Origin of the sequence: Lelliottia sp. RWM.1 (assembly GCF_016859735.1) — a bacterium.
Lineage (GTDB): Bacteria > Pseudomonadota > Gammaproteobacteria > Enterobacterales > Enterobacteriaceae > Enterobacter.
This window is the reverse complement of record NZ_WLVC01000038.1, coordinates 1-46,998: the sequence shown is the minus strand read 5'-3', so window position 1 is coordinate 46,998 and position 46,998 is coordinate 1. Positions and strand designations below refer to the sequence as shown.

General features: G+C 51.9%; 38 protein-coding genes, 2 pseudogenes and 2 CRISPR repeat arrays. Of the genes and pseudogenes, 28 read left to right on the top strand and 12 right to left on the bottom strand.

Annotated elements, in window-relative coordinates:
- Positions 1–74 precede the first annotated feature (74 nt).
- On the bottom strand, positions 75–674 hold the full coding sequence (locus GF617_RS20925) for a hypothetical protein (RefSeq protein ID WP_181622845.1): 600 nt from the start codon (positions 672–674) through the stop codon (positions 75–77).
- Positions 674–2,251 (bottom strand): peptidoglycan-binding protein, encoded by a 1,578-nt coding sequence (locus GF617_RS20920; RefSeq protein ID WP_181622846.1) that lies wholly within the window; start codon positions 2,249–2,251, stop codon positions 674–676. Before GF617_RS20920 ends, GF617_RS20925 begins: the two co-directional genes overlap by 1 nt.
- A 301-nt stretch (positions 2,252–2,552) precedes the next feature.
- Here GF617_RS20920 and gspC point away from each other — a divergent pair, with 301 nt between their 5' ends.
- From gspC to GF617_RS20845, 15 genes and pseudogenes are all read left to right on the top strand, one after another.
- Positions 2,553–3,284 carry a type II secretion system protein GspC gene (gene gspC / locus GF617_RS20915; RefSeq protein ID WP_181623713.1) on the top strand — a complete coding sequence of 244 codons (732 nt, stop codon included), beginning with the start codon at positions 2,553–2,555 and terminating at the stop codon, positions 3,282–3,284.
- A 12-nt stretch (positions 3,285–3,296) separates the two neighbouring features.
- Positions 3,297–5,201 carry a type II secretion system secretin GspD gene (gene gspD / locus GF617_RS20910; RefSeq protein WP_181622847.1) on the top strand — a complete coding sequence of 635 codons (1,905 nt, stop codon included), beginning with the start codon at positions 3,297–3,299 and terminating at the stop codon, positions 5,199–5,201.
- Between the two features lie 13 nt (positions 5,202–5,214).
- The gene (gspE, locus tag GF617_RS20905) at positions 5,215–6,693 is read left to right on the top strand and encodes a type II secretion system ATPase GspE (RefSeq protein ID WP_203452370.1); all 1,479 of its coding nucleotides are present in this window, start codon (positions 5,215–5,217) and stop codon (positions 6,691–6,693) included.
- Positions 6,693–7,901, top strand: a pseudogene (gene gspF, locus GF617_RS20900) (type II secretion system inner membrane protein GspF). The gene gspE and the pseudogene gspF overlap by 1 nt, the downstream one beginning before the upstream one ends.
- A 3-nt stretch (positions 7,902–7,904) precedes the next feature.
- A complete protein-coding gene (gene gspG / locus GF617_RS20895) occupies positions 7,905–8,348 on the top strand; it encodes a type II secretion system major pseudopilin GspG (protein ID WP_181622850.1) in 444 nt (147 codons plus the stop codon).
- On the top strand, positions 8,348–8,833 hold the full coding sequence (gspH, locus tag GF617_RS20890; protein ID WP_203452369.1) for a type II secretion system minor pseudopilin GspH: 486 nt from the start codon (positions 8,348–8,350) through the stop codon (positions 8,831–8,833). The genes gspG and gspH overlap by 1 nt, the downstream gene beginning before the upstream one ends.
- Positions 8,826–9,206 (top strand): type II secretion system minor pseudopilin GspI, encoded by a 381-nt coding sequence (gene gspI, locus GF617_RS20885; RefSeq protein ID WP_181623714.1) that lies wholly within the window; start codon positions 8,826–8,828, stop codon positions 9,204–9,206. Before gspH ends, gspI begins: the two co-directional genes overlap by 8 nt.
- Positions 9,203–9,844 (top strand): type II secretion system minor pseudopilin GspJ, encoded by a 642-nt coding sequence (gene gspJ, locus GF617_RS20880; RefSeq protein ID WP_181622852.1) that lies wholly within the window; start codon positions 9,203–9,205, stop codon positions 9,842–9,844. Before gspI ends, gspJ begins: the two co-directional genes overlap by 4 nt.
- Positions 9,841–10,851, top strand: a complete 1,011-nt coding sequence (gspK, locus tag GF617_RS20875) for a type II secretion system minor pseudopilin GspK (protein ID WP_203452368.1) — start codon at positions 9,841–9,843, stop codon at positions 10,849–10,851. The genes gspJ and gspK overlap by 4 nt, the downstream gene beginning before the upstream one ends.
- Positions 10,852–10,866: 15 nt before the next feature.
- Positions 10,867–12,012 (top strand): type II secretion system protein GspL, encoded by a 1,146-nt coding sequence (gene gspL, locus GF617_RS20870; RefSeq protein WP_203452367.1) that lies wholly within the window; start codon positions 10,867–10,869, stop codon positions 12,010–12,012.
- The gene (gene gspM, locus GF617_RS20865) at positions 12,009–12,494 is read left to right on the top strand and encodes a type II secretion system protein GspM (protein ID WP_203452366.1); all 486 of its coding nucleotides are present in this window, start codon (positions 12,009–12,011) and stop codon (positions 12,492–12,494) included. The genes gspL and gspM overlap by 4 nt, the downstream gene beginning before the upstream one ends.
- Positions 12,491–13,279 carry an A24 family peptidase gene (locus GF617_RS20860; protein ID WP_203452365.1) on the top strand — a complete coding sequence of 263 codons (789 nt, stop codon included), beginning with the start codon at positions 12,491–12,493 and terminating at the stop codon, positions 13,277–13,279. The genes gspM and GF617_RS20860 overlap by 4 nt, the downstream gene beginning before the upstream one ends.
- A 252-nt stretch (positions 13,280–13,531) precedes the next feature.
- Complete coding sequence (locus GF617_RS20855) at positions 13,532–16,294, top strand: glycosyl hydrolase family 18 protein (protein ID WP_203452364.1); 2,763 nt, start codon at positions 13,532–13,534, stop codon at positions 16,292–16,294.
- 137 nt (positions 16,295–16,431) lie between these two features.
- Positions 16,432–16,878, top strand: a complete 447-nt coding sequence (gene iagB / locus GF617_RS20850; RefSeq protein ID WP_181622858.1) for a type III secretion system invasion protein IagB — start codon at positions 16,432–16,434, stop codon at positions 16,876–16,878.
- Between the two features lie 135 nt (positions 16,879–17,013).
- Positions 17,014–18,834, top strand: a complete 1,821-nt coding sequence (locus GF617_RS20845; protein WP_181622859.1) for a glycoside hydrolase family 19 protein — start codon at positions 17,014–17,016, stop codon at positions 18,832–18,834.
- Positions 18,835–18,922: 88 nt separating this feature from the next.
- Here GF617_RS20845 and GF617_RS20840 read toward each other — a convergent pair whose 3' ends face one another.
- The 4 genes from GF617_RS20840 to poxB form a co-directional block, all read right to left on the bottom strand.
- Positions 18,923–19,936: an NAD(P)-dependent oxidoreductase gene (locus GF617_RS20840; protein WP_203452363.1), complete on the bottom strand. Its 1,014-nt coding sequence runs from the start codon at positions 19,934–19,936 to the stop codon at positions 18,923–18,925.
- A 93-nt stretch (positions 19,937–20,029) separates the two neighbouring features.
- On the bottom strand, positions 20,030–21,466 hold the full coding sequence (locus tag GF617_RS20835; RefSeq protein ID WP_181622861.1) for an SDR family oxidoreductase: 1,437 nt from the start codon (positions 21,464–21,466) through the stop codon (positions 20,030–20,032).
- 14 nt (positions 21,467–21,480) lie between these two features.
- The gene (gene ltaE, locus GF617_RS20830; protein ID WP_203452362.1) at positions 21,481–22,482 is read right to left on the bottom strand and encodes a low-specificity L-threonine aldolase; all 1,002 of its coding nucleotides are present in this window, start codon (positions 22,480–22,482) and stop codon (positions 21,481–21,483) included.
- Positions 22,483–22,519: 37 nt separating this feature from the next.
- The gene (gene poxB / locus GF617_RS20825; protein ID WP_203452361.1) at positions 22,520–24,238 is read right to left on the bottom strand and encodes a ubiquinone-dependent pyruvate dehydrogenase; all 1,719 of its coding nucleotides are present in this window, start codon (positions 24,236–24,238) and stop codon (positions 22,520–22,522) included.
- A gap of 152 nt (positions 24,239–24,390) precedes the next feature.
- On the opposite strand from poxB, the gene GF617_RS20820 reads away from it, so the two are divergent.
- Complete coding sequence (locus GF617_RS20820; protein ID WP_181622864.1) at positions 24,391–24,825, top strand: DoxX family protein; 435 nt, start codon at positions 24,391–24,393, stop codon at positions 24,823–24,825.
- A gap of 180 nt (positions 24,826–25,005) precedes the next feature.
- Positions 25,006–25,986: a CRISPR direct-repeat array (repeat unit 28 nt; unit sequence GTTCACTGCCGTACAGGCAGCTTAGAAA).
- A 107-nt stretch (positions 25,987–26,093) separates the two neighbouring features.
- On the opposite strand, the gene hcr is transcribed toward GF617_RS20820, so the two are convergent.
- The 4 genes from hcr to aqpZ form a co-directional block, all read right to left on the bottom strand.
- The gene (hcr, locus tag GF617_RS20815; RefSeq protein ID WP_203452360.1) at positions 26,094–27,062 is read right to left on the bottom strand and encodes an NADH oxidoreductase; all 969 of its coding nucleotides are present in this window, start codon (positions 27,060–27,062) and stop codon (positions 26,094–26,096) included.
- Between the two features lie 10 nt (positions 27,063–27,072).
- The gene (gene hcp / locus GF617_RS20810; RefSeq protein WP_181622866.1) at positions 27,073–28,725 is read right to left on the bottom strand and encodes a hydroxylamine reductase; all 1,653 of its coding nucleotides are present in this window, start codon (positions 28,723–28,725) and stop codon (positions 27,073–27,075) included.
- Between the two features lie 144 nt (positions 28,726–28,869).
- Positions 28,870–29,769, bottom strand: a complete 900-nt coding sequence (locus tag GF617_RS20805) for a lysine exporter LysO family protein (protein WP_181622867.1) — start codon at positions 29,767–29,769, stop codon at positions 28,870–28,872.
- Between the two features lie 181 nt (positions 29,770–29,950).
- The gene (gene aqpZ, locus GF617_RS20800; RefSeq protein ID WP_181622868.1) at positions 29,951–30,646 is read right to left on the bottom strand and encodes an aquaporin Z; all 696 of its coding nucleotides are present in this window, start codon (positions 30,644–30,646) and stop codon (positions 29,951–29,953) included.
- Between the two features lie 372 nt (positions 30,647–31,018).
- Between aqpZ and GF617_RS20795 the strand changes: the two genes are divergently transcribed.
- Positions 31,019–32,677 (top strand): ATP-dependent endonuclease, encoded by a 1,659-nt coding sequence (locus GF617_RS20795; RefSeq protein WP_181622869.1) that lies wholly within the window; start codon positions 31,019–31,021, stop codon positions 32,675–32,677.
- Here GF617_RS20795 and GF617_RS20790 read toward each other — a convergent pair.
- Positions 32,674–33,630 carry a VirK/YbjX family protein gene (locus tag GF617_RS20790; RefSeq protein WP_181622870.1) on the bottom strand — a complete coding sequence of 319 codons (957 nt, stop codon included), beginning with the start codon at positions 33,628–33,630 and terminating at the stop codon, positions 32,674–32,676. The two genes, GF617_RS20795 and GF617_RS20790, sit on opposite strands and share 4 nt — an antisense overlap.
- A gap of 161 nt (positions 33,631–33,791) precedes the next feature.
- Between GF617_RS20790 and macA the strand changes: the two genes are divergently transcribed.
- Positions 33,792–34,907 (top strand): macrolide transporter subunit MacA, encoded by a 1,116-nt coding sequence (macA, locus tag GF617_RS20785; protein WP_181622871.1) that lies wholly within the window; start codon positions 33,792–33,794, stop codon positions 34,905–34,907.
- Complete coding sequence (macB, locus tag GF617_RS20780) at positions 34,904–36,844, top strand: macrolide ABC transporter ATP-binding protein/permease MacB (protein ID WP_203452359.1); 1,941 nt, start codon at positions 34,904–34,906, stop codon at positions 36,842–36,844. Before macA ends, macB begins: the two co-directional genes overlap by 4 nt.
- A gap of 70 nt (positions 36,845–36,914) precedes the next feature.
- On the opposite strand, the gene cspD is transcribed toward macB, so the two are convergent.
- On the bottom strand, positions 36,915–37,136 hold the full coding sequence (gene cspD / locus GF617_RS20775) for a cold shock-like protein CspD (protein ID WP_181622873.1): 222 nt from the start codon (positions 37,134–37,136) through the stop codon (positions 36,915–36,917).
- 268 nt (positions 37,137–37,404) lie between these two features.
- Between cspD and clpS the strand changes: the two genes are divergently transcribed.
- From clpS to cas6f, 9 genes and pseudogenes are all read left to right on the top strand, one after another.
- The gene (gene clpS, locus GF617_RS20770) at positions 37,405–37,725 is read left to right on the top strand and encodes an ATP-dependent Clp protease adapter ClpS (RefSeq protein WP_181622874.1); all 321 of its coding nucleotides are present in this window, start codon (positions 37,405–37,407) and stop codon (positions 37,723–37,725) included.
- Between the two features lie 27 nt (positions 37,726–37,752).
- Positions 37,753–40,032, top strand: a complete 2,280-nt coding sequence (gene clpA / locus GF617_RS20765) for an ATP-dependent Clp protease ATP-binding subunit ClpA (RefSeq protein WP_203452358.1) — start codon at positions 37,753–37,755, stop codon at positions 40,030–40,032.
- A gap of 427 nt (positions 40,033–40,459) precedes the next feature.
- A complete protein-coding gene (locus GF617_RS20760) occupies positions 40,460–40,897 on the top strand; it encodes a hypothetical protein (RefSeq protein ID WP_181622876.1) in 438 nt (145 codons plus the stop codon).
- Between the two features lie 177 nt (positions 40,898–41,074).
- A CRISPR array of direct repeats spans positions 41,075–41,763; the repeat unit is 28 nt; unit sequence GTTCACTGCCGTACAGGCAGCTTAGAAA.
- Between the two features lie 6 nt (positions 41,764–41,769).
- A pseudogene (locus GF617_RS27565) lies at positions 41,770–41,928 on the top strand (hypothetical protein); the annotation flags it as partial.
- 12 nt (positions 41,929–41,940) lie between these two features.
- Complete coding sequence (locus tag GF617_RS20755; protein ID WP_203452357.1) at positions 41,941–42,645, top strand: hypothetical protein; 705 nt, start codon at positions 41,941–41,943, stop codon at positions 42,643–42,645.
- Positions 42,646–43,017: 372 nt separating this feature from the next.
- Entirely contained in the window at positions 43,018–44,328 is a 1,311-nt protein-coding gene (gene csy1 / locus GF617_RS20750; protein ID WP_375290842.1) for a type I-F CRISPR-associated protein Csy1, read from the top strand.
- Positions 44,325–45,269 (top strand): type I-F CRISPR-associated protein Csy2, encoded by a 945-nt coding sequence (csy2, locus tag GF617_RS20745; protein WP_203452355.1) that lies wholly within the window; start codon positions 44,325–44,327, stop codon positions 45,267–45,269. The genes csy1 and csy2 overlap by 4 nt, the downstream gene beginning before the upstream one ends.
- Positions 45,270–45,272: 3 nt before the next feature.
- Complete coding sequence (gene csy3 / locus GF617_RS20740; protein WP_181622881.1) at positions 45,273–46,271, top strand: type I-F CRISPR-associated protein Csy3; 999 nt, start codon at positions 45,273–45,275, stop codon at positions 46,269–46,271.
- A gap of 9 nt (positions 46,272–46,280) precedes the next feature.
- The gene (gene cas6f / locus GF617_RS20735; RefSeq protein ID WP_181622882.1) at positions 46,281–46,835 is read left to right on the top strand and encodes a type I-F CRISPR-associated endoribonuclease Cas6/Csy4; all 555 of its coding nucleotides are present in this window, start codon (positions 46,281–46,283) and stop codon (positions 46,833–46,835) included.
- Positions 46,836–46,998: the final 163 nt, after the last annotated feature.

The window sequence follows — 46,998 nt, the reverse complement described above, 5'->3', positions numbered from 1 at the left end:
AATCGGCCCAGATCCGCGAAATTTTAATCAGCGAGTCAGCTTGGGAAGAAATGACCTGCTTATTCGCACCTTCCTTAAGGAGAGCGATTGACAGCCTGATGGTCCGTTTTCATCTGAATATTATCCTGCGTTTCATCAACAGGTGGCGCGGGGATTTTCCCTTGCGAATAATCCTGCTGCTGCTCCTTTACGGCCTGATTCAACAGTGCTTTTAATGATATATCGCTATTATTCTCACTGACGGAGGCGCGAGCGTGAGACTGCGTGCCGGGTAATGTATCCCGTGATGTATCTTCATTATTATTCCCCTCAGGTGCTTGTTGCCAGTCTGCATCATCGCTGTTAATTGGCATATCCTGCATGGTCGGAATATCGTGTTGCACCACGTCAGGTTTAGGCTGCGGATGCGGGAATGGTTTACTCACATAGATGTAATGCATATCGGAAAGCTGCGTTTCTGATTTGACGGCGTGTGCTTTCACGGGGGCGGGTACAGGGTGACGTAAATTCCAGTAAACATGAGCGTAAAGTCCGGCGATCAACAAGGTACAAAATCCCAGCATCCACAGCAGGGCGGTGATGACGATTTTTTTCAGGCTGGGGAGCCGATATGAAAACCAGACGGCTTCCCCTGTGGTGTGGCTGCGTTGAGCAGCGAGACAGATTGTCGACATTATGAGTTCTTCCCCCGTGTCGCCGGATGTGCTGTTGAGTCAGGCGCCTGGATCAGTACACCTGGCGTGGTATTGGCTTCACGCATTAATCGCATCAATGTCTCTTCACCAGGAATACCATCCGCGTGTAGCTTCATTTTTAGCTGGAACTCGCGAGTGCGTTTTTCCATTTCGGCTGTCCAGTGTTGTGCATGGGTTTCCGGTTCAGCGAGTACCAGACTGAGTTGTTTGTCGAACCACGCCAGATCCTGACGGCTGCTGGCGGCATTAATCGCCTCTTTACCTTGCGGCGTCAGACGGTGTAACAGGGTGTATTTACCCGTCGCATGCTGGTTAAACCAGCCGCGACTCACCTGCCACGTGCGGCCATTGATCAGTAAATCCATCGAATTATCGCCGACCCGGGCGACAACCGCGTAGTTGAGATGATGACCTGTCTGCATCTCACTCACCCACGGATACCCTTCAGATGCCAGTGTGTCCAGTGAAGCCGTCCCCTGTTTGCAGGCCAGATTCACCTTTTCGGCATTTTGGCATAGTGCCTCTTCGGCTGAGGCATCGTAACCCCACATCAGGTACAACTGATGCATTGCATCGGGCTGGTTAACCATTTCATTGTCGATAACGGGAATGACGGGGGCGGCTGTTGTCGATATTTGCGGTTTCCAGCTTGCCGGAACAGGTAACTGAACCGGCAGTTTTGCGCTAATTGTTGGGGTTAAATACCAGCCACAGGCTGCGAACAGGACGGAGGCAAACAGGGCAAGACTCGCCATGCGCTTGCGCCGGGGCTTGGCTGGTAATATCTCTCCAGCCGCCAGGCGAAGATGGCGCGGCCCCACCGTTGCGGCACGCTCTGTCCATGCGGCCAGCATCGCAAGGTGCGCCAGCGCATTTAATTTGCTGACATTGCCTTGTGTTAGCGCATGCATTTTTCGTATGCGTGTGGAAGAGAAGGGGGGCGCTGTGCATCCTTGTTCTTCACACTGCATCTGCATGTAACTCAGCGTTTCCCGACAGGTTAGCGGGCGCACGACATGATGGGTATGAACAAACTCCTGCAGGCCAGCGTGTTGCAGCAGAACGCTCTTCTGATCGGCACAACCCATCAGCACGATGGATAAATGAACATCCAGTTCCTGCGCACGAGTCAGCAACATACCTAATATGGCGAAGCAGCTATCTTTCATCGCTTCTGTATGCGAAATCACCAGTACCTTACTCTTTACCTTCCGCGAGGAAGAGGCGTCCTGCCACTGGCGCAGTACAGTATCAACGGCATGTATCCGGCATTTAGACGCTTGAGTCTCTGGGCTAAGTTTATACAGCAGGTTACTGGCGCTCAGTTTGGGGAAGGCGTTAATTGTGACCATGCCACGGATGCTGATGTTCAGGGCATCACTGAACTGGCTGGACAGTTGCGCATCATTGCAAAAGAGTCCGGTAATTCCCGCCTGTTGCGTCTTTTCTTTCAGCAGGTTGATGATGTCCTGATGATAAGGCACAAAAAATTCCCCCGATAAACGGGTGGCTTTCCTGAACGGCGGGTTTTTGAAATTAAAATGACTCTGATACATAACGGCTTACTGTCTCTTTACGTAACGGGCAACGGTGCGCAAAAAGTAAGATAAGACGATATTCTGGTCAATTTGCAAACAGGATAAAAATAACCTCTTCGCGTTCTCTAATATCGGGTTTTTTTATGGTCAATATCTTTTTTAATGAAAGTTAGTGGCGAAGCAGATAGTCGATTTTGAGCCAACTATTTATTCTTTTCATCAGATGTTAGCGCAGTTTTGTACTGCTTATTATGTTTTGCTAAAGGCCAGGTGAATAATGAGGTTCTCATTTCTCTCACGGTTGATAACACCCTGTGTGATGTTTTTATTGCTGATTTTTTGTGGTCAGCAAGGGTATGTCATCTTTAAAGACTATAAAAAAGTGTCAAATAAGTTGGCAAATACGAATGTAAAACAGAAAAAAACAGTTCAGGACGAAAAACCGTTTACCCTTTTTTCTGCCGCTGTATATCAGGAACATTCACCCGCATTAGTAAGTACGCCGTTAGTGGCAGAAATCGAAGGTATCATCCGTAGCGATGATGCCTGGCTCTCGTTCGCCGTGATTAAGACGCCGGGAGGAGAGAAAAGTTACCGTGAAGGGGAGAACCTTACCGGATTTAACGACGCCTATATTGAAGAGATCAATAAAGACAATGTGGTGGTTAATTACAAAGGTACTGCGCAGGTACTGGCATTAAAAAAACCAGATTATTTTAAAGGTGATGTTGAAAGCGAGCCCATAATGCAACCGACAAACGATGTCGGGGCTGATGGTGTACACCTGGATGATTATCTGGTGTTAAAACCGGTTATCGAAAAAGGCCAACTGGAAGGCTACAACATTAATCCAAGGAATACCTCTTCGTTTTATAACCATTCAGGCTTAAAAAAAGGTGATGTGGCGGTGACGGTGAACTCTGTCGATATGACTGAAGCGGTACAAGCGAAAAGTATTCTCGAAAACTGGTCGAAAATGAAAGACGCAGAGGTTGTCGTCAGACGCCATGCGCACCTTGAAAATATTCGGGTTAATGTTCTAAACAATTAAAAGTGTACAGACATGAAGAAATTTCCATGGGCGTGCGTGGCGCTTACCGCATTGTCGTTATATTCCAGTTCGTTGCTTGCAGCAAACTTTAGCGCCAGTTTCAAAAATACCGACATCCGCGAATTTATCGATACGGTTGGACGTAATTTAAATAAAACCATTCTTGTCGATCCTTCGGTGCAGGGATCAGTGTCCGTCAGAACCTATAACGTGTTGACGGAAGACGAATATTACCAGTTTTTCTTAAGCGTGCTGGATCTGTACGGGCTGTCGGTTATCCCGATGGACAACGGCATGGTTAAGGTTGTGCGTTCAAGCGTGGCCAGAACCGCAGGGGTTCCAGTTGCTGACAGTAAGAATCCCGGCAAGGGTGATGAGATTATTACCCGTGTAGTCCGGATGGAGAACGTGCCGGTGCGCGAACTTGCTCCTCTGTTGCGTCAGCTTAATGACGCCAGTGGTGTAGGTAACGTCGTGCATTTCGAACCGTCGAACGTGTTGTTGCTTACCGGTAAAGCCTCGGTGGTAAACCGTCTGGTGGATCTGGTACAGCGTGTTGACAAAGAGGGCGTTCAGCGCCGTGAGATTGTGCCATTGCGTTATGCCTCCGCGAAATCGCTTTCTGACATGCTCAATAACCTCAATAACGAAGAGCAGAAAGGGCAAAATGCGCCGCAACTGGCGACCAAAGTGGTCGCTGACGATGATACCAACAGCCTCGTCATCAGTGGTTCGGAAGCGACCAGAGAGCGAACGCGCGCGCTTATTGGTCAGCTCGATCGTGAGCAAAACAATGAGGGCAATACCCGCGTGTTCTACCTGAAGTACGCCAATGCCAGCAAAGTGGTTCCGGTATTAACCGGGATAGGTGAACAGCTGAAAGACAAGGCCGGGGCGGCGAAAAGCAAAGCGCCAATGGCATCAACCGACCTGAACATCACTGCTGATGAATCGACCAACTCGCTGGTCATTACTGCACAGCCGAACGTGATGAATTCGCTGGAAAAGGTGATCGACAAGCTTGATATTCGCCGTCCACAGGTGCTGGTTGAGGCGATTATCGCTGAAGTACAGGACGGAAACGGCCTGGATCTCGGCGTGCAGTGGACCAGTAAACACGGTGGTGTTCAGTTTGGTTCCACGGGATTACCCATTAGCCAGGTCAAAGATGGCGTAATAAAAGGGGCAAGTTTTACCGGACTGGCAACAGGCTTCTTTAATGGCGACTTTGGGGCGTTGATGAGCGCGCTCTCTACCGATGGCAAAAACGACATTCTCTCGACGCCAAGCGTGGTCACGCTCGATAACAAAGAAGCCTCGTTTAATGTCGGTCAGGATGTGCCAGTTCTTTCCGGCTCGCAGACCACCAGTGGCGATAACGTTTTTAACTCCGTTGAGCGTAAAACGGTGGGGACCAAGCTGAAAATTGTGCCGCAGATTAACGACGGCGACATGATCCATCTGAAGATTGAACAGGAAGTTTCCAGCGTGGACAACAGTGCGACCGAAGATGCCAGCCTTGGCCCTACCTTTAATACGCGCACCATTAATAACGAAGTCATGGTACACAGCGGCCAGACGGTGGTGCTCGGCGGACTGATGGAGAACGTGACGAAACAGTCTGTTTCCAAAGTACCGTTGCTGGGGGACATTCCTCTGGTGGGGCAGTTGTTCCGCTACACCTCCCAGGACACGGCCAAACGCAACCTGATGGTCTTTATTCATACCACGGTCCTCCGCGATGACGAAAATTACAGTGCGGCATCGAAAGAGAAATATGACCAGATCCGTGCACGTCAGCAGCAACGGACGGAAGAGAAGAAGCTGGGGATTATTGAAAACAGTGATAATCCTGTGCTGCCAGCCTTTCCTGAGCAGAGCAGCACCGTGACATCCCGCAATCCGTTTAAAGAATAGAGCGGAGGCCAACGTGGAAGAGTTGAGTCAATACGCGTGCAGCAGCAGCTACGCGAAGGACAACGGTGTGTTGTTTTGCAATGGCGACATTTACATACGCGACGATGCGCCCGCGCATGCACTGCTGGAGGTTCGCCGGGTGCTGGGGCGCACCTTTGCGCCCGTCATCCTGACACCAGAAGCCTTTGAGGAGATGCTGGCGAAAGTCTGGCAGCAGAACAGCGGTGTGTCTCAGCAACTGGTTGACGACATGGATGCCGATATCGATCTGATGGCGTTAACCGAAGAGATCCCCGACAACGAAGATCTGCTGGATAACGATGAAAACTCGCCGGTGATCCGCCTGATCAACACCATTCTGGGGGAAGCGGTGAAAGAGGGCGCATCCGATATTCATATCGAAACCTTCGAGCGCACGTTGAGTATCCGCTTTCGCGTGGATGGCGTCTTGCGTCCTGTGCTTCAGCCTGCGCGCAAACTTGCGCCGTTGCTGGTGTCGCGTATCAAGGTGATGTCAAAACTCGATATTGCTGAAAAACGTCTTCCGCAGGATGGCCGTATTTCCCTGCGCATTGGCCGAAAAGCTATCGACGTGCGTGTTTCGACTATTCCGTCGCAGTATGGCGAACGGGTGGTGATGCGTTTACTCGATAAAAGCAACCTGAAGCCCGACATCAATAAGCTTGGGTTGATTGATGAAGAGCTGGAAAAACTCAAAGGGCTGATTGACCGTCCGCACGGCATCATCCTGGTGACAGGCCCGACAGGCTCCGGGAAAAGTACCACGCTGTACGCGATCCTCTCGGCGCTGAATGGGCATGAACGCAACATTCTGACCGTTGAAGATCCGATTGAGTATGAGCTGGAAGGGGTTGGGCAAACGCAGGTCAACCCACGCGTTGATATGACTTTTGCTCGCGGGTTGCGCGCGATCCTGCGCCAGGACCCGGACGTGGTGATGATCGGGGAAATTCGTGCCGGGGAAACGGCGCAAATCGCGGTTCAGGCCTCGCTCACCGGCCACCTGGTGATGTCAACACTCCATACCAACAGTGCTGCCGGGGCGATCACTCGCCTGCGTGATATGGGGCTGGAGTCCTTTTTAATTGGTTCATCGCTGCTTGGCGTCATTGCCCAGCGTCTGGTACGCCGGTTGTGTTTTCACTGCCGGACAACCAGTCCGCTGGATGCCAATGAAAAAACGTTGTTCAGTTTTATGGATAACCCACCCAACGCGATTTATCGCGCCGTGGGGTGTGAACATTGTCGCCAGAGCGGTTACCAGGGACGGGCAGGTATTCATGAATTTTTGGTGGTCGACAGCACAATGCGTCGCGCCATTCATGAAGATAAAGATGAGATGTCCATTGAAACACAGTTATTTAAACAGGCGTACAGCCTGCGTGAAAACGGGCTGCTGAAAGTGATTTCTGGCGTAACGTCGCTGGAAGAAGTGATGCGCGTTACCGCTGAGCGTGGGGGCGATGAGTAATGGCCTTCTATGCATGGACGGCGGAGAATGCCGCAGGGAAAACCCAGCGTGGGACACTACAGGCTGAAGGGCAAAAGCAGGTTCGCCAGTGGCTTCGCGAACAAAAGTTAATGCCGGTCAGTATCACAGAAACGCATGAGAAAGCAGTCACCGGGAAAGCACACACCGGCGCAAAACTTTCCACCCCCGTGTTGTCGATGTTTACGCGTCAGCTCTCGACGCTGGTCAACGCGGCGCTCCCGCTGGAAAGCGCGCTAAAAGCGATTTCGAAACAGACGGAAGATAAAAAGCTGGCGGCGATGGTGGTGGAGATCCGCGAAAAAGTGGTGGAGGGGCATACGCTGTTTGATGCGTTTAGTCAGTTTCCGCGTACCTTCGACAAGCTCTACTGCACGCTGGTGATGGCCGGTGAAAAGACCGGTCATCTGGGCGATGTACTGGAGAAACTGGCGGAGTACAACGAATAGCGTCAGAAGATGAAAAGCAAGCTGACGCAGGCGATGGTCTATCCGATCACCCTGACGGTCGTGGCGATCGCGGTGATCAGTATCCTGCTGGTGGCGGTTGTCCCGCAGGTGATTGAGCAGTTTACCCATATGAAACAGCAACTGCCGATCACCACCCGCACGCTGATTGCGGTAAGTGATTTCCTTCAGGCTTATGGGATCTACATTGCAGGTGGCCTGGCGGCAGGGATTGTCGGCTTTAAGGCCTGGGTCAGGAACGCAAACCATCGCTTTCAGTGGAACCGCTGGCTGGTGAACCGCTCGCCGGTTAAAAAACTGGTGTGTGCCATCAACAGTGCCCGATACATCCGCACGCTGAGCATCTTGCAGGCCAGTAGCGTTCCGCTGCTGGAGGGGATGTATATCGCGATGGACGGCATTGAAAATTTATATGCCCGCCAGGTGCTAGAGCAGGCTGCTGATACCGTACGTCAGGGGGCATCATTATACGCGGCACTGGAACAGGCGAAATTATTCCCGCCCACCATGTTGTATATGATTGCCTCAGGTGAGGAGAGCGGTGAATTAGGTCATTTAATGGATCGTGCGGCGGAAAATCAGGAGTCCGCATTACAGCATCGAATTACATTAACGTTATCGGTATTTGAACCGGCTCTGGTCGTTACTATGGCGACAATTGTTTTATTCATCGTCTTATCAATATTACAACCGCTTTTGCAACTTAATAACATGGTAGGTTAATTCCTGGCTGTAAAACAAAAAAACCTGGCTCGCCAGGCGGGCTTCACATTGCTCGAATTAATGGTGGTTATTGTCATTCTCGGCGTTCTTGCGAGTATGGTCGTGCCCAATTTAATGGGAAACAAAGAAAAAGCGGATACCCAAAAAGCGACCAGCGATATTGTTGCTCTCGAAGGATCGCTGGATATGTATAAGCTGGATAACCACCGCTACCCAACGACCGAGCAGGGGTTGCAGGCGCTGGTGACAAAACCGGAAATCGCCCCTGTTCCGAACGGTTACCGCGCGGATGGCTATATTCGCCGTCTGCCGCAGGACCCGTGGGGCAGCGATTATATTCTGGTCAGCCCTGGCGAACATGGCGCGATAGATGTATTTTCCGCCGGCCCGGATGGTGAAGCGAATACGGCCGATGACATTACTAACTGGTCACTCGATAAAAAATAATGAATAAACAACGCGGCTTTACGTTGCTGGAAATTATTCTGGCACTGGTGATATTTGCCAGTTGCGCCATGATGGTGGTCTCCACTATTCCGTCGCGCAGTGGTGCAGATATATTTGGCCAGCAATTAAAAGCACTCGTTGATTATGGTTCCGACCGCGCAGTCATGGACGGGAATATTCTAGGGTTAGTCATCACGGCGGATAAATATCAACTGGTGACGCTAACAGATAAAAATGGTGAACGTCGCTGGATGCCCTTATCCGCTGGTCGTATTACCACTCTGGGTGATTTCCCTGAAGACATGCACGTTTCGCTTTCCCCTCAGCGTCTGGCCGCCACGACAGAGTCTGAACCGCAGATTGTTTTTTTGCCGGATGGCGAGATTGGCCGCTTCACGTTGACACTGCAAAGCTATGACAAACAGCACTTTTTCCGCGTGGTGTCGCAAGGTGCTGCGCCTGTATCGGTAGAGAATGATGGCTAAAGGCAGAGCAAAACAGAGTGGGATGACGCTACTGGAGGTGATGGTTGCACTGGTGATCTTCTCTACTGCGGCGCTGGCGTTGATGAATTCCGTCTCCCTGAATGTGCGTTTTACGTACGGTCTTGCCGATACGTTACAGGCCAGTTGGGTGGCGGAAAACCAGCTGGCAGAAGCGCAACTGAGTAAAGCCGATTTTCCCGATGCCGAAGAACAAGGGACGGAAATGATGGGAGGACGCAACTGGAACTGGCGCAAGCAACGGATCAAAACCACGAATAACGGCTGGGCGAACGCCATTCGCGTCTATGCGGAAGGGGACGAGAATCAGCCCGTGATTTCCCTGCAAATTATTCCGCCGGGAGCGCGAAAGTGAAAAAAGTGCAACGTCAGCGCGGGTTTACGTTGCTGGAGATCATGATTGCGCTGACCATCTTTGCGGTGATCAGTACGCTTGCCTGGCAGATCCTGGACGGTGCAATGCGCACCAGTTCTGCGACGGATACCCGTGCGGCCCGGCTCAACCAGCTGCAGCGTGCCTGGAGTTTGATGGAGCGCGATTTTTTCCAGCTTCAGGCGCGAGCACCACGTAATGAGCCGGACCTGTTTCGTCAGGAAGGGGAGACGCTTGAACTCACGACGTTAAGTGGGGTAAGCGGAACAGTACAACTGGAGCGTGTGCGCTGGCGTCTGGAAGAAGGCCATTTGTGGCGGGATGTCTGGCCCACGATTGATAGCCCGCCAGACGTGAAGCCCGAAGAAGTGCCGATTATCAGTCAGGTGAAATCCGTGCAGTGGCGGTTTTATCGCAATGGCTGGCAGAAAAACTGGACCGACACTGCGCATCAGCCGGATGGCGTGGAACTCACGCTGACGATGGACAACGGGGAGACCTGGCGCTGGGTATTCACCACTCCAGGGGATATTCCAGATGTGGTGACTGTACCAAAAGAGAAGATGGAGGCGATAACGCCGACGCCTCAAAACGCTCCCGTACCGGGCACAACACGATGAATACGTTGCGTAAACAGAAAGGGGTTGCCCTGCTGGTGGTGCTGATCCTGCTGGTGATGATGTCGGCGCTGGCAGCCAAAATCAGTCAGCAGTTCTGCCGTAATTTGCAGAAAACGCGCTATCAGGTGAGTCAGCAGCAGATCCGCTGGGCCATACAGGCGCAGGAAAAGGTGGTGAAAGATACCCTGCAAACCGACGCCAGCGGCGAAAGTAAACCGCTTGCCCCTGATGGCGACTGGCATCAGCCGCTGGAGACGCAGGGAGAAGACTATACGCTGGTCAGCCAGGTGGAAGACGCCCAGGACTGCTTTAACGTTAACAACCTGCTTGCGGCTGACAACGCGACTCAGGCGGTGAACGTTCAGGCTGCACCGGAAAAACCGCGTAACGAACAGACCCTGGAACAGTTGCTGGCCGACAGCGGTATCAGCCAGGTGACAGCCGAGGAGATTTACCTGCAACTGGTGGATTACCTCGATGCCGATCCTTCCACGGTAAAAGAGGGGGCTGAACGTGATGCCTGGGCCGGGACGGTTCCGGCGCGTTTACCCGCGAATCAAATGATGCGTGATATTGCTGAGATCAAGCTGTTGCCTGCATTTCCCGTCAGTGCGTACCCCAAAGTGAGCAAGCTGCTGTGTGCATTGCCGGATACGGTCAGCAAGGTTGATGTGAACACCCTGAGTCAGGCGAAAGCGGTGATTCTGGCTGCGCTATTTCCCGGCAAACTCACGACAGAGGGGGCTTCTCGCCTGATTGCTTCGCGCCCCGAATCTGGATGGGAAAGTCTGGATGATTTCATGAAAGCGCTGGAGCAAAACGCCCCGCAGCTAAAAGACGATTTACCGAAAGTCACCGAACAACTGGCCATTAACAGCCGCTATTTCCGCGTCCGTTATACCGGTAATACCGATGATTTAACGCTTCGCGTGATCAGCCAGCTTCAGGTGAATCAGGATGCTGGCGAGATTGTGACGTGGCAGCGTCGTTACCGAATGATTGAATAACAAAAGTCGAATTCTATGAAACAGGTACTTTTTATTCGTCCTGACAGCCGTGAGGATGGAGCATTGTGGTGGTGTGTTTCCGGTAGCCAGCAGGTTGATGCTCTGGATGGCACACAAGCGCTTGCCGCACTGGCGGAGCATCCTCTGGCATCTCGCGTATGTTTGCTCTTACCCGCGAGTGAGATGGTCTTTCGCCATTTTACGTTGCCCAAAAAAGGGGGGGCAGCCCAGGCTACGGTATTTTCCTGGATGGCAGAGGAGACGCTCATCGGTGAGGTGGATAACCTGCACTGGACGGTGCTCAACAAAAAGGGCCGTGAGGTTGATGCCGTCGCCATTGACGCAGAACGTCTGCAGTACTGGCTGAGTATTTTTAACGAGGCAGGATTAAAGGTGATCCAGGTGTTGCCGGATGCCTGGTTACTGCCGGTTTCTCCGCATGGGAATACGGTCATCTCTCTGGAGGAGAGCTACTGGCTACGCTTTTCTTCGCATGTAGCTTGTAACGTTGATGTAACACTGTTGCCGCTACTGATGCAAAAAGTGCAGAACGGTGAGGTGTGCTGCTATGGCGAGAGCCCGGCGGGCATCCACGTCGATGAGAATCTGCGGTGGCAACACCCGCTGGTATTGATTCAGCCTCAGTGGCAAACCTGTCGTATCAATCTCTTACACGGTAAATTCAGCGCCAGAGGTACAAAGGGCAACACGACAAAAGGGCGTAACGCCGCAATGGCGGTGATGGGAATTTTGTCGCTCGGGCTGCTGTTAGGGCCACGAATGGGCATGGCATGGATGGCGGTTCAGCAAGAAAACCGCTTGCAGCAGGAGATAGTCGATGTCTACCAGCATCACTTTCCCAGTATGCGTCAGCAGAGCAATATCAAATACCACTTTGGACAGAATCTGAAGAAACAGAGTAAAGGGATCTTTCTCCAGCTCGATGAACTGGAAAAAGTGAAGCAGATGGTCCCTGCTGTGGAAATTAATTTGCTGGAATATGACGGCACGCAAAATACATTGACCCTGAGCGTCAGTACGCAAAACCAGGAGGGGCTGAAGGAATTTGTAAGCCAGGCCAGTGAGCGTTTTGATTTTACGCTACAGCCTGTTTCAAATAATTCTCCTTATACCGCCATGATCTCCGGGAAATACAAATGAATGAACGAATTATGCAGCTGAAATCGCGCTACCAGCGTTACAGCGACAGAGAAAAAATTGTATTAAAAGTGTGTGCGGCAGCAGTTTTCTGCGCCGCCGTATATTACGCAGGAGTCCTTCCCTTGGATAATATTATTCAAAATAGCAAATCAACGCTGATGCGACAAAAAGAAACGTTGAACTGGATGCGCAGTGAAATAGATAAAAACCATCTTCAGTTACAGCAGATTAAAACAGACAACCCTCGCAGCGTCGTGGAAAACAGTGCACACGAGATTAACATATCGCTGACGGATGTGCGTCAGGATGGGCAAACACTCTCTTTTGCGATCAACCGGATCAACGTTTATGCGTTAAAAAACTGGTTGCGGGAGATGAATATGACATCCGGTATTCGACTGGAAAAAATGAACCTTACACCTGTCGATCATATGAATGATGTTAAAGCTGAAATTCAGCTCACCTGGAAAAAGGGGGTATGACGAACCTGATGTGGGTCAGGGCATGTCATCCGCTGGGATTCGCACTGATGAGCGGGGGCTTCGGTGCGATTGTTGGGAGCTTTCTGGGGGTTGTGGCTGACCGCGTACCGGGCATGGTGATGAATGAAGGGGAGAGCGGAAATCTCCTTTTGCCCGCGTCGCATTGTCCGGTCTGCAAGCATTCGTTAGCCGTATGGGAAAATATCCCACTGATAAGCTGGCTTCTGCTGCACAGGCGCTGCAGTGAGTGTCACACGCTCATCCCGCTAAGCGTGTTTCTGATTGAGCTTTTTACCGCGCTATTTTTTGGCATTACGGCCTGGTGTATCCCCGGTATCCCGGTATTGTTTTCAATCTGGTTGCTGGCCGCATTCCTGCTGCCGTTGGCGATGATCGACTGGCGCTACCAGCTTTTGCCGGATTGTTTGACGCAACCTCTGCTGTGGGCTGGGCTGTTACTGACAGCCGTTCTCCATCTCCAGCCATTAACTGATGCACTTTACGGGGCCATAGCCGGCTACCTTTCGCTGTGGTTGCTCTACTGGGCTTTTCGGTTATGCACCGGGCGCGAAGGATTAGGCTATGGTGATTTCAAATTGTTTGCTGCTCTGGGCGCCTGGTGCGGCTGGCAGGTATTACCGACGTTATTACTGGCTGCCGCAGTCAGCTGTATCGTTATTTATGGATTGTTTTATAAATCGCCACATTCACAGGGCGCTATTCCATTTGGTCCTCTTTTAGCATCCTCCGGATTGATTATTTTTATTCTAAATAACACCCATTGATTTTTATTTAGTGAGTCAAGTTTTTTTTGGAATTATTTCGCCAGGGGAATGAAAGGAAATAATGTGTTTCTCGCGGTATTGTTATAAACATAAGGTGTAGGAATTATTCGCGTATATCTTTTATGGGGGATGAGTAGCGCAATAAATAAATGTTTGGCAACCTTTTATTGAGTCAGTCAATAAGTAATCTCACATGCAAGATGGAATGCATGATTTTTAACTATTCACAAATAAAGTTATCAGGAATTAATAATGAAATTTATGAAGCCTAAATATCTGGCGCTATTAATTGCAGCAGCTTCCGGCTCTGTTTTTGCGGCTGCGCCAGGTACACCGTCCATCAGCAGCGGTAACGATAAATTTGCCCTTGTTGAGGTTGACCAGGCTGCGCAGGACTATAACAGCCTCGTTAAAGTACATAACGACGGTGTGGATGTGAAGGTGGAGTGGAACGTCTGGAGCGGCGATGCACCAACTTCAGCTAAAGTGCTGCTGGATGGTCAAACTGTATGGTCTGGTGCAGGTAGCGCGTCCGGTTCTGCCACGTTTAAAGTGAAAAAAGGCGGACGTTATCAGGAACAGGTTGAACTCTGTAACGCCAGCGGCTGTTCCAAAAGTGCCAGCAAGCTGATCATTGTTGCAGATACTGACGGCAGCCATCTGTTGCCCCTGAATGCGGCAATGCAGGAAAACAACAAAACCTTCGCGCAGCATACTGACAAAGTGGTTGGGGCCTATTTCCCGGAATGGGGCGTGTATGGACGTAACTTCCCGGTAGATAAAATCCCGGCTGCGAACCTGAACCACATTCTGTACGGCTTTATCCCAATCTGTGGTGGTGACGGTATCAACGACAGCCTGAAATCAATCGAAGGCGGGAACAGTTTCCAGGCTCTGCAACGCGCCTGTAACGGCCGTCAGGATTACACCGTAGCCATCCACGATCCGTGGGCCGCGCTGCAAAAACCGCAGTCTGGTGTGTCAGGCTGGGATGACCCGTACAAAGGTAACTTTGGTCAGTTGATGGCGCTGAAAAAAGCGCATCCAGGCCTGAAAGTGTTGCCTTCTATCGGTGGCTGGACGCTGTCTGACCCGTTCTATCAGATGGGTAACCCTGCGATTCGCGCGCGCTTTGTGGCTTCCGTGAAAGACTTCCTGAAAACCTGGAAATTCTTCGACGGTGTGGATATCGACTGGGAATTCCCTGGCGGCGGCGGTGAAAACGCCTCACTGGGTAATCCGCAGCAAGATAAAGCGACCTATACCGCGTTGATGCACGATCTGCGCACCATGATGAATGAACTGTCTGCTGAAACCGGTCGTACCTATGAACTGACCACGGCAATTGGTTCCGGGAAAGATAAAATTGAAGATGTGGATTACACCGCGGCTCAACAATACCTCGACCACATCTTCCTGATGAGCTACGACTTCTACGGCGCATGGAGTAATACCGAACTGGGCCACCAGGCGGCGTTGCATGCACCAGCATGGCGTCCGGAGACCAACTACACCACAGAAAACGGTGTTAAAGCACTGCTGGAGCAGGGCGTACAACCAGGCAAAATCGTGGTAGGCGCAGGCATGTATGGCCGTGGCTGGACCGGTGTACACGGCCAGACTGGCGATAATCCATTTACCGGAACCGCAACCGGGCCGGTAAAAGGCACCTGGGAACCTGGTGTTGTTGACTATCGTCAGATCGTTAACGAATACAAAGGTAAACCGGGCTGGGAATACAAATACGATGCTGATGCTGAAGCCCCGTATGTCTTCAATAAGTCGACCGGTGAACTGATCTCTTATGAAGATGCACGTTCCACTGCGGCAAAAGGCAAGTATGTTCTGGCTAATCAACTGGGTGGCCTGTTCTCCTGGTCCATTGACTCTGATAACGGCGATATCCTGAACGCGATGAATGAAAGCCTGATGGGCGGCAGTTCTTCCGGTTCCGATACTCCGGTTGTGACAAACCATGCGCCGATTGCGGCAGCAGTGGATCAGATGGTCACTGGCCCGGCATCGGTGATTCTGGATGGTTCGTCTTCATCCGATCCGGATGGCGATGCAATTACCTACAAATGGACCCAGATCTCTGGTCCGGCGGTCACCATGACCAACAGCACCAAAGCGAAAGCCTCTTTCAGCGTTAATGCTGTGGCGGCTGACCAGACTCTGGCCTTCCGTCTGACAGTGACGGATGCGAAAGGTCTGAGTAACGCGATTGACGTGCAGGTGGTGAATAAAGCACCAAAAGCGAACCAGGCGCCGGTGGTGAACCCGATGGAAACCGTCTCTCTGCAAGCAGGTGAAAGCTATGCTCTGCATGCTCAGGCAGCCGATCCAGATGGTGATGCACTGACCTATGCATGGAGTGTTCCGGCAGATATGCACGCTACCGGCACGAATACTGCCAACGTGAACATCACTGCACCAGCAGTGAGCGCGGAAACCTCCTACACCCTGAGCGTGATTGTGAGTGACGGTAAAACCAGCGTTCAGTCCAACGTACAGGTTGTGGTGACACCGAAAGCGGCAGATGAAGGCACTCAGCCATCTGACGAAGGAACAACGCCATCTGATGAAGGCACTCAGCCATCTGACGAAGGAACAACGCCATCTGACGAAGGAACAACGCCATCTGATGAAGGCACTCAGCCTTCTGACGAAGGTACGGCTACCGGCAGTTGTGGCGCCCCGGTTGATGCTAATGCCAGCAAATATGCTGCATGGGAATCCAGCAAAATCTACAACAATGGCGACACCGTCAGTGCCGACCATCTGGTGTGGAAAGCGAAGTACTGGACTCAGGGCAACAAACCTGGCTTTGGTGTGGATGCCTGGGAACTGGTGAGCAAAGTGAGCATGAACTGGCGCTCTGACCTGGTTTACAACGGCGGTGAAACAACCACGTATCAGGGCTCTGTATACCGTGCGAAATGGTGGACCCGTGGTGATAACCCTGCCAAGAGTGATGTATGGGTGAAAGAAGGTTCATCTGCAGAGTGTAAATAAGGTTATTAACCTGTCATTACGGGAATGATATCTGCCCGTAATCGTTGGCCACACCCCGCTTCGGGTGTGGCCAATTACACCTAAATAGAATAAATGCACAAGGAGAGTATGGAAAACTGAACGGTGGGATGAATATCATGAAGCGTTTGATGTGGTTATTTTTATTCGTTTGTCCGGGTGTAATGGCCAATTGTTGGGACAGTGCTGCACATTATTACCATGTCGACCCCTATTTATTATTTGCAATAGCAAATGTGGAATCAGGAATGAATCCTTATGCCGTCGGCTGGAACCATGATGGCTCCAGAGATGTTGGGTTAATGCAGATTAACAGCTCTCACTTCAGCGAGTTAGAGCGTCAGGGGATTGATGAGTATCGCTTAATATCAGAGCCCTGCACCTCCATTATGGTGGGCGCATCAATATTATCGAAGATGATTAGAGTCTACGGTTATAACTGGGAAGCCGTTGGGGCTTATAACGCCGGGGTGAGAAAAGAGAATTACCCTAAGCGGATGCTTTATGCTCATAAAGTGTGGCGAAAATATCAGGAAATAAAAGGCAGTGAAATATACAGGGATTGATTTTTCTTTTTTGAAGGATGTTTTCCGTGTCCTTCAAAAAAGGAAAAGAACCGCATCTATGGTTTATTTATTAAAGGAATAATACATAAACCAGGAGTGCATTATCATTGTTGCTTAAATACAGGACTATTTGACATGACGAAAAGGACATTACTGAGCATTCTCGTTGCCGGGGCATGTATTGCTCCGTTTATGGCTCAGGCTGCAACGCTGCAGGCAACCAGCAGCGAACCGTACACCATGAAAGCCAGTGATTTGGCGAAAAAGGAAAAAGAACTCACCAGCTTCCCGCTGATGGCCTCGGTAAAAGATACCATCGCAACGCTGGATAACAGTCTGGTTGAGCAGATTGAGCCAGGGCGTGCTACCAACCCGGATAACGTTAAGCGCGTTGAAGGTATTGTCAAAGCAAGCGACTGGGAATATCTGTTCCCGATGCGTGCGAAAGAATATACCTACAGCAATTTCCTGAAAGCCGTGGGTAAATTCCCGGCGCTGTGTAAGACCTATAATGACGGTCGTGACAGCGATGCGATTTGCCGCAAAGAGTTGGCGACCATGTTTGCCCACTTTGCACAGGAAACGGGGGGTCATGAAAGCTGGCGTCCTGAAGCTGAATGGCGTCAGGCGCTGGTTCATGTCCGTGAAATGGGCTGGACCGAGGGCCAGAAAGGGGGTTACAACGGCGAATGTAACCCGAGTATTTGGCAGGGGCAGACCTGGCCGTGTGGCAAAGATAAAGACGGTGACTTTGTGAGTTACTTTGGTCGCGGCGCAAAACAGCTTTCCTATAACTACAACTATGGCCCGTTCTCGGAAGCCATGTTTGGTGACGTCCGCACGCTGCTGGATAAACCCGAACTGGTGGCAGACACCTGGCTGAACCTGGCAAGTGCGATCTTCTTCTTCGCCTATCCTCAGCCGCCTAAGCCAAGCATGTTGCAGGTGATTGACGGGACGTGGCAGCCGAACGATCGCGATAAGGCCAACGGCCTGGTCTCTGGCTTCGGTGTAACCACCCAGATCATCAACGGTGGTGTAGAGTGCGGTGGTCCGACGGAGATCGCGCAGTCTCAGAACCGTATTAAGTATTACAAAGAGTTTGCTAACTACCTGAAAGTACCGGTTCCGGCGAATGAAGTGCTGGGTTGCGCCAACATGAAACAGTTTGATGAAGGCGGTGCAGGCGCACTGAAAATTTACTGGGAGCAGGACTGGGGATGGAGTGCGGATACGCCTGACGGGAAAACCTATTCCTGCCAACTGGTGGGCTACCAGACTCCGTTCAGTGCGTTTAAAGAGGGCGACTACACCAAGTGTGTACAGAAGTTCTATAACGTGAACATTGTGAATGATGACGGTTCCTCAACAAAACCGGCTGACGAACCTGTGACGCCAGCGCCATCAGACGAAACACCAGTCCCAGCCCCAACTCCGGATGAAACGCCAGCAGAACCTGTAACGGTTAACCACGCCCCAGTGGCACACATTGCAGGCCCGATTGGTGCGGTTGAAGCGGGTGCGCAGGTTTCCCTGAGTGCTGAAGGATCAACCGATGCTGACGGCAACAAACTGACTTATACCTGGCGTTCCCAGGATGGCCAGACGGTGACGGGACAAGACAAAGCGGTTGTTACCTTCACTGCGCCAGAAGCGGCTACCGCTCAGCAGTATGAAGTGGGCCTGACCGTTAGCGACGGTGAACTGAGCAGCACCACGTCTTACCTGCTGAATGTGAAAGCGAAAGCGGCTGCACCTTCTCAGGATGAGGGGACATCTGGCGCTTATCCTGGCTGGAGTGCGAACAGCAAGTACAAGGCGGGGGATATTGTGAACAACCACGGTAAGCTCTTCCAGTGTAAACCGTTCCCGTACAGTGGCTGGTGTAACAACGCCCCGGCCTACTACGAACCGGGTGCAGGTCTGGCCTGGTCTGACGCCTGGACTGCGCTGTAAAAACGAACGGCAACCCGAGGGTTGCCGTTTTCGTGTTTTCCGCTCCGTTAAGAGAGGGAATTGTCACGACTGGTGCTTTCAGGTGTGACTAGCGGTGCAATTTCCCGTGATCCCGTAACCAGGCTGCAGTGCGTACGATCCCGTCATCCAGCGTGACGACGGGTTTATACCCCAGCTCGTTCTCCGCGCGCGTTGTGTCCAGCGTGAAATCGAAATTGAGCTTCGATACGCCATAATGCGTCAACGCAGGTTCTTTTGCCGACTTGCTACCGAAACGCTCCATACTGCGGGCGATCATATCCAGCATGGGATACGGCACAGAACGGATGCGACAGTGAATATTCAGTTCATCAATCAAGCGTTGCACGATGCTACGCAGCGCCTGAGGCTCACCGTTGGTGATGTTGTAGGCGCGGCCTGACGGTAAATGATCGCATGCAGTCTGGCTGGCCAGCCACATGGCATGAACGGCATTTTCGTAATAGGTCATATCCACCAGTGCATCGCCACCACGTGGAAGTAACACGCTGCCGTAGTGATGCATCATCTGCGCCAGGCGTGGGATAAATACTTTGTCATGCGGTCCGAACAGGCTTTGCGGACGCAGGATGGTAAAACGGGTATGCGGGTTCGACTGCGCCAGCAGATCGATCACCTCTTCGCTGGCGGCTTTACTGCGCGCAAACTCGCAGGCAAAACGTGCCGGGCGAAAATCTTCCTGAACATCACGGTGGTGGTGATAATCGAAATAAAGGGAAGGGGAGGAGATATGAACAAAATTACGTACGCCCCAGGCTACCGCCCACTCACCCAGACGACGCGTGGCGCGGACGTTGGCGAGATCAAAGGCTTCCTGTGTGCCCCACGGGGAGGTAAAACTGGAACAGTGCCACAGCGTATCGATTCCGGCGAGCATCACTTTAGCCTGAGAGGAAACCAGTTCCGTCAGGTCGGCATGGACAAATTCTGCGCCCATTTTTTGCAGCAGTTTTCCCATCGCCTCGTTGCGACCGGTCGCCCTGACGCTAATGCCTTTGTTGCGCAGAAACTCGACCGCGTTTCGGCCTAAGCCGCTGGTCGCACCGGTAACCAGTACCTTCATATCAATCCACTGTGTTGAAAAAGAATTTCGTGCGCATTCTTCCGTGAATTACGCCTGTATGCAATGGGAAAGGTGAAAGAATAAGAGTTTTATTTAGATCTTTTCCTTCTTTTGTTCTGCAAGCTGCGCAATACGTTTAGCCATTCCGCGAAAGATAAACAGATGCGCCGGGATCATAAACAACCAGTAGAATAACCCCGGCATACCATGGGGATGCCACCAGGCGCGGACATCCAGCTCACGGTGATCGCCCTTATCTTTGAGCGTAAAACAGAGTCGCCCAAGCCCCGGCGCTTTCATACCGAACAGCAGAGCCAGCTGCTTTTCCGGCTCGACGATGATCACTTTCCAGCTATCGACCGTATCACCGACCTGAAGATAGGATCGGCCAGGACGACCTTTCGCCAGCCTGTGCCCTACCAGCAGGTCCATCGCCCCTCGTGTTTGCCAGAGGATATTGCCGAAGAAATAGCGCTCTTTGCCGCCAATCTGGTTAACCACTTCCCAGAGTGCTTCCAGGCTGGCCTGCGTTTTAACGGTACAACCTGCCTGCTTCGGGTAATACCCATACTCTGGCCGCCAGCGGGCAAACGCCTGCGCGTCATACCCCCAATCACTGGAGTTCACCAGCTTCTCTTCTTCTTTCAGCGTGTTACGCACTGCGTCATCAAAACGGATCAGATCCTGCGGAATCAGCGCGCGCAGATCGCGGTCGTCCGCCAGGAGATCGTGTTTCAGCCCCTGGATCAGTGCTTTTGCCGTCGTGGGAGGAACCGAGGTGATGACATTTAAAAACCACACGGAGATCCAGCGGGTGGGGAAAGGGACTGGAACCAGCCAGCGATGACGACCGCTGACAGCCATAAAATGTTCGAACTGCGCCTGATAGGTCAACACTTCAGGCCCGGCCGCCTCCAGAACCCGGTGTTGTTCTGCGGGATGACGCAGGAGTTCAACCAGATAATGCAGCAGATTCTCCAGGGCGATGGGCGTGGTGCGTGAACGCACCCAGCGCGGCGGGGTTAATATCGGCAGGTTGTAAACCATATCGCGCATCACTTCAAACGCAGCGGAACCCGCACCGACGATAATGCCTGCCCGTAATTCCGTCAGGGGGATCGCGGCACTGCGCAGGATCTCTGCGGTCAACTGGCGCGCGCGAAGATGGTCTGATTGTTCATGTTCCGGGGCTTGCAGCGAACTTAAAAAAATCACCTGCTTCACCGGTGTTTGCAGAAGAGCATCGCGCACGTTCATCGCGACCTGACGTTCATGCGCAATAAAATCGCCACCTTCTCCCATGCTGTGAACCAGATAATAGAGGGTATCTACGCCCTCCAGCAAAGAAGGGAGCGTATCCGGCCAGTTAAGGTCGACATTGTGGCAGGCTACACCAGGCAGATTTTGTTTTTGCAGGCGTTCAGTATTACGTGCCGCCGCCAGCACCTGATGCCCTTGCTGACTTAACGCAACGGTAAGGTGTTGACCAATATAACCACTGGCCCCGAGTACCAGAATGCGTTGCGGCACGTTGTTCTCCTCAATTAACGCTGTAAAAAAGCCTGCCAGTGGCGAGCCACTTCTGCGAGCTGTTCACGGCTGACATCCAGATGCATGACCAGGCGTACCACCGGAGAGGCATTAATCAGCACACCGCGTGCTTTCATAAACTCACCCAGCGCGGCCGCGTGATCATCGCCGACGCGAACAAACAGCATGTTGGTATCGTGACGCATCACGTCAGCACCAATCTCGCGGAGCTGTGTTGCCATCCACGCGGCATTGTCATGATCGTCTTTCAGACGTGCGACGTTGTTTTTCAGCGCATATAAACCGGCTGCGGCCAGGATCCCGGCCTGACGCATTCCGCCGCCCGTCATCTTACGCCAGCGATTGGCGCGCTTAATGTAGTCAGCATTGCCTACTAACAGCGAGCCAACCGGCGTACCTAAGCCTTTGGAGAGGCAAATGGTGAACGAGTCGCAATATTGCGTGATCTCTTTCAGTTCACAGCCATACTCCACCAAGGCGTTAAAAATACGTGCACCATCAACATGTAAACCCAGTTTGCGTTCGCGGGTAAATTCCCACGCAGCTTTCAGGTATTCACGCGGCAGCACTTTGCCGTTGTGGGTATTTTCAAGGCTGAGCAACTTTGTACGGGCAAAATGGATATCGTCGGCTTTGATTTTTGCCGCGACTTTATCGAGGGGCAGGGAGCCATCAGACGCGGCATCAATCGGTTGTGGTTGAATGCTGCCCAGTACAGCCGCACCACCGGCTTCGTACAGGTAGTTATGCGCACCCTGTCCGACGATGTACTCTTCGCCGCGTTCGCAATGGCTGAGGAGTGCAACCAGGTTGGCCTGTGTGCCGGTCGGCAGGAACAGCGCAGCTTCTTTTCCGCTCAATTCTGCGGCATAGCGCTGGAGTTCGTTGACCGTCGGGTCATCGCCGTAAACGTCGTCCCCGACCGGGGCGGCCATCATCTCTTCCAGCATGGCGCGACTCGGGCGGGTAACGGTATCACTGCGTAAATCAATCATGGCATGTCCTTATTCAGTAAAGGCGATGCCAGATGTTTTACCTGAGCCAGTTGGTTTTTGCCAGTTCAATGACTTCATCTCCGCGCCCGTTAATGATGGCGCGCAACATGTAGAGGCTAAAGCCTTTGGCCTGCTCCAGTTTGATCTGTGGTGGGATAGCCAGTTCTTCTTTTGCGACCACCACATCCACCAGAACAGGGCCGTCGATGGAGAAGGCTCGCTGCAGTGCTTCATCCACCTCGGAGGCTTTTTCAACGCGGATCCCGGTGATGCCGCAGGCTTCGGCAATACGGGCGAAGTGGGTATCGTGCAGTTCTGTCCCATCCGTCAGATATCCCCCGGCTTTCATTTCCATCGCCACAAAACCGAGCACGCTGTTGTTAAAGACCACGATTTTGAGCGGAAGCTTCATCTGTGCGACAGACAAAAAATCCCCCATCAACATGCTGAACCCGCCATCGCCACACATCGCGACCACCTGGCGATCCGGTGCGGTGGCTTTCGCACCCAGCGCCTGTGGCATGGCGTTTGCCATCGAGCCGTGGTTGAACGAGCCGAGCAGGCGGCGTTTACCATTCATTTTCAGATAGCGCGCAGCCCACACGGTCGGCGTACCAACATCACAGGTGAAGATAGCGTCATCTGTCGCGAAATGGCTGATCTGCTGCGCCAGATACTGCGGGTGAATGGCTTTCTCACTGGGTTTTGCCAGGTCATCCAGACCCTTACGTGCTTCGCAATAATCACTCAGCGCCTTGTCGAGGAACTGACGATCGGTTTTCTCTTCCAGATGGGGCAACAGGGCGGCAAGCGTTGCTTTGATATCGCCTATCAGCGCCATATCGACTTTGCTGTGCGCACCAATACTGGCGGGGTTGATATCAATCTGAATGATTTTGGCATCGGCAGGGTAGAAAGGACGATAGGGGAATTGTGTTCCGAGCAATACCAGCGTGTCGGCATTCATCATGGTGTGGAACCCGGAAGAGAAGCCGATAAGCCCGGTCATACCGACATCATAAGGGTTATCGTATTCCACGTGCTCCTTGCCACGCAGGGCGTGGACAATTGGCGCTTTCAGTTTTCCGGCAAATTCCAGGAGCTCTTTGTGTGCTCCGGCGCAGCCGCTGCCGCACATCAGGGCAATGTTGCTGGAATAGCGCAGCATTTGAGCCAGTTTTTTCAGCTCTTCTTCGGGAGGGATAACCACCGGCTGCGGCGCGTGATACCAGTGTGTGCTGGCGCTTTCAGGCGCAGCTTTCAGCGCAACATCACCGGGTAATACCACCACTGAAACGCCACGGTTCAGCACCGCTTTACGCAGGGCAATTGCCAGCACCTGGGGGATCTGCTCCGGGGTGGAGACCAGCTCGCAATAGTGGCTGCATTCACGGAACAGCTCCTGAGGATGCGTTTCCTGAAAATAGCCGCTGCCGATTTCGGTCGAGGGAATGTGGGCGGCAATCGCCAGCACCGGAACATGATTGCGATGACAGTCGAACAGGCCGTTAATTAAATGCAAATTCCCCGGCCCGCATGACCCGGCACAAACTGCCAGCTCACCCGTGAGTTGCGCTTCGGCTCCAGCGGCAAATGCAGCCACTTCTTCGTGGCGAGTCGGCATCCATTCGATAGTTTTCATCTTATTGAGGCTGTCACTTAGCCCGTTAAGAGAGTCGCCAGTGACACCCCAGATGCGTTTTACACCTGCCTGTTCAAGCGTTTTGGCAATATAGGCAGCTACGGTTTGTTTCATGGTTGTCCGTCTCCTTTTTGTGATATCGCTTACAAGCTTAGATGAAACTCACCGCAACGCCCGGTAATTCCCCACCATTAAAAGGTGCTTTTCATTGGTATCTATTCAGATTAGTCTGATGAAACCTCGGGTGAAAACAGGAATCATTTCAGATGGTTAAATCATTGTTAATTACTGTTAATAAAAAGCTAGCGTGCGACGATCTTGGCAAACTTTTGTTACGACTCGCCGTCGGCGGGTTGATGCTGTTTCACGGTTTACACAAACTCTTTGGTGGCGTGGGTTTCATCAGCGGCATGCTGGTGGAAAAAGGGCTGCCCGGTTTTATCGCCTACGGTGTGTTAGTGGGGGAAGTGGTCGCGCCGGTTCTGATTATTCTGGGGATCTTCACGCGTCCCGCTGCGCTGGTACTGGCATTTACAATGGTCGTGGCATGGCTGATGGTGGGAACAGGCGAAACGTTCGCGCTGGATGCGGTGGGCGCATGGGCGATTGAAAGCCTGGTCTATTTCTTTATTGGCGCGCTTGCCGTCGCATTTCTAGGCGCAGGACGTTATGCCCTGGCGAAAGATCCGGCGTGGCAGTGAACGTTGTTCCTTGTTAACCGGAAATGATTTTTTAAAAAAGGGTCTGCGGACCCTTTTTTATTTGCCGGTTATAACCTATTGATTTTCTTGGCTTGAAATAACGGTGAGGAAAAAAGGGTTTTTTTCAGGAAAAAGAATAATTCTGTTTATTAGACAACAGGATAGGTGTAGATTGCTTCAGTTCACTGCCGTACAGGCAGCTTAGAAATGTGTCGTCCGTAACCGTGCCGCGGGCTCCCTGTTCACTGCCGTACAGGCAGCTTAGAAAGGGACGTTCAAATGGACGAATTAGAGAATGATTGTTCACTGCCGTACAGGCAGCTTAGAAAGTCTGACGCTTGGCATGACAGCGGCTAAGTTCGTTCACTGCCGTACAGGCAGCTTAGAAAATCCCACACCCAGGCGGATAATTTCACGCTCAGTTCACTGCCGTACAGGCAGCTTAGAAAATTCTCAACACCGGAATCGCTTTGATGGGGTGGTTCACTGCCGTACAGGCAGCTTAGAAAGACAGGGGTATTCGCGAAGATGCATTGCATCAGTTCACTGCCGTACAGGCAGCTTAGAAACGATATCCCGAAACCGTATCTTTTATGTCATAGTTCACTGCCGTACAGGCAGCTTAGAAATTCACGGGAATACGTCACACGCAGCTGAGAAAGTTCACTGCCGTACAGGCAGCTTAGAAACCATAGAACAATCCTCCTTATCATCTTTTTTTGTTCACTGCCGTACAGGCAGCTTAGAAAGACTGGCGACAGGCATTCCATTTTCAAAATGGGTTCACTGCCGTACAGGCAGCTTAGAAAAGTTGACCAATTTTGGATAAAGCAGGGGATAGGTTCACTGCCGTACAGGCAGCTTAGAAAGGTCACTATTTATCTGAACTATGATGATTGGTGTTCACTGCCGTACAGGCAGCTTAGAAATAAGATTCCTCTTGAGGTATTCAGCACAACAAGTTCACTGCCGTACAGGCAGCTTAGAAAAGTGGGAACATCAACAACACCAGCAGGCCAGCGTTCACTGCCGTACAGGCAGCTTAGAAATAACCGCGCAGTAGCAATCCTGGGTAGTGAAGGTTCACTGCCGTACAGGCAGCTTAGAAAAATCGAAAGGGTCAACGTTTAAGGATTGGAACGTTCACTGGCAGCTTAAACATTCACATCAGCAGACCCGCACAGGGTGGCGATTAATCCTGCATCAACCCCCTGAAATGACCACTACGAAAAACTGTGCCCAGCAGCAGTACCGCCGGGCACAGGTTATCAGGCCAGGACCAAATCACCCTGCGGATGGCAGGAGCACGCCAGTACGTAGCCTTCGGCAATCTCTGCGTCCGTTAACGTCATGGTGCTGGTGACGGTGTAGTTACCCTCAACCACTTTCGTTTTACAGCAACCACATACACCAGCGCGACAGGCGGCAACCACGGGCACGTTGTTGCTTTCCAGCGCATCCAGCAGCGTACTCCCCACACGACTAAAGAATGTCTGCGCCGGTTGCAGCTTAGTGAATTTGATGCCGCTGGTGGCGGCTTCAGCAACGGGCGTGAAGAATTGCTCTTTGAAGAAGCGGGTCACACCCAGTGCTGTCACCTCTTTTTCCACAATATCCATGTACGGCGCTGGGCCGCAGGTCATTACCGTTCGGCTGGCAATGTCCGGTACGCTTTGCAGCAGTTCACGGCTCAGACGACCCGGCACAAAACCGTGGGTGGCGTTGTTTTCAGCCACCAGCGTGACGGGATAATTGCGCCATTCGTCGGCAAAAATGACATCGTCGGGTGAACGCACGCTGAAAATCACCTGTACGTCGGCCTGAGGACGGTTTTTTGCCAGCCAGCGGCGCATCGACATCACCGGCGTCACGCCACAACCGGCTGCCAGCAGCAGGAATTTATCTTCAGCCTTGTCATCGCAGGTGAAATCCCCCTGAGCATCAGACAGCCAGATGTAATCTCCGCGTTTTACGTCACGAGTCAGCCACTGGGAACCTGCGCCGTCATCAATCCGACGGACGGTGAGCGTAATGTACTCGCTCACGCCCGGCGTAGACGAGATCGTATAAGCGCGAAGGGTATCGGCAGAGTGGCGAACGCTGACCAGCGCGTACTGACCTGCACGGTACGGATAGTAGTCATGGCACAGCAGCGAGAGCGTCCACACATCCGGCGTCTCCTGATGGATGTGATGAACCTGCATCCGCCACGGACATTGTGAGGTTGGCATCGTCATGAATGGCTCCTTACGCGCTCAGCAGTTGCTGCATATCTTCTTCAACGGTAGTCACAGAACGCAGACCAAATTTCTCGTTCAGGACGGCGAGCAGGTCCGGCGTCAGGAAACCGGGAGCCGTTGGCCCGGTGACAATATTGGTCACGCCCAGAGAGAGCAGGGTCAGCAGGATCACAATCGCTTTTTGCTCGAACCAGGAAAGCACCAGAGACAGCGGCAGGTCGTTCACGCCGCAGCCCAGTTTTTCCGCCAGGGTGACGGCCAGAATAATGGCGGAGTAGGCATCGTTACACTGACCCGCATCTACCAGACGTGGCAGGCCTTCGATATTGCCGAAGTCCAGTTTATTGAAACGGTATTTACCGCAGGCCAGTGTCAGGATCAGGCAATCCTGCGGTACGCTGGTAGCGAAATCGGTGAAGTAGTTACGTTCACCACGTGCGCCATCGCAACCGCCAATCAGGAAGATATGACGCAGTTTTTCGCGGCTCACCAGGTCGATTAAGGAATCTGCAGCACCCAGCAGGGTTTCGCGGCCAAAGCCGACGGTGATCAGGTGTTCAATTTCGCTGTACGGGAAGCCTGCCATCTGCTGGGCCTGGGCGATCACCGGGCCGAAATCATCGCCTTCAAGGTGGCTCACACCCGGCCAGCCGACGATGCTGCGCGTCCAGATCCGATCGTCATATGCACCGACGGTTGGGTCGATGATGCAGTTGGATGTCATCACGATAGGGCCAGGGAAGCGGGCAAACTCTACCTGCTGGTTCTGCCAGCCACTGCCGTAGTTACCGACCAGGTGTTTGAATTTACGCAGCTCCGGATAACCGTGCGCAGGCAGCATTTCACCATGGGTATAGACATTCACGCCCGTCCCTTCGGTTTGTTGCAGCAGATTATAGAGATCTTTGAGGTCATGCCCGGAAATCAGGATGCATTTCCCTTCGGTCGCTTTCACGTTCACCTGTGTTGGCGTTGGGTGACCGTAAGTGAGGGTTTCTCCGGCATCCAGAATGCTCATCACTTTGAAGTTCATCTGGCCAATTTCCATTGAACATTCCAGCAGTGCATTCATATCGGACGGCCATGTGCCCAGCCACGCCATAATGTTGTGGTACTGCGCGTAAATATCATTGTCGTACTGACCTAATACGTGGGCGTGTTCCATATAGGCAGCCGCACCTTTCAGGCCGTACAGACACAGCAGGCGCAGACCCAGAATGTTCTCGCCAATCGCGGCTTTGTCTTTGTTCGGGGTAAATTCGGCGGCCTGACGCTGCAATTCGCCCAGATCGTCGCTTACCAGTTGCAGACCCGCCATGGGGTTATCAACGCAGGCGGTGGCATCGGCACTCAGGCTTTGCGCTTTCAGCGCTTCACGCAGGGCGATGGCTTCGCGGGCATAACCCACAATGCGCGGGGAATCGAAGTTAACGTTAGTCAGTGTGGAGAAAAAAGCGCGGGGGGCGAAATTGTCGACATAGTGGTCGATGATGCCGTATTCACGGGCTTTTGCAGCCCATGCGGAAAGCCCTTGCAGGGCAGCAATCAGCAGATCCTGTAAATCTGATGTCTCTGCGGTTTTACCGCACATACCTTGCGCGTAGGAGCAGCCATTGCCTGCCGGGGTACGGATGGTTTGTTCACATTGCACACAAAACATAATCACACCTGTTAAAGTTATATTTGATATACATGTTTAAGGTTATGCTTGTGCCAGAAAGGTGAAAAGGGCTTTCTGCTACAAAATAGAGGGATATTGATTTAGCGCAATATTGGCGGCAGAGGAACTACCGCCAAAGAAGTATCAGGCAGAGAACAGCGCCATCAGGATGGGAACCAGCAGGCTTAAAATAAAACCATGCACAATGGCGGCGGGAACGAGCTCAAGCCCACCTGAACGCTGCAGGACCGGCAGGGTAAAGTCCATTGATGTCGCGCCGCACAACCCCAGCGCAGTAGAGCGACTGCGGCGTACAAGACCAGGGATCAGCATAATGGCAATCAACTCACGCGCCAGGTCGTTAAAGAAGGCTGAACTGCCAATCACCGGACCGAATGATTCGGTTAACAGAATGCCGGAAAGCGAATACCAGCCAAACCCGGACGCCATCGCCAGCCCGGTTTTTAGCGGCAGGTCGAGGATAAAGGCATTAATCACGCCACCAATAAGTGAACTGGCCACCACAACAACCGCGACAATCATTCCCCGGCGATTCAGGACAATCTGTTTCAGTGTCATACCATTATTGCGTAGCTGAATACCAATCAGGAACAAAAGGAAAATCAGGGTATATTCGCTGGCTTGTGTTGCATGTTTTAAAAATGCCCATCCCGTTAGGCCAAGCAGGAAACCAAGTACGACTACGCCACAGAGTTTTAATGATTCAATGGCCATGGCAATACGCGAAGGGAGTTTTTCTTGCTGGTGGTGATTTTTCCACGGAATCGTCCGTTCCAGCCAGAAAAGCGCGGCAATATTGCACGCTAAAATAACCACAATAGTTACGGCGGAATAATGAAGGATCGACAGCAGGTTGGTGGCGAGATTATCCAGAAACGCCAGGCTTATCCCCATAAAGAAAAGAATGACGTAAACAATCCAGCTGAGAAAGCGATTGATCAGCTTTAATGCTGAAACCTGGTGCAAAGGAATAAGGTAGCCCACGATCAGGGGCAGAAGAATGATGAGGAGTCCTGAAAACATGAACAGCCGGTCCTTTTGAGTATCTGCTTAGCGCCAGAGACACTACCCAATAAAGGCTGCCCAGTAAAGTGACAAAATAAAGCCGGGCAGCGCTAACGCTTACCCGGCTTTATTTGCGTGGGAACGTGGGACCTTAATTCCGCATTCCGACCCTCTCCCATCGGGAGAGGGGAAAGTATGGTTAATCGCGTTTTTCCAGCAGAGTGCGATACAGCACACCACCCAGAATACCGCCGATGATTGGCATCACCCAGAACAGCCACAGCTGTTCAAGTGCCCAACCGCCCTGGAAAATAGCGACTGCGGTGCTACGGGCCGGGTTAACGGAAGTATTGGTTACTGGAATAGAAATCAGGTGAATCAGCGTTAATGCCAGGCCGATAGCAATAGGGGCGAAACCGGCTGGCGCGTGTTTGTCCGTTGCACCGTGAATAACCAGCAGGAAGCCTGCGGTCAGTACAATTTCAATCACGATAGCAGACAGCATAGAGTAGCCGCCTGGTGAGTGTTCACCATAACCGTTAGAGGCAAAGCCGCTGGCCGCTGCGTCAAAGCCTGCTTTGCCACTGGCAATAACATACAGCACCGCGGCTGCAATAATGCCACCGACGACCTGAGCAACAATATAGCCAATCACCTCTTTCGCCGGGAAACGTCCGCCAGCCCAGAGTCCTAATGTCACCGCCGGGTTAAAATGACCGCCGGAAATATGTCCCACGGCAAACGCCATAGTTAAAACGGTTAAGCCAAAAGCCAGCGCGACACCGACAAAACCAATCCCTAATTCCGGAAATGCTGCTGCCAGAACTGCACTACCGCAGCCACCAAACACCAGCCAGAATGTACCGAAACATTCTGCCGCTAATTTTCTGAACATAACCACCTCAATTAAAATGTCCGGGCGCTATCCTGCGCACGGGTTATATCGCCATAAAGGGATGACGACTCAAAGAGCGAGTATTTTAGAAACCAACAACACCCCTTCGCCACTTAAATAAATTCGATTAATTTGATTTAAGGCAATGTGATGTCAATCCTTGTTCGAACGGGAGGTGAATAAAGCATAGTTCAATTCTGAAAACAGAGTTTCTTTCTCTAAACCAATATTTCAAATGAAACCTGACATGAAAATTCGCAATTTATTGCGTTCTGTCGACATAACCTGACTTTCCGGGAGTGTCCTGTCTGCGTACGAGCCGTTATACTGCTGATAACTTGAAGGAAAAAAGTTCTGTTACCCGGAGGGTGTATGCTTCTCGAACGTGTCGATATCGTAGGGTTTCGTGGCATTAATCGGTTATCGCTAATGCTGGAGCAGAACAATGTCCTGATTGGGGAAAACGCCTGGGGTAAGTCCAGCCTGCTGGATGCGCTTACGCTACTGCTTTCCCCCGAAGACGATTTATACCATTTCGTGCATGATGATTTCTGGTTCCCGCCAGGTGATGTCATGGGGCGCGAAAAGCATCTGCATATTATTCTGACATTTCGGGAAGCTGAGCCAGGGCGTCACCGCGTGCGTCGCTTCCGGCCAATGTCGCCCTGCTGGGTGCAATGTGATGACGACTATCACCGCATTTTTTACCGCCTTGAAGGTGAGCTGGATGAAACCGAGGGCGTACTGACCCTGCGTGAATTCCTCGATGCGAAAGGCAACCCGATCCCGCTGGAGAATATCGATGATCAGGCGCGTCATCTGATACGTTTGATGCCGGTCCTGCGTTTGCGCGATGCGCGTTTTATGCGCCGTATTCGCAACGGCACAGTCCCCAATATGCCTGAAGCGGAAGTTACCGCCCGTGAGCTGGATTTTCTGGCGCGAGAACTGGTTTCCCGGCCACAGAATTTAACCGACGGCCAGATCCGCCAGGGGCTGTCTGCCATGGTGCAATTGCTGGAGCATTACTTTTCTGAGCAGGGAATATCGCCTTCCCGAAACCGGCTGATGCGTCGCCGCTCTCATGACGAGCAGCGTAGCTGGCGTTACCTCGATATCATTAACCGGATGATCGACAAACCCGGAGGTCGAACTCATCGGGTTATTTTGCTGGGATTGTTTTCCACACTCTTGCAGGCCAAAGGTACGGTCCGGCTGGACCGGGATGCGCGCCCGTTGCTGTTAGTGGAAGATCCCGAAACGCGTCTGCATCCCATCATGCTCTCCGTTGCCTGGCATTTGCTTAATCTCTTGCCCCTTCAGCGTATTACCACCACCAACTCCGGTGAGCTGTTATCGCTGACGCCGGTGGAATACGTCTGCCGTCTGGTGCGTGAATCATCACGCGTTTCCGCTTACCGCCTTGGTCCAGGCGGATTAAGCGCGGAAGACGGGCGTCGTATTGCGTTTCATATTCGTTTTAATCGCGCGTCATCGCTGTTTGCACGTTGCTGGCTACTGGTCGAAGGGGAAACCGAGACCTGGGTGATTAACGAGCTTGCGCGCCAGTGCGGTCATCATTTCGATGCGGAAGGCATTAAAGTCATCGAGTTTGCGCAATCGGGATTAAAGCCACTGATCAAATTTGCCCGTCGGATGGGGATTGAATGGCACGTGCTGGTGGATGGTGATGAAGCCGGTAAAAAATATGCCTCAACCGTGCGTGGCCTGCTGAACAATGACCGTGATGAAGAGCGGGATCATCTGACGGTATTACCCGCCATGGACATGGAGCATTTCATGTATCGACAGGGCTTTGATGATGTTTTCCATCGCGTCGCAATGGTTCCTGTCGATGTGCCGATGAATATGCGGCGAGTGATCGCTAAAGCCATTCATCGATCGTCAAAACCGGATTTAGCGATAGAAGTTGCAACGGAAGCGGGAAAACGGGGCGTTGAGTCTGTACCAACTCTGCTGCGCAAAATGTTCTCCCGCGTGATGTGGCTGGCACGCGGGAGAGCGGATTAACTGTGAGTGGCCTGTTTGACCTGGTCAATCAGGCTGTCCAGTAACTCATAGCGACGGCGGTATTCCGAGCGTTTCTTGCTGGCAATCTCTTCCATCGGTTTACGCGGCATGGTCAGCGGCATCACGAAGTTACCACTGCTGGATTGCTCTCCGCCAAGGGAGAGCCAGAAGCTGTCATAATCTGCCAGCAACTTACCTTCTTTTTTCTTGCGATAACGCCAGCTGCGATAGATGTGGGTGGCGTTACTCACGGCAACAATCTGTTCTACCGGGAAGGCTGCACCCAGCGTCATGGCCGTTTCAACCAGAAGACGTTTCGGGAATAAACCGTGGCATGCTTTGGTTGCGCCCTGGATGAGTTCATGGGAGACATACGATTTGGCTCCCTGTAATCCACCAATGAAGAGCGTGGACTTGCCCTCAAACTGGCACAACGTAAAGGTCATTTCTGCCAGTACGGTGTTTTGATGGTCGCAGAATGCAATTGTTGCTTCGCCTTCTTTGTCGAGAAACGCATCGGCACACAGACGCACGGTAAATTGCTGTTCGTCTTTGCCTGTCAGCGTTAGCAGTGTCACACCCTGTTTAGACAAATAACCGTTCATCAACACAGGTGGAAGCTTACGGCTCATCGTCTGGTAATGGCAGTTAAGTGATTCCAGAGACTGCTGGCGGTTCATATTAACGGTAAGCCACGGACGGTGAAGACGACACGGCAGACCAGGCTGCACCTGGAGCATTTGCATCAGACGTGGTTGCTTTGCAAGGCTTGTCAGCAGACGAGCGGTGCTAAACGGTGTAGCCAGCGAACGTAACATGAATTTACGACGATAGGATGGGTTTTGCCACGCCAACCCTGGGGTGAGCGCGCCTGATGCCAGGCTCGTAAAGAGCTGCCAGCCAGATTTAGGTTGTGGCTGTTGTGAATAAGGTGTATCGACGATAGAAGACATGATAGATCCCGACTGCTTTTAGGAAGATCTCTATTTCAGCAGGCGAATTATCAACATCTCGTAAACAATTTATGACCATTATAAGAAACAGGGGTTTCGTTGAAGGGCTGTTTAGATAGAATCAACGGTTATGATTGCAAGGACACTTATTTGGAATATTTATGAACCTCAAGGGAAAACGCAGGAAGCTGCTTCTGCTGCTGGCCGTGGTTGTGTTGGCGGGTGGATTTTGGTTATGGCAGGTGTTAAATGCGCCTGTTCCACAATATCAAACACTGATTGTTCGCCCGGGTGAGCTGCAACAAAGTGTACTGGCGACGGGGAAACTGGATGCGTTGCGTAAAGTTGACGTAGGGGCACAGGTGAGCGGCCAGTTAAAAACGCTGTCGGTTGAGATTGGCGATAAGGTAAAAAAAGGCCAGTTACTGGGGGTGATTGATCCTGAACAGGCTGAAAACCAGATCCGTGAAGTGGAAGCAACACTAATGGAGCTGCGTGCCCAGCGCAGCCAGGCGGAAGCAGAGCGTAACCTCGCGAAGGTAACGCTGGCACGTCAGCAGGCGCTTGCCAAAACCCAGGCGATATCGAAGCAGGATCTGGATACCTCCGCGACGCAACTGGCGGTAAAACAGGCGCAGATGGGCACAATTGACGCCCAGATTAAGCGCAATCAGGCCACGCTCGATACGGCAAAAACGAACCTCGACTACACGCGCATCGTGGCGCCAATGGCCGGTGAAGTTACGCAAATCACCACGCTTCAGGGGCAAACGGTGATTGCGGCTCAACAAGCGCCAAATATCCTCACGCTGGCCGATATGGGAACGATGCTGGTAAAAGCGCAGGTGTCGGAAGCCGATGTTATCCATCTTAAACCGGGGCAAAATGCCTGGTTTACAGTGCTTGGCGACCCGCAAACCCGTTACGAAGGTGTGCTCAAAGATATCCTGCCGACACCGGAAAAAGTAAACGACGCTATCTTCTACTATGCCCGTTTCGAGGTTCCTAACCCGCAGGGCGTGTTGCGTCTGGACATGACGGCACAGGTTCATATCCAACTGACGGGAGTAAAAAATGTCCTGACCGTTCCGCTTTCCGCTTTGGGCGAAACGGCGGGAGAGAATCGCTACAAGGTGAAAGTGTTGCGCACTGGCGAAACGCGTGAGCGTGAGGTGACGATAGGGGCACGAAATGACACCGATGTCGTCATTGTCAAAGGGCTGGAAGAGGGCGACGAGGTGGTGATCAGCGAAAGTCTGCCTGGAGCTGCGAAATGACGGCATTGCTTGAGCTGAATGCGATTCGCCGCAGTTACCCGTCGGGAGATGGGCCGGTGGACGTACTTAAGGGCATTTCGCTGCAGGTGGAAGCCGGAGAAATGGTGGCGATCGTGGGCGCCTCGGGTTCCGGTAAATCCACGCTGATGAACATTCTTGGCTGCCTGGACAAACCCACCAGCGGGACGTATCGCGTTGCGGGAACGGATGTATCCACCCTTGATGGCGATGCGCTGGCAAAACTGCGCCGGGAACATTTCGGCTTTATCTTCCAGCGTTATCATCTGCTTTCCCACCTGAGCGCGGCGCAAAACGTTGAGGTTCCGGCGGTGTATGCCGGTATAGAGCGTAAAAAGCGGCTTGAGCGCGCGCAGGCGCTGTTAACGCGCCTTGGGCTGGCGGAGCGTGTGGATTATCAGCCGTCGCAGTTATCGGGGGGGCAGCAGCAGCGTGTCAGCATTGCCCGCGCACTGATGAACGGTGGACAGGTGATCCTGGCTGATGAGCCCACCGGGGCGCTTGATAGCCATTCGGGGGAAGAGGTTATGGCTATCCTTCATCAGTTACGCGATCAGGGGCACACGGTGATTATTGTTACACACGATCCGCTGGTGGCGGCGCAAGCCGAGCGGATCATCGAGATCCGTGATGGCGAACTGGTCAGCAATCCTCCACCCGGACGTGTGCAGACTGGGGTACACAAAGAGGCGTTGCCCGCCACATCGGGCTGGGGGCAGTTTGTCAGCGGTTTCCGGGAGGCGCTGACAATGGCCTGGCTGGCGATGGCAGCCAATAAAATGCGGACGTTGCTCACCATGCTCGGCATCATTATCGGCATTGCTTCTGTGGTGTCGATTGTGGTGGTGGGCGATGCAGCCAAGCAACTTGTGCTGGCAGACATTCGCGCGATTGGGACGAATACCATTGATGTCTATCCCGGTAAAGATTTTGGTGATGATGAGCCTCAGTATCAGCAGGCGCTGAAATACGATGACCTGACCGCGATACAGCGACAACCCTGGGTCAATTCGGCCACGCCGGCGGTGTCGCAAAACCTGCGCCTGCGCTACGGCAATATTGATGTGGCGGCAAGTGCGAACGGCGTAAGCGGTGATTACTTCAACGTCTACGGGATGACCTTCAGCGAGGGGACCACCTTCAATGCTGAACAACTCGCGGGCAGGGCACAGGTGGTAGTTCTTGATATCAACTCGCGCCGACAGCTGTTCCCCAATAAGGCCAGTGTGGTGGGGGAGGTCATTCTGGTGGGCAATATGCCCGCGACGGTGATTGGCGTCGCGGAAGAGAAGCAGTCGATGTTTGGCAGCAGTAAAATCCTGCGCGTATGGCTGCCATATAGCACTATTTCCGGGCGGATTATGGGCCAGTCGTGGCTCAACTCCATCACCGTGCGTGTAAAAGAAGGCTACGACAGTACGCAGGCTGAACAACAGCTTGAACGGCTGTTAACGTTACGCCACGGGAAGAAAGATTTCTTCACCTGGAATATGGACGGCCTCTTGAAAACGGCCGAAAAGACCACACGTACTCTTCAGATGTTCCTGACGCTGGTTGCCGTGATTTCACTGGTTGTCGGTGGGATTGGCGTGATGAATATCATGCTGGTATCGGTGACAGAGCGTACGCGGGAGATTGGCATTCGTATGGCAGTCGGGGCCAGAGCAAGCGATGTACTGCAGCAGTTTTTGATTGAAGCGGTGCTGGTGTGTCTGGTTGGCGGGGCGATGGGGATTGCTCTCTCGATGATGATTGCGTTCGCCTTACAACTGTTTTTGCCCGGCTGGGAAATCGGTTTCTCTCCTGTGGCGATCCTGACGGCTTTTTTATGCTCAACCTTTACCGGCGTGTTATTTGGCTGGTTGCCTGCACGAAACGCAGCCCGTCTTGATCCGGTCGATGCGCTGGCGCGTGAATAAGCCATAAATAAAAATGCCAGCCGATCGGGCTGGCATTTTGAGTGCGGGATGTACACAATGAATCAGAGAGCTATGCAACAACTTCTGCTTCAATGGGCACGATAACACTGGCATGATTGCCTTTCGGTCCCTCGTGAACATCGAACCGGACTGTTTGCCCGGCTTTGAGCGTTCTGTAACCATCCATCTGAATGGTGGAATAGTGAGCGAAGATATCCTCGCCGCCGCCTTCAGGGCAGATGAAACCAAACCCTTTGGCGTTGTTGAACCACTTAACAGTACCCATTTCCATGCTTCGACATCCTTCGTAAATCTTATTAATTAAGATGGAATGAACCGGTGGTGGAGTGGGGGCTGTTCAAAACCTCGCCAACTCACGCTTGTACAATTTAGATAAACGAAACAAGCCGTCAAGCGTTTGGCGCTGGAGTTGGGACCATAATCAACCAAAAATTTGAAGCAGTTAACGCTATTGGCAGGGTTTGTGACAGACATCGCGGATGACAGTAATAGATGATTGTTATCTAACATCTGAGGTAGATTCATAGTGATTATGAAAAATGAGTAAGACGAACGACTGGCTGGATTTTGATCAACTGGCGGAAGACAAAGTGCGTGACGCGCTAAAACCGCCATCTATGTATAAAGTTATGTTAATGAACGATGATTACACGCCGATGGAATTTGTTATTGACGTGCTACAAAAGTTCTTTTCTTATGATGTAGAACGTGCAACGCAACTGATGCTTACCGTTCACTACCGTGGTAAAGCCATTTGCGGGATTTTTACCGCAGAAGTCGCGGAGACGAAAGTGGCGATGGTGAACGACTATGCAAGGGAGAACGAGCATCCGTTGCTGTGTACGCTGGAAAAGGCCTGATAAGGCATAAAATTGGGGGAGGTGCCTATGCTCAATCAAGAACTGGAACTCAGTTTAAACATGGCTTTCGCCAGAGCGCGTGAGCACCGACATGAGTTTATGACCGTCGAGCATTTACTGCTTGCACTGCTTAGCAACCCATCTGCCCGCGAAGCGCTGGAAGCCTGCTCCGTGGATCTGGTGGCGCTACGTCAGGAACTCGAAGCCTTCATCGAACAAACCACACCGGTGCTGCCTGCCAGTGAAGAAGAGCGCGACACTCAGCCGACGCTCAGCTTCCAGCGTGTTTTGCAGCGCGCGGTGTTCCATGTCCAGTCCTCTGGCCGCAGTGAAGTGACTGGCGCAAATGTGCTGGTGGCTATCTTCAGCGAACAGGAATCACAGGCAGCGTATCTGCTGCGCAAACATGAAGTCAGTCGCCTTGATGTGGTGAACTTCATTTCTCACGGAACGCGGAAAGACGAGCCTAACCAGGCATCGGATTCCAGCAACCAGGTTAACAATACCGAAGAGCAAGCAGGCGGGGAGGATCGTATGGAAAACTTCACCACCAACCTTAACCAGCTTGCTCGCGTTGGCGGTATCGACCCGCTGATTGGCCGCGACAAAGAGCTGGAGCGTGCCATCCAGGTGCTGTGCCGTCGCCGTAAAAACAACCCGCTGCTGGTAGGGGAATCTGGCGTGGGTAAAACCGCGATTGCGGAAGGCCTTGCCTGGCGTATTGTGCAGGGTGACGTACCGGAAGTGATTGCCGATTGCACCATCTATTCTCTGGATATTGGTTCTCTGCTGGCAGGAACCAAATACCGTGGTGATTTTGAAAAACGCTTCAAGGCGCTGTTAAAGCAACTGGAGCAGGACACCAACAGCATTCTGTTTATCGATGAAATTCATACCATCATCGGTGCGGGTGCTGCCTCTGGTGGGCAGGTGGATGCTGCTAACCTGATCAAACCGCTGCTTTCCAGTGGCAAGATCCGCGTGATGGGTTCCACGACCTACCAGGAGTTCAGCAACATTTTCGAAAAAGACCGTGCTCTGGCGCGTCGCTTCCAGAAAATCGATGTCACTGAGCCGTCTGTTGAGGAAACAGTGCAGATCATCAACGGCCTGAAACCGAAGTACGAAGCGCACCACGATGTCCGCTACACGGCGAAAGCGGTGCGAGCGGCGGTGGAACTGGCGGTGAAATACATTAACGACCGTCATCTGCCGGATAAAGCAATTGACGTCATTGACGAAGCGGGGGCGCGTGCGCGCCTGATGCCTGCCAGTAAGCGTAAGAAAACGGTTAACGTGGCGGACATTGAATCCGTGGTAGCGCGCATTGCACGTATCCCTGAGAAGAGTGTCTCTCAGAGTGACCGTGACACGCTGCGTACCCTCGGCAATCGTCTGAAAATGCTGGTCTTTGGTCAGGATAAAGCCATCGAGGCTTTAACCGAAGCGATCAAAATGGCCCGTGCCGGGCTGGGACATGACCACAAACCTGTCGGTTCCTTCCTGTTTGCCGGTCCTACTGGCGTCGGGAAAACCGAGGTGACGGTTCAACTGTCCAAAGCGCTGGGTATTGAACTGCTACGCTTTGATATGTCCGAATATATGGAGCGCCACACCGTCAGCCGTTTGATTGGTGCGCCTCCGGGATATGTAGGGTTCGACCAGGGCGGCCTGCTCACCGACGCGGTGATCAAGCATCCGCACGCGGTTCTGCTGCTTGATGAAATCGAGAAGGCACACCCGGACGTATTCAACATTCTCTTGCAGGTGATGGATAACGGGACGCTGACCGATAACAACGGGCGCAAAGCGGACTTCCGCAACGTGGTGCTGGTTATGACCACCAACGCCGGTGTACGTGAAACCGAACGTAAATCCATCGGGCTTATCCACCAGGATAACAGCACTGATGCGATGGAAGAGATCAAGAAGATCTTTACGCCGGAGTTCCGTAACCGTCTCGACAACATTATCTGGTTCGATCACCTGTCTACCGACGTGATCCATCAGGTGGTGGATAAATTCATCGTCGAGTTGCAGGTTCAACTGGATCAGAAAGGCGTGTCGCTGGAAGTAAGCCAGGAGGCCCGCAACTGGCTGGCTGAGAAAGGCTATGACCGTGCGATGGGCGCGCGTCCGATGGCGCGTGTGATCCAGGATAACCTGAAGAAACCACTGGCAAACGAGTTGTTGTTTGGCTCGCTGGTGGATGGCGGACAGGTGACGGTTGCACTGGATCAGGCGAAGAATGAGCTGACGTATGATTTCCAGAGTGCACAGAAGCATAAGCCGGAAGCGGCGCACTGATTTCGAATATTAGTCTTAAAAAACCGGGCAATTGCCCGGTTTTTTTATGCCTGCTTTTCTCCCTCTCCCCATGGGAGAGGGCATCAGGCCGCACTGAAATTTTGCGAGGCGCTTTCCAGTTTATTGCGGTAATGATTGCTGGATAAATTTACAGTAATAAAATGGCGGCGCACCTGCAAAATCAGGTGTCAGGATTGGCGTCCTGATTACACGAGAGAAATGATGTTGATTCGTCGACTATCATAAGGTTCGTTCACACTTTTGAAAGCTAGCGATATAATCCGCAGACTCAATTATGGTGGGCTGAGCCGGGGCTTCTTTGAAGCGCCGATTTTCTCGTGTGAGTCGGTACGCCAAACCGGTTCAGTCTGCCGCCTGACTTGGCGTTCGGGTGGAGATCTTACAATTCACACGGAGTCATAATTAAATGGAACATACGAGTATTCCTCAGATCTACAGCGAACTCTCACTTACCCCCGACCTCCCAACGCTCGCCGAGCGCTGTAAACTGCTTACTGAAATCCTGCTTGATTGTCATTCACTCCCGCAAACTCAACCTGTTTGCCGCTGTCTTGGTGCGTACCTTGAAGAAGTCAAAACAGGGCTTGCGGAGTCGATGAGTGATTTTCAGGTCGTGGAGTTTGAAGAAGCCGAGGAAGCACCACGGAGAAAAGAGTGGCTGCTGGAAGATACTGAAACCAAATGCGATTACTGCCGGGCATTAAACCATGTGCTACTTATCTCGCATTTTGACCGCGATATGCTGCCGCATTTGACCGGGTTGCTTCATGATTTAACGCATTCAATGGCCGCGGATCTTATTGCTTCTCGCTGTGGAAATATGTCGATTCACCTCAATTGTTAACGTGCCGCCCAGTACGCCGGGAGAATATTCCTGGCGTATCTCGTCGAACCCTTTTTTCGACCCTTTATGTAACTCATTGATTTATTAAAAGGCGAAGGGACGTCCAGAAAAAAGGGTTTATTGGATATAAAGGAATTTTATCTTTATCAGACAACAGGATAGGTGTAGATTGCTCCAGTTCACTGCCGTACAGGCAGCTTAGAAAACAAAAGAGAAACCAAATGATGAAACCCAATCGTTCACTGCCGTACAGGCAGCTTAGAAACGCTGGAGCAATTAACGTTATCGGTCGCCTGATGTTCACTGCCGTACAGGCAGCTTAGAAATAACCTGGGAATTAAGTCAACGGCAGCTGGGCGTTCACTGCCGTACAGGCAGCTTAGAAATTTGCGAAGTTCCTGAGCCAGCCACTCAAGCGGTTCACTGCCGTACAGGCAGCTTAGAAACTGTCAGACAGTAACGGCGTATTCGGAAAAATGTTCACTGCCGTACAGGCAGCTTAGAAAGAACGGCATCACGACATAACCGGCGCGCATGAGTTCACTGCCGTACAGGCAGCTTAGAAAACTACTGCGCTGACTGAATAATTCTTGATTGCGTTCACTGCCGTACAGGCAGCTTAGAAAGCTACCAGCGCGAAAGCATCCTACGGGCAAGCGTTCACTGCCGTACAGGCAGCTTAGAAATTGAAAGGAACTCAGAATGACCGTTATTTACGGTTCACTGCCGTACAGGCAGCTTAGAAAAAGTGGCCGCGTTATCAAACTCTGTGAAATGGGTTCACTGCCGTACAGGCAGCTTAGAAAACAAAAAAACCGCAAACAAATTACAGCAGAAGGTTCACTGCCGTACGCGCGGCGATAGAAAAACGGCTGGACAGTGCTTTTACCCGGCACGATCCGGCGCAAATCTGGCAGCTTCCGGAGGTCAAACAGGCACTGAGCTCATCGCATCAGCACCATATTTTCGTTGTTCTGGGAACCTCCGTTCTGGAAGTCGGCAGGGATTTTGATGCCGACTGGGGGATCATCGAACCCAGTTCAATGCGCTCACTCATCCAGTTTGCAGGACGCATTCAGCGTCATCGCCAGCAAGTTCCTGCTGAAGAAAATCTGGTGATTCTGAACCGGAATATCCGCGCCCTTCAGGGCGAGAAAGTGGCCTATACACAGCCGGGTTTTGAGACGGAGCAGCATTCACTTCATCACCACGATCTGCGTGAACTGTTTACCGAAGCGGCTTACCGCACGCTGAATGCTATTCCACGTATTGTTGAGAATGCCCCTGGTAATGCGCTTGCATCGCTGGAACATACTCGCCTGCGTGCGGCGTTGCTGGAGGGCGGCGACAAGTCAGATGCCATTGCAGCACAGTGGTGGCGGTTGCCACTGACGTGGAACGGAGAGTTACAACGACGCACGCCATTTCGTCAGTCCTCACCGCAGGCCTCTTTTTTCCTGAGTATGACGGAAGACGACGATAAGCCTGATTTCTGTCTTTTGCAGGATGACGGTGGTCTGAAACCTGCTGGCCAGTTCTGTCTTCAGACTCTGCACATGGCCGACGGCGTACAGTCGTGGCTGGATATCGATTACAGCGAGGTATTAGTGACGCTGGCAGAAGCAAAGCAAATGGAACTTGCCGCTGTGTCGAAGCGTTATGGCGAAATGACGCTGAGGGTCAACAAAAAGGAGGTAACCGAGCAATGGCTATATCACCCGGTTTTGGGTGTGTTTCGCGCCCTCTAAAAGAGGGCGCGAGCTGCTTGTTCAGCAGTAGATATAAATAACAGGGACGTTATATATTTCTAAGCTATCTGCTCGATAGTTAGATTTTAATTATAAATTAAGTGATTTTTTTGAAGAAGACTATGTTGAAAAATAAATACGTAATACTGGCGTTAAAATCTAAGAACAGGGACATGATATAGGAGGTGGATCTTATGGGTGAAATAGGGTAATTTCTCTTTTTTTTCAAGGAGGAACTATTTGTGTGCCTAATGGTTTTAAGGGTTGCATTGATTCAATTTATTGTTCTTGTGGTTTTTTATTCACGTTATTTATTTTAAGCATTGTGATTATATCTAATTAATTATAAATACTCTAAGTATTAAGAGGCGTATTATGCAAGGGGAACTAAAAAATTTTATCTGTGAATATATCACTTCACGACGGCAAACAAAGCTGGAGGCATTTGATAAAGATGCGGTAAAACGTCGTGACGAAGATAGCGTCGTTCTTGCGGCAGAACGCCGTGAACTTGAGCTGCGATATGAACCAAAGGCCTGGCTGACGGATGCGGCAAAACGAGCGGGGCAAATTAGCCTTGTGACTCATGCAGCAAAATTCACACATGGAGACTCAAAAAGCAGCAGTATTTTTTGTCAGGCAGTCGCCAGGGAAGGGTATCTCAGTAGTGCAGTATTACCTTATCTGGAGCCAGATGCAGTGGGTAATGCCGCCGTACTTGATGTGGCAAAGCTACTACAGGCGCGTGCTGAAAATGGTGATTCCCTGCTGGCTTGTCTGAAACGGGGGGATCACCGTCCTCTGGCTGCTTTTACCGACGACATCGAACAACTGAAGGCGTGGGTTTCCGGTTTTTCCCGGGCATTAACGCCAGGAGAACCAACGTCACACACGCTGGCAAAGCAGGGGTATTTCCCCGTCAAGGGAGAGTACCATTTGTTAAGCCCTCTATTTGCGACTTCCCTTGCCCATGCTTTGCACCAGAAGATGGTTGCGTTGCGCTTTGGCGATGACGTAAAAGCCATCTGGAAAGCGCGCCGCGAGAAGACCTGGCATCCCCGGCCATTGGTGTTATTTCCTGATGCTGCTGAAATGCATTTTGGTGGCACAAAGCCGCAGAATATCTCCTATCTCAACAGTGTTCGTGGCGGACGCGTCTGGTTGCTTTCCTGCCAGCCACCACAATGGAAAAGGTCTGATAAACCCCCGACGAATCTGCGCACCCTGTTTACCTTTGGCGGTCAGTTTGACCGTCGGGTCAGTGGCACAATCCAGTCGCTTGTGTCATTGCTGACAAGAACCGGTGATTACACCAACTTTCGTATTCGGGCGGCACGTGATGCATGCATTGATGCACTAATCGACCAGTTATTTACCATTGCTTCAGCATATCAAAGTGAAGCATGGCAATGCTGGACCCTCAAATGTGCAGATCTAAAACCCCATCATAAGCTCTGGCTGGATCCGTGGCGAACGAAAACCGATGAGGCCTTCCGTCTGGAGCGAGAGAAAGATGACTGGCAGGCCGATGTGGCTGAGGATTTTGCCCTGTGGCTGAACGCGCGTCTGCGTAAGGCTTTGCCTGACGTGGGCGCCGTTGAAAAACATGAATGGGAAACCCGTGAGCGCTTGAGTACGAATCTGCGCGAGATGGAGAAAATTATCAGGGAGGGGCTGAAATGAGTTCGCTTATCCTTCTTCGTCGCCTGAAAGTGGAAAACGCGAATGCGATTGCAGGCATGACCTACGGTTTTCCTGCCATCACCCACTTTTTGGGGTTTGCACACGCACTCTCACGTCACTTAACGAAAAGCCAGGGACTACGGATTGATGGCTGTGCTGTTGTCAGCCATGAGCAGCAGGTTCATGCACATACGTCTGGTCGTGATTATCAGTTTTCCCTTACCCGAAATCCTCTGACGCGAGAGGCAAAAACGGCCTCTTTTAATGAAGAGGGGCGCATGCATATGACGGTTTCACTATTACTGGAATGCCACGGTGAAATTCCGAATGGTGAGTACGGGCTGCGGGATCTTGCGGATTATCTGGCCCAGATTTGCCCGACGCTCCGGCTGGCGGGTGGGATTATCGTCTCTGTTTCCGATATTTCAGTGATGGCAATGCCCACGACAGATCGTGATATGTCCCGCCTGAAGTGGCAACTCATGCCCGGTTTTGCTTTGCGCGACCGCAGTCGCTGGTTGACAGAGCATCATCAGAGACTGCTTGAGAGTAATCCTGATGCCACACTGCTTGATGCATGGCTTGATTTTGCTGCACTGAAAATCCAGGCCGAGATACCTGAGCAGGGCGATATTCAGGAAGGCGATCCTACGACATGGCGACACGTTCCCAAACCTCAGCCGGGGTATCTGGTTCCGCTGATGACAGGTTATCAACGAATATCGGAATGCTATGCGCCGGGTGTTGTGGCCAACGCGCGTGATGCGTGTACGCCGTTTGCTTTTACCGAGGCGGTATATGGTGTGGGTGAATGGTGCGGACTGCATCGAATTGCCTCGCTGAACGATATTTTCTGGCGCTATCACACCACTGAAAGCGGCTATTACTGCCAGGGGGCGGACGCACCTCTGGTATCAGAACATCAAAATCAAAAGGACTGACACATGGCAAAGGCTCCAACGGCCGTTAAAACGGCTTCTGTACTGGCATTTGAACGTAAACTGGCCACTTCCGACGCGGTGATGTACTCAGGAAACTGGGAGGGAAAAGTGTGGCAGCCGGTTCGTCTTCAGGAAAAAGCCGTACGGGGAACAATCTCCAACCGACTGAAAAATGCGCTGGTTAACGATCCCGCAAAACTGGATGCGGAAATCCAGAAAGCAAACCTGCAGCGTGTGGATGTCGCCGCATTACCCGCAGATGCTGATACGTTGCAGGTGAAATTTACCCTGCGCGTGTTGGGCAACCTTTCCACACCGTCTGTGTGCAATGACCGGGCTTATCAGGATGAACTGCAGCAGGTTATTGAGGGTTATATCAGTGAACACGGTTTTTCAGAACTGGCACGTCGCTATGCAACCAATCTGGCAAACGGGCGTTTTTTATGGCGTAACCGTGTCGGCGCAGAATGCATCACTGTCAGGGTTGCGGGAAGCAAGACGTGGGTGTTTGATGCGCACAGTTACGGATTACGTGATTTTGCCAGCAGCGATACGGATCTCAATGAACTGGCTAGGGAAATTGAAAAAGGGCTCAGTGGGGACGGGTTTGTTCTGTTGAGTGTGGAGGCTCAGGTGCTTTTAGGGGCAGGGCAGGAGATTTTCCCTTCTCAGGAGCTGGTGCTGGACAGCAACAGTAGTAAGAGTCGTCTGCTGTACCAGGTGGATAATGTTGCAGGAATGCACTCTCAGAAAATAGGTAATGCACTCCGTACCATTGATACCTGGCATCCCAAGGTTGATGAACTGGGCGCAATAGCCGTTGAGCCATATGGATCTGTTACCAGCCGCGGTGTGGCTTGTCGTCAGCCGAAAGAGAAAATGGATTTTTATACCCTCCTTGATAACTGGGTTACAAAAGGGCAGAAACCGGACGCTGAGCAACAACATTACGTTATGGCAGTTCTGATTCGCGGTGGTGTGTTTGGTGAGAAAGGTGACTAAGGAGCGGTAATGGATCACTATCTGGAGATTCGTCTGCTCCCCGATCCGGAGTTCAGTGAAGAGGTGCTGATGGCGGCGTTGTTTGCCAAACTGCACCGCGCACTGGTTCAGAGAGGAAAGGGCGATATAGGCGTGAGTTTCCCCTTACATGACTTAAAACCTGGCGCGATCTTGCGTTTACATGGTTATCTGCACGCATTACATGAGCTTGAGTCAATGGTGTGGCGAAAAGGGCTAAGCGATTACTGCCAGTGTACTGAGATTTTGTCAGTGCCATCCATGACGGTCTGGCGTTGTGTCAGCCGTGTGCAGGTAAAAAGTAGCCCGCAGCGGCTACTGCGTCGCTCGGTGAGGAAAGGGTGGTTAACTGAAGAAGAGGCGAAAGAACGCGCGTTGACAACGGAAGCCGGGTATACCGATTTGCCCTGGATTAATATGCGAAGCCTTTCTACAGGACAATCATTCAGGTTATTTATTCGCCATGGTGATTGCCTGGCTGAACCTGTTTCAGGTGTGTTTTCGTCTTATGGGTTAAGTGCAGGCGCGACTATTCCGTGGTTTTGAGAAACAACAACTTCACGTGTTTTCAGGGAAAAGAGCGTGTGAAGAACTTATAAATAAAAAAGGCCGGGAATTATCCCGGCCTTTTATTGTGCACAGAAAACCCCCAGCTAGGCTGGGGGTTCCGGAAAGCTTTCAGCTTTAAGCCAGTTATTAAAACCCCTTT

Excerpts from the sequence above, each read along its gene's own strand:
- cas6f (WP_181622882.1), top strand. The coding sequence starts at position 46,281 with ATGGATCACTATCTGGAGATTCGTCTGCTCCCCGATCCGGAGTTCAGT.
- hcr (WP_203452360.1), bottom strand. The coding sequence starts at position 27,062 with ATGACGATGCCAACCTCACAATGTCCGTGGCGGATGCAGGTTCATCAC.
- gspI (WP_181623714.1), top strand. The coding sequence starts at position 8,826 with ATGGCTAAAGGCAGAGCAAAACAGAGTGGGATGACGCTACTGGAGGTG.
- aqpZ (WP_181622868.1), bottom strand. The coding sequence starts at position 30,646 with ATGTTCAGAAAATTAGCGGCAGAATGTTTCGGTACATTCTGGCTGGTG.
- csy2 (WP_203452355.1), top strand. The coding sequence starts at position 44,325 with ATGAGTTCGCTTATCCTTCTTCGTCGCCTGAAAGTGGAAAACGCGAAT.
- clpS (WP_181622874.1), top strand. The coding sequence starts at position 37,405 with ATGAGTAAGACGAACGACTGGCTGGATTTTGATCAACTGGCGGAAGAC.
- gspK (WP_203452368.1), top strand. The coding sequence starts at position 9,841 with ATGAATACGTTGCGTAAACAGAAAGGGGTTGCCCTGCTGGTGGTGCTG.
- GF617_RS20840 (WP_203452363.1), bottom strand. The coding sequence starts at position 19,936 with ATGAAGGTACTGGTTACCGGTGCGACCAGCGGCTTAGGCCGAAACGCG.
- GF617_RS20920 (WP_181622846.1), bottom strand. The coding sequence starts at position 2,251 with ATGTATCAGAGTCATTTTAATTTCAAAAACCCGCCGTTCAGGAAAGCC.
- GF617_RS20855 (WP_203452364.1), top strand. The coding sequence starts at position 13,532 with ATGAAATTTATGAAGCCTAAATATCTGGCGCTATTAATTGCAGCAGCT.
- GF617_RS20805 (WP_181622867.1), bottom strand. The coding sequence starts at position 29,769 with ATGTTTTCAGGACTCCTCATCATTCTTCTGCCCCTGATCGTGGGCTAC.
- csy3 (WP_181622881.1), top strand. The coding sequence starts at position 45,273 with ATGGCAAAGGCTCCAACGGCCGTTAAAACGGCTTCTGTACTGGCATTT.
- poxB (WP_203452361.1), bottom strand. The coding sequence starts at position 24,238 with ATGAAACAAACCGTAGCTGCCTATATTGCCAAAACGCTTGAACAGGCA.
- macB (WP_203452359.1), top strand. The coding sequence starts at position 34,904 with ATGACGGCATTGCTTGAGCTGAATGCGATTCGCCGCAGTTACCCGTCG.
- hcp (WP_181622866.1), bottom strand. The coding sequence starts at position 28,725 with ATGTTTTGTGTGCAATGTGAACAAACCATCCGTACCCCGGCAGGCAAT.
- GF617_RS20860 (WP_203452365.1), top strand. The coding sequence starts at position 12,491 with ATGACGAACCTGATGTGGGTCAGGGCATGTCATCCGCTGGGATTCGCA.
- GF617_RS20790 (WP_181622870.1), bottom strand. The coding sequence starts at position 33,630 with ATGTCTTCTATCGTCGATACACCTTATTCACAACAGCCACAACCTAAA.
- macA (WP_181622871.1), top strand. The coding sequence starts at position 33,792 with ATGAACCTCAAGGGAAAACGCAGGAAGCTGCTTCTGCTGCTGGCCGTG.
- ltaE (WP_203452362.1), bottom strand. The coding sequence starts at position 22,482 with ATGATTGATTTACGCAGTGATACCGTTACCCGCCCGAGTCGCGCCATG.
- gspL (WP_203452367.1), top strand. The coding sequence starts at position 10,867 with ATGAAACAGGTACTTTTTATTCGTCCTGACAGCCGTGAGGATGGAGCA.
- GF617_RS20795 (WP_181622869.1), top strand. The coding sequence starts at position 31,019 with ATGCTTCTCGAACGTGTCGATATCGTAGGGTTTCGTGGCATTAATCGG.
- clpA (WP_203452358.1), top strand. The coding sequence starts at position 37,753 with ATGCTCAATCAAGAACTGGAACTCAGTTTAAACATGGCTTTCGCCAGA.
- GF617_RS20845 (WP_181622859.1), top strand. The coding sequence starts at position 17,014 with ATGACGAAAAGGACATTACTGAGCATTCTCGTTGCCGGGGCATGTATT.
- gspM (WP_203452366.1), top strand. The coding sequence starts at position 12,009 with ATGAATGAACGAATTATGCAGCTGAAATCGCGCTACCAGCGTTACAGC.
- GF617_RS20820 (WP_181622864.1), top strand. The coding sequence starts at position 24,391 with ATGGTTAAATCATTGTTAATTACTGTTAATAAAAAGCTAGCGTGCGAC.
- gspH (WP_203452369.1), top strand. The coding sequence starts at position 8,348 with ATGAATAAACAACGCGGCTTTACGTTGCTGGAAATTATTCTGGCACTG.
- gspC (WP_181623713.1), top strand. The coding sequence starts at position 2,553 with ATGTTTTTATTGCTGATTTTTTGTGGTCAGCAAGGGTATGTCATCTTT.
- GF617_RS20755 (WP_203452357.1), top strand. The coding sequence starts at position 41,941 with ATGCGCTCACTCATCCAGTTTGCAGGACGCATTCAGCGTCATCGCCAG.
- GF617_RS20925 (WP_181622845.1), bottom strand. The coding sequence starts at position 674 with ATGTCGACAATCTGTCTCGCTGCTCAACGCAGCCACACCACAGGGGAA.
- cspD (WP_181622873.1), bottom strand. The coding sequence starts at position 37,136 with ATGGAAATGGGTACTGTTAAGTGGTTCAACAACGCCAAAGGGTTTGGT.
- GF617_RS20760 (WP_181622876.1), top strand. The coding sequence starts at position 40,460 with ATGGAACATACGAGTATTCCTCAGATCTACAGCGAACTCTCACTTACC.
- iagB (WP_181622858.1), top strand. The coding sequence starts at position 16,432 with ATGAAGCGTTTGATGTGGTTATTTTTATTCGTTTGTCCGGGTGTAATG.
- gspD (WP_181622847.1), top strand. The coding sequence starts at position 3,297 with ATGAAGAAATTTCCATGGGCGTGCGTGGCGCTTACCGCATTGTCGTTA.